This window comes from Pantoea sp. BL1 (genome assembly GCF_000963985.1).
GTDB lineage: Bacteria > Pseudomonadota > Gammaproteobacteria > Enterobacterales > Enterobacteriaceae > Pantoea > Pantoea rwandensis_B.
Genome location: NZ_JZRH01000002.1, coordinates 1 through 56,256, shown reverse-complemented (window position 1 = coordinate 56,256; position 56,256 = coordinate 1). Strand labels below are relative to the sequence as shown.

60 protein-coding genes, 5 tRNA genes and 2 pseudogenes (1 of these 67 only partly in view) are annotated in these 56,256 nt (G+C 53.8%); 41 read left to right on the top strand and 26 right to left on the bottom strand.

The window, feature by feature from the left end:
- Positions 1-508, bottom strand: the 5' portion of a protein-coding gene (gene ompA, locus VH86_RS01525) for a porin OmpA (RefSeq protein ID WP_045831667.1). 563 nt of this gene lie to the left of the window's left edge; 508 of the gene's 1,071 nt are visible here — the first part of the coding sequence; it begins with the start codon at positions 506-508; its stop codon lies off the left edge, out of view.
- 349 nt (positions 509-857) lie between these two features.
- Positions 858-1,349 (bottom strand): SOS-induced cell division inhibitor SulA, encoded by a 492-nt coding sequence (gene sulA, locus VH86_RS01520; protein ID WP_045831666.1) that lies wholly within the window; start codon positions 1,347-1,349, stop codon positions 858-860.
- Positions 1,350-1,570: 221 nt separating this feature from the next.
- On the opposite strand from sulA, the gene VH86_RS01515 reads away from it, so the two are divergent.
- Complete coding sequence (locus VH86_RS01515; protein WP_045816244.1) at positions 1,571-2,194, top strand: TfoX/Sxy family DNA transformation protein; 624 nt, start codon at positions 1,571-1,573, stop codon at positions 2,192-2,194.
- 1 nt (position 2,195) lies between these two features.
- On the opposite strand, the gene yccS is transcribed toward VH86_RS01515, so the two are convergent.
- Entirely contained in the window at positions 2,196-4,334 is a 2,139-nt protein-coding gene (gene yccS, locus VH86_RS01510) for a YccS family putative transporter (RefSeq protein ID WP_045831665.1), read from the bottom strand.
- 12 nt (positions 4,335-4,346) lie between these two features.
- Positions 4,347-4,790 (bottom strand): YccF domain-containing protein, encoded by a 444-nt coding sequence (locus tag VH86_RS01505; RefSeq protein WP_034820431.1) that lies wholly within the window; start codon positions 4,788-4,790, stop codon positions 4,347-4,349.
- 123 nt (positions 4,791-4,913) lie between these two features.
- Between VH86_RS01505 and helD the strand changes: the two genes are divergently transcribed.
- Entirely contained in the window at positions 4,914-6,968 is a 2,055-nt protein-coding gene (gene helD, locus VH86_RS01500; RefSeq protein ID WP_045831664.1) for a DNA helicase IV, read from the top strand.
- A 3-nt stretch (positions 6,969-6,971) separates the two neighbouring features.
- Here the strand turns inward: helD and VH86_RS01495 are convergent, their stop codons facing one another.
- Entirely contained in the window at positions 6,972-7,433 is a 462-nt protein-coding gene (locus VH86_RS01495; RefSeq protein WP_034820416.1) for a methylglyoxal synthase, read from the bottom strand.
- A gap of 67 nt (positions 7,434-7,500) precedes the next feature.
- The gene (locus tag VH86_RS01490) at positions 7,501-8,127 is read right to left on the bottom strand and encodes a DUF2057 family protein (protein WP_045831663.1); all 627 of its coding nucleotides are present in this window, start codon (positions 8,125-8,127) and stop codon (positions 7,501-7,503) included.
- Positions 8,128-8,302: 175 nt separating this feature from the next.
- On the opposite strand from VH86_RS01490, the gene VH86_RS01485 reads away from it, so the two are divergent.
- Positions 8,303-8,725 carry a CoA-binding protein gene (locus VH86_RS01485; protein ID WP_045816240.1) on the top strand — a complete coding sequence of 141 codons (423 nt, stop codon included), beginning with the start codon at positions 8,303-8,305 and terminating at the stop codon, positions 8,723-8,725.
- 32 nt (positions 8,726-8,757) lie between these two features.
- Here VH86_RS01485 and hspQ read toward each other — a convergent pair whose 3' ends face one another.
- A complete protein-coding gene (gene hspQ, locus VH86_RS01480; protein ID WP_034820407.1) occupies positions 8,758-9,075 on the bottom strand; it encodes a heat shock protein HspQ in 318 nt (105 codons plus the stop codon).
- A 58-nt stretch (positions 9,076-9,133) separates the two neighbouring features.
- Complete coding sequence (rlmI, locus tag VH86_RS01475) at positions 9,134-10,324, bottom strand: 23S rRNA (cytosine(1962)-C(5))-methyltransferase RlmI (RefSeq protein WP_045831662.1); 1,191 nt, start codon at positions 10,322-10,324, stop codon at positions 9,134-9,136.
- Positions 10,325-10,406: 82 nt separating this feature from the next.
- Between rlmI and yccX the strand changes: the two genes are divergently transcribed.
- Positions 10,407-10,685 carry an acylphosphatase gene (gene yccX / locus VH86_RS01470; RefSeq protein WP_038647740.1) on the top strand — a complete coding sequence of 93 codons (279 nt, stop codon included), beginning with the start codon at positions 10,407-10,409 and terminating at the stop codon, positions 10,683-10,685.
- On the opposite strand, the gene tusE is transcribed toward yccX, so the two are convergent.
- Positions 10,686-11,012, bottom strand: a complete 327-nt coding sequence (gene tusE / locus VH86_RS01465) for a sulfurtransferase TusE (RefSeq protein WP_038647738.1) — start codon at positions 11,010-11,012, stop codon at positions 10,686-10,688.
- Positions 11,013-11,112: 100 nt separating this feature from the next.
- Positions 11,113-11,769: an FtsH protease modulator YccA gene (gene yccA / locus VH86_RS01460; protein WP_045831661.1), complete on the bottom strand. Its 657-nt coding sequence runs from the start codon at positions 11,767-11,769 to the stop codon at positions 11,113-11,115.
- A gap of 224 nt (positions 11,770-11,993) precedes the next feature.
- Between yccA and VH86_RS01455 the strand changes: the two genes are divergently transcribed.
- The 3 genes from VH86_RS01455 (at position 11,994) to agp (ending at position 14,092) form a co-directional block, all read left to right on the top strand.
- A tRNA-Ser gene (locus VH86_RS01455) sits at positions 11,994-12,081 on the top strand.
- A gap of 35 nt (positions 12,082-12,116) precedes the next feature.
- Positions 12,117-12,204: transfer RNA gene (locus VH86_RS01450), tRNA-Ser, on the top strand.
- Positions 12,205-12,460: 256 nt separating this feature from the next.
- Complete coding sequence (agp, locus tag VH86_RS01445) at positions 12,461-14,092, top strand: bifunctional glucose-1-phosphatase/inositol phosphatase (RefSeq protein WP_156150542.1); 1,632 nt, start codon at positions 12,461-12,463, stop codon at positions 14,090-14,092.
- A gap of 48 nt (positions 14,093-14,140) precedes the next feature.
- On the opposite strand, the gene VH86_RS01440 is transcribed toward agp, so the two are convergent.
- Genes VH86_RS01440 through wrbA form a run of 3 tightly spaced genes read right to left on the bottom strand, consistent with a single transcriptional unit; the run spans position 14,141 to position 16,418 of the window.
- Positions 14,141-15,514: an NAD-dependent succinate-semialdehyde dehydrogenase gene (locus tag VH86_RS01440; RefSeq protein WP_045831659.1), complete on the bottom strand. Its 1,374-nt coding sequence runs from the start codon at positions 15,512-15,514 to the stop codon at positions 14,141-14,143.
- Positions 15,515-15,567: 53 nt separating this feature from the next.
- Positions 15,568-15,798, bottom strand: a complete 231-nt coding sequence (locus tag VH86_RS01435) for a YccJ family protein (RefSeq protein ID WP_038647733.1) — start codon at positions 15,796-15,798, stop codon at positions 15,568-15,570.
- 20 nt (positions 15,799-15,818) lie between these two features.
- Positions 15,819-16,418, bottom strand: a complete 600-nt coding sequence (gene wrbA / locus VH86_RS01430; protein ID WP_038647730.1) for an NAD(P)H:quinone oxidoreductase — start codon at positions 16,416-16,418, stop codon at positions 15,819-15,821.
- Positions 16,419-16,729: 311 nt separating this feature from the next.
- Here wrbA and VH86_RS01425 point away from each other — a divergent pair, with 311 nt between their 5' ends.
- Together VH86_RS01425 and VH86_RS01420 are read left to right on the top strand one after the other, a co-directional pair.
- A complete protein-coding gene (locus tag VH86_RS01425) occupies positions 16,730-16,894 on the top strand; it encodes a general stress protein (RefSeq protein ID WP_071845623.1) in 165 nt (54 codons plus the stop codon).
- A gap of 110 nt (positions 16,895-17,004) precedes the next feature.
- Entirely contained in the window at positions 17,005-17,919 is a 915-nt protein-coding gene (locus VH86_RS01420; RefSeq protein WP_045831658.1) for a DMT family transporter, read from the top strand.
- Here VH86_RS01420 and rutG read toward each other — a convergent pair.
- The 6 genes from rutG to rutA are packed head-to-tail and all read right to left on the bottom strand — an operon-like array spanning position 17,916 to position 22,869.
- Positions 17,916-19,241: a pyrimidine utilization transport protein G gene (gene rutG, locus VH86_RS01415; protein WP_045831657.1), complete on the bottom strand. Its 1,326-nt coding sequence runs from the start codon at positions 19,239-19,241 to the stop codon at positions 17,916-17,918. The genes VH86_RS01420 and rutG overlap by 4 nt on opposite strands.
- Before the next feature lie 45 nt (positions 19,242-19,286).
- Entirely contained in the window at positions 19,287-19,808 is a 522-nt protein-coding gene (gene rutF / locus VH86_RS01410) for an NADH-dependent FMN reductase RutF (protein WP_045831656.1), read from the bottom strand.
- Positions 19,809-19,824: 16 nt separating this feature from the next.
- Entirely contained in the window at positions 19,825-20,628 is an 804-nt protein-coding gene (rutD, locus tag VH86_RS01405; protein ID WP_045816233.1) for a pyrimidine utilization protein D, read from the bottom strand.
- Entirely contained in the window at positions 20,628-21,023 is a 396-nt protein-coding gene (gene rutC, locus VH86_RS01400) for a pyrimidine utilization protein C (RefSeq protein WP_038647719.1), read from the bottom strand. The genes rutD and rutC overlap by 1 nt, the downstream gene beginning before the upstream one ends.
- 44 nt (positions 21,024-21,067) lie before the next feature.
- Positions 21,068-21,778: a pyrimidine utilization protein B gene (gene rutB, locus VH86_RS01395; protein WP_045831655.1), complete on the bottom strand. Its 711-nt coding sequence runs from the start codon at positions 21,776-21,778 to the stop codon at positions 21,068-21,070.
- Entirely contained in the window at positions 21,778-22,869 is a 1,092-nt protein-coding gene (gene rutA, locus VH86_RS01390) for a pyrimidine utilization protein A (RefSeq protein ID WP_045831654.1), read from the bottom strand. The genes rutB and rutA overlap by 1 nt, the downstream gene beginning before the upstream one ends.
- Before the next feature lie 308 nt (positions 22,870-23,177).
- Between rutA and rutR the strand changes: the two genes are divergently transcribed.
- Together rutR and VH86_RS01380 are read left to right on the top strand one after the other, a co-directional pair.
- Positions 23,178-23,813 (top strand): HTH-type transcriptional regulator RutR, encoded by a 636-nt coding sequence (gene rutR / locus VH86_RS01385; protein WP_045816229.1) that lies wholly within the window; start codon positions 23,178-23,180, stop codon positions 23,811-23,813.
- Positions 23,814-23,836: 23 nt separating this feature from the next.
- Positions 23,837-24,811: a metal-dependent hydrolase gene (locus VH86_RS01380; protein WP_045831653.1), complete on the top strand. Its 975-nt coding sequence runs from the start codon at positions 23,837-23,839 to the stop codon at positions 24,809-24,811.
- 41 nt (positions 24,812-24,852) lie between these two features.
- On the opposite strand, the gene cycA is transcribed toward VH86_RS01380, so the two are convergent.
- A complete protein-coding gene (gene cycA, locus VH86_RS01375; protein ID WP_038647711.1) occupies positions 24,853-26,244 on the bottom strand; it encodes a D-serine/D-alanine/glycine transporter in 1,392 nt (463 codons plus the stop codon).
- Positions 26,245-26,527: 283 nt separating this feature from the next.
- Between cycA and VH86_RS01370 the strand changes: the two genes are divergently transcribed.
- Complete coding sequence (locus VH86_RS01370) at positions 26,528-27,226, top strand: extensin family protein (RefSeq protein WP_045831652.1); 699 nt, start codon at positions 26,528-26,530, stop codon at positions 27,224-27,226.
- Here the strand turns inward: VH86_RS01370 and VH86_RS01365 are convergent, their stop codons facing one another.
- Positions 27,227-27,901, bottom strand: a complete 675-nt coding sequence (locus VH86_RS01365; protein ID WP_045831651.1) for a DUF4396 domain-containing protein — start codon at positions 27,899-27,901, stop codon at positions 27,227-27,229. It lies immediately after the preceding gene.
- A gap of 551 nt (positions 27,902-28,452) precedes the next feature.
- Here VH86_RS01365 and sdiA point away from each other — a divergent pair.
- Together sdiA and VH86_RS01355 are read left to right on the top strand one after the other, a co-directional pair.
- Positions 28,453-29,175, top strand: coding sequence for a transcriptional regulator SdiA (sdiA, locus tag VH86_RS01360; protein ID WP_034820310.1), 723 nt, complete (start codon positions 28,453-28,455; stop codon positions 29,173-29,175).
- 122 nt (positions 29,176-29,297) lie between these two features.
- Positions 29,298-29,909: an acyl-homoserine-lactone synthase gene (locus VH86_RS01355; RefSeq protein WP_034820307.1), complete on the top strand. Its 612-nt coding sequence runs from the start codon at positions 29,298-29,300 to the stop codon at positions 29,907-29,909.
- Positions 29,910-29,940: 31 nt separating this feature from the next.
- Here VH86_RS01355 and VH86_RS01350 read toward each other — a convergent pair whose 3' ends face one another.
- Positions 29,941-30,168 carry a DUF2594 family protein gene (locus tag VH86_RS01350; protein WP_034820303.1) on the bottom strand — a complete coding sequence of 76 codons (228 nt, stop codon included), beginning with the start codon at positions 30,166-30,168 and terminating at the stop codon, positions 29,941-29,943.
- Between the two features lie 430 nt (positions 30,169-30,598).
- Between VH86_RS01350 and uvrY the strand changes: the two genes are divergently transcribed.
- From uvrY to VH86_RS01320, 6 genes are all read left to right on the top strand, one after another.
- Complete coding sequence (gene uvrY / locus VH86_RS01345) at positions 30,599-31,258, top strand: UvrY/SirA/GacA family response regulator transcription factor (protein ID WP_034820300.1); 660 nt, start codon at positions 30,599-30,601, stop codon at positions 31,256-31,258.
- Positions 31,251-33,083, top strand: coding sequence for an excinuclease ABC subunit UvrC (uvrC, locus tag VH86_RS01340; protein ID WP_045831650.1), 1,833 nt, complete (start codon positions 31,251-31,253; stop codon positions 33,081-33,083). The genes uvrY and uvrC overlap by 8 nt, the downstream gene beginning before the upstream one ends.
- Positions 33,084-33,151: 68 nt before the next feature.
- Positions 33,152-33,700: a CDP-diacylglycerol--glycerol-3-phosphate 3-phosphatidyltransferase gene (gene pgsA, locus VH86_RS01335; protein WP_045831649.1), complete on the top strand. Its 549-nt coding sequence runs from the start codon at positions 33,152-33,154 to the stop codon at positions 33,698-33,700.
- A gap of 267 nt (positions 33,701-33,967) precedes the next feature.
- A tRNA-Gly gene (locus tag VH86_RS01330) sits at positions 33,968-34,043 on the top strand.
- Between the two features lie 42 nt (positions 34,044-34,085).
- Positions 34,086-34,159: transfer RNA gene (locus VH86_RS01325), tRNA-Cys, on the top strand.
- Positions 34,160-34,170: 11 nt separating this feature from the next.
- Positions 34,171-34,256 (top strand) — tRNA-Leu (locus tag VH86_RS01320).
- A 114-nt stretch (positions 34,257-34,370) separates the two neighbouring features.
- Here VH86_RS01320 and VH86_RS01315 read toward each other — a convergent pair.
- Positions 34,371-35,018, bottom strand: a pseudogene (locus VH86_RS01315) (tyrosine-type recombinase/integrase); the annotation flags it as partial.
- On the opposite strand from VH86_RS01315, the pseudogene VH86_RS01310 reads away from it, so the two are divergent.
- From VH86_RS01310 to VH86_RS01300, 3 genes and pseudogenes are all read left to right on the top strand, one after another.
- Positions 35,008-35,499, top strand: a pseudogene (locus VH86_RS01310) (DUF4113 domain-containing protein); the annotation flags it as partial. The pseudogenes VH86_RS01315 and VH86_RS01310 overlap by 11 nt on opposite strands.
- A gap of 8 nt (positions 35,500-35,507) precedes the next feature.
- On the top strand, positions 35,508-35,798 hold the full coding sequence (locus VH86_RS01305) for a hypothetical protein (RefSeq protein ID WP_156150541.1): 291 nt from the start codon (positions 35,508-35,510) through the stop codon (positions 35,796-35,798).
- Between the two features lie 736 nt (positions 35,799-36,534).
- Positions 36,535-36,750 carry a hypothetical protein gene (locus VH86_RS01300; RefSeq protein WP_045831647.1) on the top strand — a complete coding sequence of 72 codons (216 nt, stop codon included), beginning with the start codon at positions 36,535-36,537 and terminating at the stop codon, positions 36,748-36,750.
- Between the two features lie 565 nt (positions 36,751-37,315).
- Here the strand turns inward: VH86_RS01300 and VH86_RS25855 are convergent.
- The 3 genes from VH86_RS25855 to VH86_RS01290 all read right to left on the bottom strand — a co-directional run bounded on the left by VH86_RS25855 (position 37,316) and on the right by VH86_RS01290 (position 39,551).
- Positions 37,316-37,486, bottom strand: coding sequence for a hypothetical protein (locus VH86_RS25855; RefSeq protein WP_197080180.1), 171 nt, complete (start codon positions 37,484-37,486; stop codon positions 37,316-37,318).
- A gap of 159 nt (positions 37,487-37,645) precedes the next feature.
- Positions 37,646-39,142, bottom strand: coding sequence for a SulP family inorganic anion transporter (locus VH86_RS01295; protein WP_045831646.1), 1,497 nt, complete (start codon positions 39,140-39,142; stop codon positions 37,646-37,648).
- A 151-nt stretch (positions 39,143-39,293) separates the two neighbouring features.
- Positions 39,294-39,551, bottom strand: a complete 258-nt coding sequence (locus tag VH86_RS01290) for a biofilm/acid-resistance regulator YmgB/AriR (protein ID WP_034820289.1) — start codon at positions 39,549-39,551, stop codon at positions 39,294-39,296.
- Positions 39,552-40,037: 486 nt separating this feature from the next.
- Between VH86_RS01290 and VH86_RS01285 the strand changes: the two genes are divergently transcribed.
- From VH86_RS01285 to VH86_RS01200, 18 genes are all read left to right on the top strand, one after another.
- Positions 40,038-40,469: a MarR family winged helix-turn-helix transcriptional regulator gene (locus tag VH86_RS01285; RefSeq protein WP_045831645.1), complete on the top strand. Its 432-nt coding sequence runs from the start codon at positions 40,038-40,040 to the stop codon at positions 40,467-40,469.
- A 2-nt stretch (positions 40,470-40,471) separates the two neighbouring features.
- Positions 40,472-42,151, top strand: coding sequence for an MFS transporter (locus VH86_RS01280; protein WP_045831644.1), 1,680 nt, complete (start codon positions 40,472-40,474; stop codon positions 42,149-42,151).
- The gene (locus VH86_RS01275) at positions 42,148-43,236 is read left to right on the top strand and encodes an HlyD family secretion protein (RefSeq protein WP_038647695.1); all 1,089 of its coding nucleotides are present in this window, start codon (positions 42,148-42,150) and stop codon (positions 43,234-43,236) included. The genes VH86_RS01280 and VH86_RS01275 overlap by 4 nt, the downstream gene beginning before the upstream one ends.
- A complete protein-coding gene (locus VH86_RS01270) occupies positions 43,233-44,603 on the top strand; it encodes an efflux transporter outer membrane subunit (RefSeq protein WP_045831643.1) in 1,371 nt (456 codons plus the stop codon). The genes VH86_RS01275 and VH86_RS01270 overlap by 4 nt, the downstream gene beginning before the upstream one ends.
- Before the next feature lie 231 nt (positions 44,604-44,834).
- Positions 44,835-45,227, top strand: coding sequence for a hypothetical protein (locus VH86_RS01265; protein WP_097119582.1), 393 nt, complete (start codon positions 44,835-44,837; stop codon positions 45,225-45,227).
- Between the two features lie 197 nt (positions 45,228-45,424).
- Positions 45,425-46,156 carry a beta-ketoacyl synthase chain length factor gene (locus tag VH86_RS01260; protein WP_045816219.1) on the top strand — a complete coding sequence of 244 codons (732 nt, stop codon included), beginning with the start codon at positions 45,425-45,427 and terminating at the stop codon, positions 46,154-46,156.
- Positions 46,146-46,946 (top strand): 1-acyl-sn-glycerol-3-phosphate acyltransferase, encoded by an 801-nt coding sequence (locus tag VH86_RS01255; RefSeq protein WP_045831642.1) that lies wholly within the window; start codon positions 46,146-46,148, stop codon positions 46,944-46,946. The genes VH86_RS01260 and VH86_RS01255 overlap by 11 nt, the downstream gene beginning before the upstream one ends.
- A 3-nt stretch (positions 46,947-46,949) precedes the next feature.
- Positions 46,950-47,207: a phosphopantetheine-binding protein gene (locus VH86_RS01250; RefSeq protein WP_045816217.1), complete on the top strand. Its 258-nt coding sequence runs from the start codon at positions 46,950-46,952 to the stop codon at positions 47,205-47,207.
- Positions 47,208-47,218: 11 nt separating this feature from the next.
- The gene (locus tag VH86_RS01245) at positions 47,219-47,473 is read left to right on the top strand and encodes an acyl carrier protein (RefSeq protein WP_034820249.1); all 255 of its coding nucleotides are present in this window, start codon (positions 47,219-47,221) and stop codon (positions 47,471-47,473) included.
- Positions 47,474-47,481: 8 nt separating this feature from the next.
- Positions 47,482-48,042 carry a hypothetical protein gene (locus VH86_RS01240; RefSeq protein ID WP_045831641.1) on the top strand — a complete coding sequence of 187 codons (561 nt, stop codon included), beginning with the start codon at positions 47,482-47,484 and terminating at the stop codon, positions 48,040-48,042.
- Complete coding sequence (locus tag VH86_RS01235) at positions 48,039-49,367, top strand: AMP-binding protein (RefSeq protein WP_045831640.1); 1,329 nt, start codon at positions 48,039-48,041, stop codon at positions 49,365-49,367. The genes VH86_RS01240 and VH86_RS01235 overlap by 4 nt, the downstream gene beginning before the upstream one ends.
- Entirely contained in the window at positions 49,354-49,701 is a 348-nt protein-coding gene (locus tag VH86_RS01230) for a hydroxymyristoyl-ACP dehydratase (protein ID WP_038647681.1), read from the top strand. The genes VH86_RS01235 and VH86_RS01230 overlap by 14 nt, the downstream gene beginning before the upstream one ends.
- Positions 49,695-51,389 (top strand): glycosyltransferase, encoded by a 1,695-nt coding sequence (locus VH86_RS01225; RefSeq protein ID WP_045831639.1) that lies wholly within the window; start codon positions 49,695-49,697, stop codon positions 51,387-51,389. Before VH86_RS01230 ends, VH86_RS01225 begins: the two co-directional genes overlap by 7 nt.
- Positions 51,382-51,798 (top strand): thioesterase family protein, encoded by a 417-nt coding sequence (locus VH86_RS01220; RefSeq protein WP_045831638.1) that lies wholly within the window; start codon positions 51,382-51,384, stop codon positions 51,796-51,798. The genes VH86_RS01225 and VH86_RS01220 overlap by 8 nt, the downstream gene beginning before the upstream one ends.
- Positions 51,799-51,815: 17 nt before the next feature.
- Positions 51,816-52,406, top strand: a complete 591-nt coding sequence (locus VH86_RS01215; protein ID WP_197080181.1) for an outer membrane lipoprotein carrier protein LolA — start codon at positions 51,816-51,818, stop codon at positions 52,404-52,406.
- The gene (locus VH86_RS01210; RefSeq protein WP_045831636.1) at positions 52,372-54,693 is read left to right on the top strand and encodes an MMPL family transporter; all 2,322 of its coding nucleotides are present in this window, start codon (positions 52,372-52,374) and stop codon (positions 54,691-54,693) included. The genes VH86_RS01215 and VH86_RS01210 overlap by 35 nt, the downstream gene beginning before the upstream one ends.
- Positions 54,690-55,265, top strand: a complete 576-nt coding sequence (locus tag VH86_RS01205) for a DUF3261 domain-containing protein (protein ID WP_038647671.1) — start codon at positions 54,690-54,692, stop codon at positions 55,263-55,265. Before VH86_RS01210 ends, VH86_RS01205 begins: the two co-directional genes overlap by 4 nt.
- A partial coding sequence (locus tag VH86_RS01200; protein ID WP_045831635.1) for a beta-ketoacyl-[acyl-carrier-protein] synthase family protein occupies positions 55,262-56,256 on the top strand: 995 nt, incomplete at its 3' end. The genes VH86_RS01205 and VH86_RS01200, both read left to right, overlap by 4 nt.

Genomic DNA, 56,256 nt, shown 5'->3' with positions numbered 1-56,256 from the left:
CCAGGCGAGTCGCCCAGTTTTTGGTCAGTGCGTATTCAACACCAACAGCAGCCAGCGGAGAAACGCCGGTGTCGTGGTTGCTGATGCGACCATTGTCTGGGTTGGTCTGAGTAGAGTCTGCACGCCATACCATGCCGCCCAGACGGGTGTACACGTCCAGATCGTCAGTGATTGGGTAGCTCAGTTTAGCAGCCAGCTGAACGCCTTGTGCTTTGAACGCGCCGTTGGTCACGCTGCCTTTGTTAGGCATGCGGCCCAGCCAGTCATAGCCCAGCTCGAAGCCCAGGTACGGGTTAGCCTGATAGCCCATGAAGGCACCAGCGCCCAGCTGAGATTCGTGAGTTGGACCGTTGTTGTTCTCGTAACCGTTACCGTAGTAACCAGTATCGTGATACTGAGACCAGCCCAGTTTAGCACCGGTGTACCAGGTGTTATCTTTAGGAGCGGCCTGCGCTACGGTAGCGAAGCCAGCCAGTGCCACTGCAATTGCGATAGCTGTCTTTTTCATTTTTGCGCCTCGTTATCATCCAAATAGGCAATGAGCAAAAAGGTTGCTCTTTGTGTTAATCCTTCGCCGGGTCTAAACGCTCGCTTTTGACTCTACCGAAAAAACGGAGGTTATTGAGCACCCTGGCGAGATAAAGTCTACAACGAGATTGGAAAGTTACAAGTATGATGTGAGGCCAGCCAGCAAAAAAACAGGGATTTATACACACATTTTAACAAATCACATGGCAAAATCTTCGCCAGCGAATTGAGAAAATGCGGCTAAACCATTGTCAAAGCTGGCGGGAAAAGAATCAGTGGCTTAGCAGCATCCTTAAGAAAAAAAAGCGTGAGAAAATTCCTGGTTTTACTTAATGAAACAAATCCGACGGAATTTTTGGCGTATTTGGTTGTCTGGACAAGACGCGATCGTGACCTTGCGTACGCATAATCAAACCCAGAGCTTCACCTTCTGCCGCTGCCATTTCGAGTTCAAACCGTTCTTCATCATTCAATTCGTACGGAATCCAGGCCAAAACCACACTATAATTTCCCGTGCGCAGAGCCTTCACCATACTTTCCACTGTCGTGAGTCGTTCAGATTCGGTGATATGCATACTTTTCTCAAGCGGTAATCCTGACTGCTGCATCCAGTTGCGATTCAGCTTATGCGCTGGTGTTAACCACAGCTGCCAGCGGGACTGTTCGCTGAGTTGCTTTAACACCGGCAACAGCAGTAACTGCATCATGCCAGGTTGTTCGCTGTAACGTAGTTCAGTAATTCCACCCAGAGAAGGCTGCGTCAGGCTTGAAGAAGCAAAACGTTGAGAACGATCAGCAAGGCCAGAGAATTGAGTACGCATGTTTTAATCACTCAGTAATGAACTGTATGGATGTACAGTAATGTCTTCCTGGATAAAGATCAACCTCAATTTCTGAAAACACCTCGCAAATTGTGCACAACGCACACAGCAAATGCTTTTATTCATTGAACAGCTAATGGGTTTTTTCTATCTTCTAACCAGATGAAAAACCAGGATTTTAAGGGATTTTCTCGAATGAGAATTCACGGAAAGGAGCTGTAATGAAAACCAACAATCCACTCGTTAAACAATCGAAAACACAGCTGGCGCCGCTGGGAAAGATCGAATCCCGAACGCAATTTGGTGGCTATGCACTGACAGTAGAAAAGGTCATTTTTGCATATATCAACGAAGACGCGCTTTACCTGCGTGCCAGTGAGGCATTGCAGACTTACCACACCCAACGTGCTCTTGAACCGCTGGTCTATCGCAAACGCGGCATACCGGTGCAACTGAATTACTTCAAGGTGGATGCAAAGCTTTGGCAGGATCCTGAGCAACTATTGCGGTTGTCGGCCAGTGCGCTGCACGCAGCACAGCATGAGTTAGCAAACCGGATAGTGACCTTACGGCTGAAGGATCTGCCTAACCTTAGCTTGCGCATGGAGATGATGCTGCATAAAGTTGGCATCAGTTCAGTTAAGGTGCTGCATGAAATGGGATCGCGACAAAGCTGGCTCAAACTGCGTGCCGTTAACAAACATATCGGGCTGAAAACGTTGATGGCATTGGAAGGGGCGATTTCCGGACATCACCAGGCAGCATTGCCTGCAGCGATCAGAGATGAGCTCTACGCGTGGTATGTCAAAACGCTCCACCCCAAAAACGCGGTGGAGCAACGTTAAGTTAATGACTGGATAATGTGCGGCGCAGGCGGGCAATTTCTGGCAACAGGGCAATCAGTAAACCCAACTGCTGCATCACCAGCGGCGCCTGCACGTCCGAACTGTTTTTGATATCACTTAATTGCTGCATCACCTGCTGCTGCATGGCTAATGCCTGCTTGTCGTCAACGCGTTCAATCTGCAGCACATCTTCAACAAAACACACTGCATCATCTAAAACTTTGAGCAATGCGGAATCAGAAAGCCGTTCGCGATGCGCGCCCAGCGCTGAGATGTAGCTCAGGAAAGAGTGATTCAGGCACAGTAACCGGAACGCGTTTTCACGCAGCGGTTGCTGCAGCTTAAGCTCGCTACTCATGTTCGAGACCACCGATGCTAATTCCGCATCGGCATTATGAGCATCACGGCGCGCCACACGATAAGCCAGACGATTATCTTTGCCCTGATGATATTGTTCCAGGATAGCATCGAGATAACGACAATTGGCATTCAGTGTGCTATCCGCCACGGCGCTAATTTTGCGAAAACGCCAATCGGGCCAGACAAATGCCACTGCCAGCCAGGCCAGTCCGCAACCTAACAGTGTGTCAACAATGCGCGGCAACGCCACCTCAAAGCCTTCGCCCAGCAGGTTAAAGCAGAGCAGTACCAGCAAGGTGATGAACAGTGTGGCTTGCGCATACTGAATCTGACGAAAGGCAAAAAACAGTACGCCACTTAGCACGATGAGAATCAGTTGCCCTTCAATAGAGGGCACTAACCACAGTACCGGTAAGCCAATAGCGATACCCGCTAGTGTTCCACCAATACGTAAGGCGAGCCGACGGCGCGTGGCATTGTAGTTAGGCTGGCAGACAAACAGACTGGTGAGCAAAATCCAGTAGCCGCGATGAAGACCGGTAATCTGAATAAAAGCGTAGCCCACGCAAAGCACGACGGACATGCGTACAGCATGGCGGAATAATGCCGAACCTGGACTCAGATGACGGCTTAGCCGTAACCGGATATCCGCCCATCCGCTCAGCCCTTCACGCGAAAGATGGTTATCTGCTGAGGCAGGTGGTTCGGCCAGCGCTTGTTCAGACTCAATCGAGGCCAGTTGCGCATCAATCGCACGCAAATTACGCAGCAGCCAAAATAACGCGCGGATGTGAGAATCCTGCGGATCATTCTGTTGCAATCGTTCCAAAGCTGTTTCAAGCCGGGAGAAGGTGCGCTCAAAACTGCTGTCATGATGCCATGGCTGGCGTAGCAGGATGCTCTCAGCCAGCTTGCGACAGGCTTGAGCTTGCATATTCAACAGGCGCTGAAAGCGGAACAGCACCTCGTTATAGCGCCAGTCATCACGCAGCAGGTGATATTGCAGATGGGATGAGCTGGCGCGTTCGTGAATATCCTGCGCGACGAAATAGTAGTGCAAACTGCGACGTGTGCTGCGCGATCCACGGTCGCCACGCAAGCGACTCTGAATAGTGGTTTTCGTCTGATTGAGTTGCGCCACCAACTGGCTGTTCACCATCGCCGTGGCAATGGTATTGGCATCATCCTGTTCACCAGCATCGGGATCGAACAAATTAGCCTTGGCCTCCAGATAACCCGCCAGCTGAGAAAAGCTGGCCGCCAGTTGCTCCTGCACCGGCCGTACCGGGAAAATCAAATGACCGATAAATGTCAGCAGGTTGTACCACAGCGCACCAATCAATAGCAGGGCGGGCTGCATCCACCACTGAGGGAATAAGCCAATACCCAACATGGTATAAACCGCAATGAGCAGCGCACCAAATGCGATAGTGGCATAGCGCTGCCCCAGAGCGCCAAGCAAAATGAAGCCCCAGCTCGATAGCGCCAAACCGATGGCAAAGGCCCACGGATAGGGAAACAACAACTCAACCGATACCGAAGCGATGCAGAAACAGACCAGCGTAATCATCAGATTGCGCAGGCGGCCAGTCCATCGATCATCCAGATCGGCCAGCGCAGCCGCCACCACGCCGAGCGTCAAAGGAATGGTCCACTCTATTTGCTGCAGCCACCAGGGAACGGCGGCGCACCCTGCCAGCGCGAAGAAGATGCGCAATAAATAACGCAGGCTGCTATTGAACAGATAACGTCGCCATCCCGGCATCGCGTTCAGAAGCATCAATCGTCCACCTTAGTATCGACGACGCGCATTCGCTTCACGCGCGGCCTGAGCCTCTTCCACCGAGACCACACGGCGGCCTACGGGCCAGAGTGCGATAGCGGCAATTTTGAAGTTAGCGATACCGACGGGGATACCGATGATGGTCAGGCATTGGATGATGCCGGCTGAAATATGCATCAGACACAGCCACCAGCCGAAAAACACCAGCCAGAAAATGTTGAGGAAGGTTCCGCCCGCATTCAGCACGTGGCTTTTACTGTCAGGGCGCAGCACATCGACATGCACCGCTTCATTACCAAAGGGCAGAAGTGAAAGTTTAGTGATTTCCCAACAAGATCGCGTTAAAGGCAGGGTAAAGATAAGCACAATGCTGACAAGCGTGGCAAACAGCCAGCTTAGCGTGGTGAACACGCCACCCAAAACGAAGTTAAGAATATTCAATACGGTGCGCATAACACGATTTTCCTTTTGCAATCCGCAATATGTGTCGCCCAGTTTAACGTGTTTTAAGGCTGGAGCGCCAAGGGTCTGACAGGTAAACTGCGCGATAATTGAATTGCACAAGACGGTGCGGACATGGAACTGAAAGCAACATCAATGGGCAAACGTCTGGCTCAGCATCCTTATAATCGGGTGCGTCTGCTGGCCGCTGGCGTGGAAGTCAGTGGCGATCGTCACGAATATCTTATCCCGTTCAATCAGTTAATCAGCATTGCCTGTAAACGCGGCATGGTTTGGGGAGAGCTGGAATTTCACTTGCCAGAAGATAAGGTTGTACGCCTGCACGGCACGGAATGGCAGGAGACGCAGCGTTTCTTCCACTACTTGCAGCATGCCTGGCAGCAGTGGAGCCAGGAGATGAGCGAAGTCAGTGCACAAGTCTTGATGGCTCTGGAACAGGAGATCATCGCCTTCACGCAACAGGATCGCTGGTTAAAGCGCAGCGAACTGGCTACGGTAAAAGAGAGCATTCAACGCCAATTTTCCGCCTTACCGTTGCCACTCTCACGCATGAATGAGTTCGATAATTGCCGTGCGCGCTGGCAGTTTTGCCAGCAGTGGTTAGAGCAAGGTGAAACCGCCATTCGCCAGCGCAACCGTGAATGGACGACGAAGGTCATCAAGGACTACCACGAATTTTTCTCCACTGTCGAAACCACGCCGCTCAACGCTTCCCAGTGCGAAGCGGTGGTCAACGGTGAAGACGCCTTGCTGGTGCTGGCTGGCGCGGGAAGTGGTAAAACCTCGGTGCTGGTGGCACGCGCTGGCTGGTTGTTGAAACGCAAGCTGGCACAGCCGGAGCAGATTCTGTTGATGGCGTTTGGTCGCCAGGCGGCCGAAGAGATGAACGAGCGTATTCAGCAGCGCTTAGGTGAGAGTGCGATTCAGGCGCGAACGTTTCACGCGCTGGCATTGCACATCATCCGCGAAGGCAGCAATAAGCAGCCGGTGATCAGCAAGCTTGAAAGTGACAGCAAGGCGCGGCGGCAACTGCTGATCGACACCTGGCGCGAACAGTGTAATAGCAAAAAAGCGCAGGCGAGCGGTTGGCGCCAATGGTTACAGGAGGAACTGGCGTGGGAGGTCGCTGAAGGCCCATTCTGGCAGGATGACAAGTTGGCGCAACGGCTGGCCTCACGCATGGAGCGCTGGCTGGGGCTGATGCGTATGCACGGCGGTGCGCAGGCCGCCATGATTGCCGATGTGCCAGAAGAGTATCGCGATAATTTCAGTAAACGCGTGAAACTGATGGCCCCGCTATTAAAAGCCTGGAAGGGTGCGTTGAAAGAAGAGGGGGCAGTCGATTTCTCCGGGCTGATCCATCAGGCGATTGCCATTCTCGAAAAAGGGCGCTTTATCAGTCCGTGGAAGCATATTCTCGTGGATGAGTTTCAGGATATCTCGCCACAGCGCGCCGCTTTATTGACTGCGTTACGTCAGCAGAATAAGCGCACCAGTTTGTTCGCGGTAGGCGATGACTGGCAAGCAATATATCGTTTCAGCGGTGCCGAGATGAGTCTGACCACGGCTTTCCACCACTACTTTGGAGATGGCGATCGCTGTGTGCTGGACACCACCTATCGTTTTAACGATCGCATCGGTGAGATTGCCAACCGCTTTGTGCAGCAGAATCCCCATCAGCTGCGCAAGCCGCTCAACAGTCTGAGCAAGGGAAATAAGAAGTCAGTCACGCTGCTGCCGCAGGAGCAACTGGAACCGTTGCTGGATAAATTAAGTGGCTATGCGAAACCGGAAGAGCGCGTGCTGATGCTGGCGCGCTATCACCATTTGCGTCCGGGCATCCTCGATAAAGCGAAAACACGCTGGCCAAAATTGCAGATCGATTTCATGACCATCCATGCCAGCAAAGGGCAGCAGGCAGATTTTGTTATTATGCTGGGGCTGCATGAGGGGCGCGATGGCTTCCCCGCCGAGGCACGTGAATCGATTATGGAAGCGGGATTATTACCCCAGCCGGAAGATTTCCCGGATGCTGAAGAGCGGCGGTTGGCCTATGTGGCCATTACCCGTGCACGTCAGCAGGTGTGGATGTTGTTTGATAAAGATCGGCCTTCCGTTTTTGTCGAACACTTCCGCGAATTGGGCGTGCCGCAAAGTCGGAAGACCTGAACATTACGCTTTCAGGCGGTCGGCAAGATAGCGCTGATAATCGGGGATTTGGATCTCAAACTGCTGGGCAAACATCGGTGCCTGAATAATGAAATCTGCGGTGGCGCGATTGGTCGCCACCGGGATATTCCACACGGTGGCCAGACGTAACAGGGCTTTGACATCGGGATCGTGCGGCACCGCATTTAACGGATCCCAAAAGAAGAACAACACATCGATTTTCCCTTCGGAAATTAAAGCACCCACTTGCTGATCGCCGCCCATCGGGCCGCTTAGCATGGCGTTGACGTCTAAACCGGTGTGGCGATTAATCAGATTACCGGTGGTGCCGGTGGCATAGAGCACATGCGGTTGCAGCGCGCTCTGGTTGGCTTTGACCCACTCCAGTAGTGTTGCTTTGCAGTGATCGTGGGCAACGAGGGCAATGTGTTTCTGAACGTTAAGGGTACGAACGGTCTGCTCCATAGGGCTTCCTGTTTCTTCTCATGCATTAATTTTAAGGCATGAGTTTACCCCTGACATTTCAACACTATCAACTTGCGCGTAAGGTTTTCATCCAACTGATAAATCTCAGGCGTGTAGCAGCATCAAAACGCTGAAACCACTGTTGCAGATAAGGTAACTCACCCGCATCCTGCCAGGCAAAATCGAGACTCATCTGAGCATCCGAAGCACTCACCGATTGCAGCGCAAAGCGAGGAACCGATGCCGTCTGGGCAGTACGGTTATAATTCAACATGGCCTTTTCCAGATCGCTATCACTACCCTGTGGTAAGCGATCGCGCACGCTAGTGATTTCATTGCCTCGTTCATCAATTAGCTGGAAATTGAGCGCCTTATCGAACGTGCTGCGTTCCCGGCGGTTGGCCAGAGCGGGTAAACGAATCGCGACTGAGGTGGCACTTGCATTGAACGTGACGATCATCGGCACCGACTGAAAATGCGTGGCATCCGCACAAGGTTTTTCAACGCGAAACAGGAATTGATGCTGCCCACGCTCCAGCTCCAGGCTGTCCGCGCCTTTCAGCAACGAGCCTGAGATTTTGCGACCATCGAGCACCAGCAAATCGATTTCAGGATCGAGTTTCAGGGTGATGGCATGGCAGGATGCCGATACGAGTAACACGAGTAAACTCGTAACAGCCAAAGACAGCTTCATTTCAACTCCCGGAGGATGGGGATTAAGGGTGATGTGTAGCAAATTATTACATTATGGCAGTGAATTTACATTTTCACATATTTATTCGTGCTGAGGCGCAAAGTTTTTATCCGAGGGGCTTGCACTGTGTCACGCAATGGCAACTACACTCAGGCGAACGAACAAGGAGAAAAAAATGAATGATCAAACGATTCGTGATGTGTTGAGCCGAACCAAACGCATTGCATTGGTTGGGGCGAGCGATCGCGCCGATCGCCCAAGCTATGGTGTGATGAAGTTTTTGCTTGATCAAGGTTATGAGGTTATTCCGGTGAGTCCAAAACTGGCGGGACAGCAATTGCTGGGGCAGACCGCTTACGCCACGCTGGCAGAAATTCCGGGTAAAGTGGATATGGTAGATGTGTTTCGCAATGCTGAGGCCGCGTGGGGTGTGGCACAGGAAGCGATTGCCATTGGTGCCGATACGCTGTGGCTGCAATTGGGCGTGATCAATGAACAAGCGGCAGTGTTAGCAAGAGATGCCGGCATGACGGTGGTGATGGATCGTTGCCCTAAAATTGAAATTCCGCGCCTGGGCATAGCGCCTCTGGCGCAGTAAAACAGCAACGGCGACCAAGGTCGCCGTTAGCATTAATGGCGCAGGCTGGGTGCCTGCAACTGCTGCCGGATAGAAGCGGCGAGTTCATCCATCGAAGGTTGCTCAGGATGCTCATACGACGTTTCACCTGCTAACTGAATTTCGGCGACATAGGTGTGTACCTGTTCACCTTCTTCATCTTCCATCACCACGTGATACCAGGGTGCGGCACGCAGGGTTTCACTGGCGGCCACATCATCCTGTTCGGGTTCATCGAGTGAAAACTCCGGGTCGACATCCACGATAACGCCGAGCACCCCGGAGAGACGGTGACGGACCTGCTGTCCAATTCCAAATTTACTGGTAATCATTGTGCCTCCCAAAACTGTGCCCTGTCTCTAATATGGAGGCAGGGTGCAGATTTTCAAGTCACAGCACGCGGCAGGCAAATCCTTTCAGATAAAGCCCTTCAGGATAGCTCGCGATCACGGGATGATCGGCTGCCTGACGGAACTGCTCAACAAATTGTACATCACGACCCGCATCCACTGCGGCATCGGCGATAATTTTCTGGAACAGATCGGTGGCCATCAGTCCAGAGCAAGAGAATGTCAGCAGAATGCCGTTAGGATTGAGCAACTGCATCGCCAGCATATTGATATCTTTATATCCGCGGCAGGCGCCCATCAGTTGGTTCTTGTTCTCAACAAACTTCGGCGGGTCCATCACAATGACGTCAAACTTTTCGCCGCTGTCACGATAGCGACGCAGCAGTTTGAACACATCATCACGAACGAACTGTGCACGCGATAGATCAAGGCCATTCAACTCCACGTTCTGTTTTGCCACATCCAGCGCATCCTGTGACGTATCCACGCTGATCACTTCACGGCAGCCGCCCAGCAAAGCTGACACGGCAAATCCACCGGTGTAGGAGAAACAGTTCAGCACCCGAGCGTTCTCAGCGTAGCGGCGCGTGGCAAAACGGCTGTCACGTTGATCAAGGTAGTAACCGGTTTTGTGGCCACCCTGAATGTCGACCAGCAATTTCATACCGTGTTCGGTAATCGGCAATAGCGGCGGAGGCAGCTCGCCGGTCACCGGACCTTGCGTCAGTTCCAGTCCCTCTTTTTTGCGCACGGCAACATCAGAACGATCGTAAATAGCGCAAGTTGGGAAGCATTGCTGCAAAGCAGAGAGAATCGCCGGACGTTGATATTCAGCTCCGGCAGAAAGCAGTTGCAGCACCATAAAGTTGCCAAAACGGTCAATGGTCACGCCAGGCATGCCGTCCGATTCACCGGCAATCAGGCGATAGCTATCAAGGCCATCGCGCTGCGCCAGCCATTCGCGCCACTGCTGCGCTTTTTCGAAAGCACGCACAAAAAAGGCGATGTCGATTGACTCATCCTGCTGCCAGCTCCAGACGCGCGCGCGAATTTGTGACTGCGGGGAATAAGCGGCACGAGCCAGCCATTTACCATTGCTGTCGCAGACATCAATGGTTTCACCAGACTGGGCTTTGCCTTCCATACGGGCAACGGCACCTGAGAACACCCACGGATGGCGGCGGAGCAGGGATTTTTCACGTCCCTTAGCGAGAATCAATCGAACAGTCATGTTTGCTATGCTTACCTGAAAAAATGAGGCGCCATTTTCCGGTGGATGGCGGCAAATTGCAACGCACAATGGGGAGATCGCCATGGCGAACACTTGCTATAAAATTTGGGTGCACGGTATTGTGCAAGGCGTGGGCTTTCGTTATTACACGCAGTCACAGGCCAATAAATTAGGCGTTACTGGCTATGCGCATAATCTGCGTGACGGCAGTGTTGAAGTGCTGGCCGCTGGCGATGAACAAAAGGTGGATGCGTTAATCGCCTGGTTAAAAGCAGGTGGGCCGACCAGCGCTCGGGTTGATAAAGTGCTGGTGGAACCTCATCAACCCACGCCGATGCCCACGCGATTTACGACTGGCTAATTACAAACACTTGGCAGGTTTTGGCAAACCGGCAATTTTAGTGGCTTGTTTTGCCGGACCTTCCGGGAACAGTCGGAACAGGTAACGGCTATTGCCTTTTTCCTCGCCATATTTCTGCGCCATGGCTTTCACCAGCATGCGCACCGCAGGGGAAGTATTGAACTCCTGATAGAAGGCGCGCACAAAGTGCACCACTTCCCAGTGAGCCTCACTCATCACAATGGCTTCATTCTCCGCAATCACCGCAGCGAGTGCTTCGCTCCAGTCCGCACTATTTTTTAAGTAGCCTTCCGCATCGGTGGCGATCTCTTTACCGGCAAAAATCACAGTTATTCCTCACAGCATTAAGGCGCGTATTGTAAGTTCGCCTGCGGTAAAAAAGCAAAAACCCCGCCGAAGCGGGGTTAGTCGTGTTAACTGCAATGACTTAATCTTTGCTGGCGAAACCTAACAGGCTCAGCAGACTGACAAAGATATTGTACAGCGAGACATACAAGCTAACGGTGGCGCGGATGTAGTTGGTTTCGCCACCATGAATGATGTTACTGGTTTCCCACAGAATCGCACCCGCAGAGAACAGGGTAAACAGCGCACTGATCGCCAGATGCAGCGCTGGCAGTTGCAGGAAGATATTCGCCACAACCGCAACCAGCAGCACCACGAAGCCAGCCATCATCATGCCGCCGAGGAAGGACATGTCACGACGTGTGGTCAGGACGTAGGCCGAGCAGCAGAAGAACACCAGCGCCGTGCCGCCCAGCGCCATGGCAATCACATCGCCCATGCCCGCAGCGAGGAAAGAGCTCAGAATGGGACCGAGGCAGTAACCGAGGAAGCCGGTAAAGGCGAAGGCCGCCAGAATACCTGCCGGGCTATTTGCCAGACGGTAGGTCAGGAACATCAGGCCGTAAAAACCGACCAACATCAAAATTAAGCCCGGAGAGGGCAGAGCAAACACGGTGCTGAGCGTGGCGGTGACCGCGGAAAACGCCAGCGTCAGGCCCAGTAAGAAGTAGGTATTGCGCAGCACTTTGTGGGTGCTGATCAGCGATTGCTGCTGTGACGAGCTAATTATTCTATCCATCATGCGCTCCATTATAGAGAGAGAACACCAAATATGGCCTGAGGATACGCAACGGCTCCCAGACAGCAAAGTCGTTTTACCCATCTTTACGCGATAAATTGCTGTTTCACTGAGCAGAATGGTGATTTTGACAGCGAAAAAATGGATTTTGGCTGTTTTTCAGGCGAACGATTCAATCCACGCTTTACATCGTTCGGGGGGATGTTTATAGTGCGCCTCATTGCGGAGGGGTGGCCGAGTGGCTTAAGGCAACGGTCTTGAAAACCGTCGATGGGAAACCATCCGAGAGTTCGAATCTCTCCTCCTCCGCCATCACTCTTGCAGAGTGAAGTGACAAAAAGATTTCCGGAGGGATGGCCGAGTGGCTTAAGGCAACGGTCTTGAAAACCGTCGATGGGAAACCATCCCAGAGTTCGAATCTCTGTTCCTCCGCCATATTAAAGAAGCCCGCAGAAATGCGGGCTTTTTGCTTTTCTGCGTTCCTGAATTCCGAAAAACATCCCGTTGCTTTTCAATCTGCTGCCGTAACCCGACGGCACGCGCGTTTACTGCTATATTCCATTCACGGTTTTTGTAAACATCTGGCGATTTTCCGAGGCAAGCTGGGTTACACTGTGCGGTAATTCGCTCAATGGCGAGCTAATCGTCTGAATGCCAGAGTGTTTCACTGATGAATTATGGAATAGGCACAATGATCAAGAAACTGAGTCTTTGCGCGTTGTCAGTTATCGCTGCGCTCCCGATCGGTATGTCTGCTTACGCGGCAGATGGAGATATGCAGTTACAGCAAGTGCTGATGCTGAGCCGTCACAATCTACGCGCACCGTTAGCCAACAACGGCAGCGTGCTGGAACAATCCACTAAGAAGAATTGGCCGCAGTGGGATGTGCCCGGCGGCGAGTTAACCACCAAAGGCGGCGTGCTGGAAGTCTACATGGGTAACTATACCCGCCAGTGGCTGGCACAGCAGGGCCTGGTGGAAAGCGGCACCTGCCCGGACAGCAGCAACATCTTCGTCTATGCCAATAGCCTGCAACGTACGGTAGCGACCGCGCAGTACTTCATTACCGGCGCTTTCCCGGGTTGTGATATTTCCGTGACGCATCAGGATGCGATGGGCACCATGGATCCTATCTTTAATCCGGTGATCACGGACGGCAGCGACGCATTCAATAAGAAAGCGCTGGCGGCGATGACGGCTGTGAATGAGAAGCTGGCGCTGAAACCGGCTTTCCAGCAGTTAGAAAAGATTGTTGATTATAAATCTGCACCGGCCTGTAACGGCAAAAAACAGTGTGATCTGAGCAGCGGCGATAACACCTTCAGCGCGGAAAATGGCAAAGAGCCTAACGTGAACGGGCCGCTGAAAATCGGTAATTCCCTGGTCGATGCCTTCACGCTGCAATATTACGAAGGTTTCCCTGCCGATCAGGTGGCCTGGGGACAGATCAAAACCCCTGAGCAGTGGAAATCTCTCGCAGCGATCAAAAATGGTTATCAGGATGCGCTGTTTACTTCTCCCGATGTTGCACGTGAAGTGGCCGCACCGCTGGTGGATTACATCCGCAGCCAGTTAGTGGATCAAGACAAAGCGAACGCACCGAAAGTCACGGTGATGGTGGGGCACGATTCGAATATTGCTTCACTGCTCAGCGCATTGCAGGTTAAGCCATACGAGCTGCCGGGCAACGATGAGAAAACGCCTATCGGTGGCCAGGTGGTGTTTGAGCGTTGGCACGATGCTAAAAACAACAAAGACCTGCTGAAAGTGGAATACGTTTATCAGACCGCAGAACAACTGCGTAATGCCGATGTGCTGAGCCTGAAAAACCCGCCGAAGCGTGTCACGCTGCAACTGGCAGGCTGCGATGCCGATGCCAATGGTTACTGCAGCTGGGATCAGTTTGCTACCGCGTTGAATACTGCTTTGCAGGGCACACCGCTGCAGCCAGCTGCTCCGGCTCCGGCTCCGGCTCCGGCAGCGCAGCCAGCGGCACAACCTGCGCCTGCTGCCAATGACGACGCTAAGGCCAAAGCAGATCAAGCCGCGGCTGATAAAGCGGCCGCCGACAAAGCCGCAGCAGATAAAGCAGCAGCGCAGAAAGCGGCTGATGCTAAAACCGCTGAAGAGAAAGTGAAGGCGGATAAAGCGGCTGCGCAAAAAACAGCAGAGGATAAAGCGAAAGCCGAGAAAGCCACCGCGCAGAAAGCGGCGGAGGACAAAGCGAAGGCCGATGCCGCTGCAGCGCAAAAAGCACAGTCAGATGCGACGCCAGCCAAGCCGGAAGGCGAGGCGGCAAAACCGGCACCTGCCAGCAACTAACGTTGCTACCATGAAAAAACCCCGTCGCGACGGGGTTTTTTATTTGCGTTAACCAGCCACGACCACCAGTTTTTGATTCGCAAACTCCTTCAGGCCTAGATCGGACAACTCGCGTCCATAGCCTGAGCGTTTCACGCCACCAAACGGCAATTCTGCGGCGGTATCGCTTTGGGAATTAATAAACACCATACCTGTCTCGATCTGCGATGCCATGTTGCGCCCACGCAGAATATCGCGCGTCCAGACTGAACCGCCTAAGCCATAGTGCGAATCATTGGCCAGCGCGACGGCGGTGCGATCGTCAGCCACCACATAAACCTGTGCGACGGGTCCAAAGAACTCCTGATAATAGGCAGGGTTTTGCGGCGTAAGGCCGGTGAGTATGGTCGGCTGATAATAACAACCCACGCCTTCAATCACTTTGCCGCCCAGTTCAACATGCGCACCCTGCTTAATCGCATCTTCAACCTGCTTCACTAAACGGTCGCGAGCCTCTTTCGATGAAAGCGGACCCAGCGTGGTGCTCTCATCCAGTGGATCCCCCGGTTTGGCCGATTGCAGGGCCGCACTAAACTTCGCCATAAACTCCGTCGCGATTTTTTCGTGCAGGATAAAGCGTTTAGCTGCTGTACACACCTGACCACAGTTGCTCAATCGCGCCTGCGCACCCTGGCGCACAGCTTCGTCGATATCGGCATCGTCCAGCACAACGAATACATCATTGCCGCCTAACTCCAGCGTGGATTTTTTCAGATGCTTACCAGCTTGTTCCGCCACGGCGCTGCCGGCACGTTCAGAGCCCGTTAGCGCGACACCTTGCACGCGCGGATCGGCAATCAGATCGGCGACCTGTTGATTCGAGATAAAAAGATTAGTCCACGCACCCTTTGGCGCCCCCGCTTCTTCAACCAGTTTTTCGAAGACATCCGCACAGTGCGGCACAATGTTGGCATGTTTTGCCATCACCGGATTTCCCAGTGCCAGATTCGGTGCCAGCACACGCATCAGCTGGTAATAAGGGAAGTTCCAGGGCTCGACGGCCACCACCACCCCTATCGGGTGATACTCAAGCCAGGCATCGCCCACCGAACTGGGATAGGGTTGTGCCTGTAACAAGTGAGCCGCATGTTCCGCATAATATCTGGCGATTTGTGCGCAAATTTTTACTTCACCTCGGCTCTGCCCGATTAACTTGCCCATTTCACGACTCGCAATCTCCGCTAATTCATCAACGCGTTGATCAATCAAATCGGCCAGTCGGTGCAGCACCTGCAGACGTGGCTGCATATCGCCTTTGCACCACGTAGAGTGGTAGAGTTCGTCAGCCGCGCTGAGTGCCTGCTGCATAAAGGTGTCATCGTGATTAGGCCAGGATTTCAGCAACTGATTATTGGCCGGGTTGATGCTTTGGTAGGCTGACATAAAGGGTTCCTTGGCAGAAAAAATGACAAAGGCGGGACATGCCCGCCTGCGTTTTAAACGTTTTTACGCTCGACGGTTTTGTCGTCCCACGTCAGAACGTCCTGATCGGTCTTATCAAAAGCGCGGAGCAGCACATCGTCGCTTCCTTGCTGACGCCAGATTTCTTCCGCGAGTCGTTCGTCATAATTCGCCACCTCAAAAATGGCTTCAGCAATTTCAGGTGAGGTGTGGCGCAGCGTGGCCCATTCGCCCACGTGGTGAGCTTTCGACTGTTCTGTGGCCATAAAGGTCTCCTGTTGTGGATTTATCCTTGCAGTTTTACCGCCAGTCCGGCGACGTATTGGCCCTGATAGCGGGCAATTCCCAGTTCCTCCGCAGACGGTTGGCGTGAGCCATCACCGCCAGCAATCGTGGTGGCGCCATAAGGCGTACCGCCCCGAACCTGAGAAATATCGAAAAGTTCTTTGGTGCCATAACCAATGGGCACGATGACCATGCCGTGATGGGCGAGAGTGGTCCATACCGAGGTAATCGTTTGTTCCTGACCGCCACCGGTGCCAGTCGAGGCGAACACACTGGCGAGTTTGCCGTACAGCGCGCCAGAGGCCCACAGTCCGCCAGTACGATCCCAGAAATTACGCATCTGGCCGGCCATGTTGCCAAAGCGGGTTGGCGTACCCACGATGATGGCGTCGTATTGGGTTAAATCTTCAGGTTTTGCTTCAGCCGCTGACTGATTCACCTTGCCGCCCACCTGCGCAAATCTCTCCGCATCCATGCTTTCTGGTACACGAAGAATGGTGACTTCCGCACCGCTCACACTCTTTGCGCCTTCAGCCACGGCTTGCGCCATGGTTTCGATATGTCCATACATTGAGTAATAAAGCACCAAAACTTTTGCCATGGTTTTCTATCCTGCTGAGGGTGATGAGTATTCAGAAGTATAGAAGAGACTGCGTAAGGTGCCGGAAGGGAGGATAATTGGGGCAGTTCAGCGCTGCGCTTTTTAACGGGCTAACCGCTTGTAAGCTGGAGATTAATCTGGTTTATGATGGATAAATAAGTGAATTATGTGTTTCAAAGTGTGAATATTAGCTGAATGTCTAGTTGAGTTGACTATTCTTTCATCAGGCGGCGCGAATACTCCGTCGTCTCGCTTTTCACCCTATTGGATGAAAAGGTCTAACCACAGATGCTCAATCCCTGGAGGAAATGATGGCACAACATCGTGGAGGATCTGGTAATTTCGCGGAGGATCGCGAGAGAGCCGCGGAAGCCGGACGTAAAGGCGGCAAAAATAGCGGCGGTAATTTTAGGAACGACCCGCAACGCGCTTCCGAAGCAGGTGAAAAAGGGGGACGCAGTCGCAGCAAGAAGTAATGTGATTGTGTTTGATTCCCCCTCCGCCGGGTTCGCCCGGCGGTAACAAAGATTGCATTTCCCCTCATGGCCAGGCAAAAATGACCGCCAATCGATTATTTTGGTGCGTTATGTCCGCTTTAAGCTCACGTCTCAGCCTGCGTATTACGCGTCAGGAACTTGTCCTTATCTTCATCACCATGGTTTGGGGTGGCACCTTTTTGGTGGTTCACCGGGCGATGGCGCACTCTGGTCCGTTTTTCTTTGTGGGGCTGCGCTTTGCGACGGCATCGCTGTTGCTGGCCTTCTTCTTTCGTCGCTACCTGAAACACATGACATGGCTCGAAGTTAAGGCCGGTGCGTTGATAGGACTGGCGATTGCAGGTGGCTACGGCTTACAAACCTGGGGAATGCAAACCATTTCCAGCAGTCAGTCGGCGTTTTTAACGGCGCTGTATGTGCCGGTGGTGCCATTGCTGCAATGGATATTTCTGCGCCGCCCACCTGGATTAATGGCATGGATTGGCATCATGCTGGCGTTCACCGGTTTAGTGCTGGTGGCCGGGCCACAAGATGGCAGCCTGACATTAAACGCCGGTGAAATAGCCACATTGCTCAGTACGCTGGCCATCGCGGCTGAAATCATTCTGATTAGCCGCTTTGCCGGGCAGGTAGATGTGCGTCGTGTGACGCTGATTCAGCTGATGGTCGCATCGGCCTGTGCCTTTGTCTTAATGATCCCTAACGGCGAGTCGGTCCCAACAATCTCAACGCCATTGCTGTTGAGTGCACTGGGGCTAGGTGCGGCCAGTGCGTTGATTCAGGTGACAATGAACTGGGCGCAGCGCAGCGTGTCGCCGACACGTGCCACAGTGATTTACGCCGGTGAACCGGTCTGGGCAGGGGTGGTAGGGCGTATTGCGGGTGAACGTTTACCGGCCGCCGCCCTGTTGGGTGGTGCGCTGATCGTCTGTGGGGTCATCGTCAGCGAGCTACGACTTCGCCGCAAGAAAGCGGTGCCTGAGCAGGCACCGCTGGAGCCTTAAGGTTGCTGTCGTGCCGCCTGGTTTGCCAGTGCGGCACCACGACGTTTGAGGATCGCGTTAAGAATGATGGCACCGAAAGTTGCTGTGCCAATTCCCCCAATGGTGAAACTGCCGATCTTCAAAGCGAAATCGCCAGCGCCCAGCACTAAGGTGGTGGCCACCATGATTAAATTGCCGTTCTGACTGAAATCAACGTTGTTTTGCACCCAGATTCGCGCACCTGCCACGGCAATCAAGCCAAATACCACAATAGAGGCACCGCCAATCACCGGGCCGGGAATGGTATGGATCAAGGCACCAAACTTCGGTGAAAAGCCGAGTATCAGCGCAATCACTGCTGCCCCGACAAACGCCAGTGTCGAATAGACTTTGGTGACCGCCATGACGCCGATATTCTCTGCGTAAGTTGTCACGCCGCTACCTCCCATCGAACCTGACAGCATGGTGGCGAGGCCATCCCCGACAAACGCACGCCCCATCCAGGGATCAAGATTGCGCCCCGTCATACCGGCAACGGCTTTAATATGCCCAAGGTTTTCAGCCACCAGAATGATGGCGACAGGGGCAATCATCACTATCGCCTGCATATCAAACACCGGTGCGGTGGTGTGCGGTAAACCAAACCAGGGCGCATTGGCGACACCGCTAAAATCGACCGGCTTGCCGAGGCCAAACACATTGGTGAGCAAGGCGTAGATCGCCCAGGCGACAATCAGGCCAACCAGAATCAGTAAGCGCTGAACCAGACCGCGAGTGAAGACCGCGACCACGCCGATGCATAACACCGTCATCACCGCCATCCAGCTGTCAAACATCGATGCAGAGACACCGTGCACGGCGATCGGAGCCAGATTAAGGCCAATCGCCATCACCACTGCACCGGTGACGACAGGCGGCATCAGGCGTTCAATCCAACCCGTACCGACTTTCATCACAATCAGGCCAATCAGGGTATAGAGTGCGCCACACGCAATGACCCCGCCCAGCGCCAGGGCCAGATTAGGGTTCAATCCCTGGCCGTTAAATCCGGTCACCGCGATAATGACCCCAACAAAGGCGGCGCTGGATCCGAGATAACTGGGGACGCGGCCGCCGGTCACAACAAAAAACAGCAGCGTGCCGATGCCAGAAACCAGAATCGCCAGATTGGGGTCCAGTCCCATCAGCAACGGCATCAATACCGTTGCGCCAAACATTGCTACAGCATGCTGCAAGCCCAGCACAAATGTCTGCCCAAACGGCAGGGTTTCATCCGGTGCAATCAGCCCATCTTCGGTCATGGCTGACTTTTTCTGCCAGCGGGGGAACCAGGAATTCGCCATCGTTTTCTCCAGGGTAGCGGTGGAACCGGGCCGCGCAGAGCGGCGTTAGCGGGCGTCCTGCCGTAAAAGGTGATGATATCCACGGTCAAACCACGCCAGGCCATGGGAATCATCGTTACGTACCAGCGCCAGCGCTTCACACATCAAAACGTCGTGTGTGCCAACAGTGACCACCTGGGTGATTTTGCAATCAAACGACACGGTGGCGCCCTCCAGCAGCGGTGAACCGCTGGCCAGCGTGTGCCAGTTAGCTGCAGCAAAACGCTGATCCATCGGCGTTTTACCACCAAACAGCGTAGAAAGATCCTCATGACCGGCTGCCAGGGTGTTGACGCACAGATAGCCATTATCCCGAAAGGTCGGCCAGACCGATGCCGAACGATTCAGACACACCAGCAAAGTAGGCGGCGTATCCGTCACGCTGCAGACAGCAGATGCGGTGAATCCGGCGCGACCCGCCGGACCGTCGGTGGTGATGATATTCACCGCAGCACCCAATCGTGCCATGGCATGGCGAAAAGCATCGCGGTCAACATTGGGCGGCAGCGGCAATTCATGCACACTCATGATTCAACTCCTCTGTTCAACTTGCGGCACGCTGTGCCGGTGCAGCGGTTTCGGCCAACCATTGCAGCAGCAGTGCGTTGAAGTTATCGGCATCGGTCACGCTCATTGCATGTCCACCCCACGGCATCTCAATCAGACTGCTGTCAGGCAACGCCTGGGCCAGCAGTGGCGAGCAGCTCCACGGCACCAGTAGATCGTCCTGGCTACAGATGGCTAACACCGGTTGCTGAATCCGCGCCGCATGGGCACGAAAATCACAGTTCATTAATGCATGTAATCGACGTAGCAGATTCTCCATACCCTGAAAATGAGCCACGTGATGAGCATCTTCAGCCGTGATACGCGCCTGATGGCGCGCCAGCCATTCAGCCGGATAGAGGAACAGCGGCTGCGCCCGTACAAAGGCTTCAACGCCCACGTTGAGCAGGAGATCCTGCCGCACCTGGAAGCAGCGTTGCGTATGAGGATCCAGCGACAGCCAGCCATTAATCACCACGATGCGGCCGACACGGTTGGGATAATCCAGGGCCAGCTGCAGGCCAATCAGGCCACCCAGCGCGTGGCCAATAATGTCGTAATAGTGAATGTCATGTTGCGCCAGTCGTTCAGCCAGTTCGGCGGCCATCATCGCCATGCTGTAGCCTTCAGGCAGCGTATCGGCACTGCGACCGGTACCGCGCTGATCGTAAGTCACCACCCGATAATGGGGAGTGAGCGCCGCCAGCTGGGGTTGCCAAAAGCCCGCCACGCCACCCAGGCCGGACGACAGCACCAGCGTTGGCGCGTCGGCAGCGGTTAAACCATGAATCTCAAGGTGCATTACGCCTCCTGGGGACCGATGTGCGCGACGCTGGCAATTTCAATCAGCGCATCTGGTTTAACCAATCCGCACTGAATGCAAAAGCGTGCTGGCTTGTCGCCGGGGAAATACTCGGCATAAACCTGGTTAATCGCGGCGTAGTTGCTCCAGTCGGTGAGGAATATAGAGTTGAAAGTGACATCACTCATCTTGCCACCGGCGGTCTCGATCACCTTTTTAATGGTTTCCAGCACGTGGCGGGTTTGTGCCGCTGCATCGCCGACGTGGACCACATTGTTACTGGCATCGAACGGTAGCGTGCCTGACACGTAAACCACGCCATCGGCCAGCGTTCCCGGCACAAAGGGCGCAATCGGGGTGCCGCTACCGGCAGGGATAATCACACTTTTAGGCATCGTCGCAGTTCCTTATCGTTATGGTTTTGCAGGTGAGATTGGCCTTAAGCCTTCAGGGCTTCACAAAAGGTGTCTGTGTCACTGACCCAGCCAAAGAAGGTTTCGATGTTGAAAATCGCCGCCTGCTGAGCAAACGGCGGTCCGGCCTGATAAGTGGCGTCTTCCAGCACCACGCCAAAATATTCGAGGAAGAAGCCATCACGCAGCGTGGATTCGACACACACGTTGGTGGCAATGCCGGTGAACACCAGATGGCGGATACCGCGGCTGCGCAGCATGCTGTCGAGTGGGGTATTGAAGAAGCCACTGTAGCGCGGTTTAGGCAGCACGATGTCTCCTGCCTGCGGCACCAGTTCATCCACCAGCGCATAATCCCAGCCGCCTTTCGACAGCAGCGTGCCCTGTAACTCCGGGCGCTTACGCATGGTTTTCAGTGCATTCGACTTATGGAAGTTAGGCGAGCCAGCATCACCCGCTTCGATGTACTGGTCGTCCCAGCCGTTCTGGAACCAGATAATCTGCATGCCAGCGGCGCGTGCCGCGGTGACCGCCTGATGGATTTTGGTGATCACGGGTTTGGTGGCGGAGACATCAAAACCGGCAAGATCCAGATAACCCCCTTCGGTGGCATAGGCGTTTTGCATATCCACGACGATCAAGGCACTTTGCGCCGGCGGCAGTGCGATAGCTTCTGGCCGGGCGGGCAGGGTGATATTGGGCAAACTCGACGTATGGGCACAGGTTACGGTACTCATCAGGCAACCTCCTTCTGCGAAGTGATAACGTTTTGACGACACTGCATTAATGGCTGGATACGCTCACCGAAATCTTCAATGCCTTGCAGGAAGTCATCAAAGGTGAGTAAGACGCCCTGCGTGCCGTCGACCTCAGCCACTTCATCCAACATTCGTGCCACATTGGCGTATGAACCCACCAGGGTGCCCATATTGATGTTGACGGCTGAGGTGGGATCGGCCATCTGACGCACGTTGGTATCGCTACCCGATTTGGTGTCCTGCTGGCTTTGCGTGGTGAGCCAGGCAAGCGCTTCTTCATCGGCACCTGCTTTGTAATGCTCCCATTTGGCACGCGCGGCCTCATCGCTTTCGGCGGCGATGATCATAAACAGCACGTAAGAGCCGACATCGCGCCCGGCGTGATCCGCTGCGGCTTTCATGCGGCTGGCGGTCGGGGCGAAAGCGGTGGGCGTGTTGACCCCTTTGCCGAAGCAGAAGTTGTAATCGGCATGCTGCGCGGAGAATGCCATACCGGCATCGCTCTGTCCGGCGCAGATCACCTTCATCGGTTTCTGCGGTTGCGGGCTGACGCGGCAGTCGTTCATGGTGAAAAATTCACCCTTGAAGTCACTCTGACCGCTGCCCCATAAATCGCGCAGCACGGTGACGTACTCGGTGAGGTATTGGTAACGGCTGGAGAAGTACTCATCACCCGGCCACAATCCCATCTGTTCGTATTCGGGTTTCTGCCAGCCGGTGACCAGATTGACGCCGAAACGGCCATTGGAAATCGAATCGATGGTGGCGGCCATACGCGCCACAATTGCTGGGGGCAGCGTCAGCGTGGCTGCCGTGGCATAGATCTCAATCCGTGAGGTCACCGCCGCGAGCCCCGCCATCAGGGTGAAGGATTCGAGGTTGTGATCCCAGAATTCGGTTTTACCTCCGAAGCCGCGCAGTTTGATCATCGAGAGCGCAAAGTCGAAGTGATAGTGCTCGGCCTTCAGCACAATCTCTTTATTCAGTTCAAAAGTCGGTTTGTACTGCGGCGCATGGGTGGAGATGAGCCAGCCATTGTTGCCAATCGGGATAAATACGCCAATTTTCATGTGAAACCTCTCTGCATTGAACGGGCATTGCTTTACGCGCTGCACTGCTTCCTGCACGCATCCTGCGAGCGGCGCTCAGTCATAAAATTGCAAAGCCTGTGCCACATTTTTAAATGCCTTATACAACAATGTGTTAAAAACTATTGAAGAATGAAAGTAGAGCGGTTGGTCTAAATCAGACCGTTTGGTCAAAACTTTTTGCACGTTTTTCATGCGCACAGTGGTCAAAAAAGGTGCAGGGCGAGCGATTAGGCAGGAAAGAGGGGCTTTGTTATGATGCGGACAGGCAGGATTGAAGAGGTAACAGTGTGAAAAGCGATGAAAAACAACCGGGCCGACGTTCACGTGCCGTTGCCGCAAAACGGGCTGCGATACTGGAAGCGGCGTTAAGCTTCTTCTCGCAGTTCGGTATTCACGGTACCAGCCTCGATAAAGTGGCAGAGCGTGCCGATGTCTCCAAGACCAATTTGCTTTACTACTATCCCTCAAAAGAGGTGCTGTATATCGCGGTTCTGAAAGAGATCCTTGATGTATGGCTGGCACCACTGCGCGCACTGCGCCACGATCAGGACCCACTGACCGCTATTCGGAAATATATCCGTCTTAAGCTGGAGGTGTCGCGCGATCACCCACAGGCCTCGCGCTTGTTCTGTCTCGAGATGCTACAAGGTGCCCCTTTACTCAAAGGTGAACTGGCCGGGGATCTAAAAGCGCTGGTGGATGAGAAGGCGGCGATCATCGAGCAGTGGATTGCGGAAGGGCGGTTAGCCGGTGTGCAACCCCAGCATCTGTTTTTCCTGCTGTGGGCCACCACGCAACACTACGCGGATTTTGCTTCACAGGTTGAAGCGATCACCGGCCAGACGCTGAACGATCCTGCGTTTTTTGAACAAACGCTGGAGAATGTACAGCGCATGATAATTGAAGGGATCCGCGTGCGTTGATCCCGCTTTAGCCAGGAGAGTGCATGGATTCGCTATCACAATTGACGTTGGGCGCGGCGGTCACCGTTGCGGTGATGGGCAAACGCGTGCCGTTATGGCAATCGGCGCTGGTGGGGGCGATTGCCGGCACCTTGCCCGATCTTGATGTGTTTATCGATCATGGCGATGCGATTCGCAATATGACGCTGCATCGTACTGAGAGCCATGCGCTGATATGGCTCACGTTAGTTGCGCCCCTGCTGGCCTGGCTGATCGCAGGTGCAACACGCAGTCGCTCCCACTGGCGCGGTTGGTGTCTGGCAATTTGGCTGGCCCTGATTACGCATCCATTGCTCGATCTGACAACGGTGTACGGCACGCAACTGGGGTTGCCGTTTACCGATTTCCCCTACGCGATTGGCAGCATGTACATCATCGATCCGTTGTATACCCTGCCATTGCTGATTGCGCTCGGGGTGGCGTTATGGCGGCGTGATGGCGTAGGGCTGCGCTGGAATCAGGCGGGCTTGCTGATCAGTACGCTGTATCTCGGCTGGAGCATGGTGGTGCAGGGCGTGGCGACGCAGCATATCAATCGTGATTTGACTGATCAATCCATCAAGCCGCAGCAGGTGCTGGTGACGCCAACGGCGTTTAATACCCTGGTGTGGCGAACCGTGATTATGACCCCCGATCGTTACGGTGAAGCCTATTGGTCACTGCTGTCACCCGATCGTGCACTGGAAATTCATTGGCATCCGCGCAACCCGCAATTGTTCGATGCGTTTAAAGGCGACTGGTATGCCGAGCGAGTGGCGTGGTTCAGCCATGGTTTTTACGCCATGCGCCAGCAGGATGAAGATACCTTGATTTCGGATTTAAGGATGGGGGAAGCGCCCAATTACACCTTCAGCTTCAATCTGGGATCGGCACATGTTCCCGAACCGGCACCGGAAAGGGAGCCTTCGGTACGGCCTTCACTGGCGCAGGCATGGCATAAATTACGCGAAAGGTTATAAAAAAAGCCCCGAGCATTCGGGGCTTTTTTTCGGCAGGGCTATCAGGCTTTACGACGACGTAACAACCAGCCCATAGTGAGAATGACGAACCACAGCGGCGTGACCATCAACGCCTGGCGAGTATCATCTTGCAAGGTCAGCAGGACAATGACAAAGGCGAAGAACGCCATGCACACCCAGCACATCAGCTTGCCCAGCGGCATCTTGAACTTCGACTCAGCATGACGTTGTGGATGCTGTTTGCGGTAAGCCAGATAGCTGCACAGGATGATGGTCCAGACGAACATAAACAGAATCGCCGATACCGTTGTAACCATGGTGAATACCGTCATCACATCGGGAATCAGGTAAATCAGCGCCACGCCGCACAGCAGGCAGAAGCAGGAGAAAAACAGCCCGGTGGTGGGAACCGCGCGTGCCGACAGGCGGCCAAACGCTTTGTGTGCCACGCCTTGTTCTGACAGACCGTACAGCATACGGCTGGTGGAGAAAATGCCGCTGTTGGCGGATGATGCAGCAGAAGTCAGCACCACGAAGTTCACGATGCTGGCGGCGGCGGGTAATCCGATCAGCACAAACATCTCAACGAAGGGGCTGCGGTCTGGCATCACCTGATTCCACGGCGTCACCGCCATGATCACCAGCAACGCCAGAACGTAAAACATAATGATGCGCAACGGAATGGCGTTAATCGCGCGTGGCAACACCTTGTGCGGATCTTTGGTTTCTGCTGCGGCTGTTCCCACTAACTCAATGCCGACGAAGGCAAATACCGCAATCTGGAAGCCAGCAAAGAAGCCGCTCAATCCTTTCGGGAACATACCGCCATGATCCCAGATATTGCTCAGGGCCGCGGCGCTGCCGTTAGGCGAAGGATAATGCATGCTGACCAGCACGATGCCGGTCACGATCAGAGCAACAATCGCCACGATTTTAATAATCGCGAACCAGAATTCCATTTCGCCAAACAATTTCACCGTTGCGATATTGAGCGCCAGGAACACAAATATACACAGCAGCGCACTCATCCAGATGGAAAAGTCGGGGAACCAGAGTTGGAAATAGGCACTAATGGCCACGACATCAGCAATGCCCGTTACCACCCAACAGAACCAGTAAGTCCAGCCGGTAAAATATCCCGCCCATGGCCCGAGTAAGTCGGCAGCAAAATCGCTGAATGATTTATATTCAAGATTTGAGAGCAGCAGTTCGCCCATAGCGCGCATGACGAAAAACAGCATAAAACCGATGATCATATAAACGAAAATGATCGAGGGGCCGGCCAGGCTGATGGTTTTACCTGAGCCCATAAACAACCCGGTGCCGATCGCGCCACCGATAGCAATCAGTTGGATATGGCGGTTATGCAGATTACGCTGGAGCTTATCGGGCTGTTCGGCCTCGATAAGCGCCTCTTTGGATTGATCAACCATAAATATATCTTTCCTGTTTTGATGTTGTGTCAGCTCTACTGGCTGTTAGATAACGTGCCGTTTGATAGGCAAGTGGCATAAGATAGTGGAAAGGTTGCAACTCTCGGTAATTGTTTTTTTACAATTGTGACCTTTTACGGGGTTTCCTCTGTCAGTAAATATTTACATGGCATAATCCACGGTACATTTGCGTAAATCTTCAGCAATTAAGCCTTTTCTGCGTTATCTCCCCATTTTGCCACCTACACTTACGTCTTCTTTTTATGAGTAAACGTGAGGTGTGATGCGCGCATTATTAGCGATTGTTCTGTTGGCATTATGTGGCTGGTGGAGTTTGCCGTGGCTGAAAACGCATTTGCCGCCGCAGTGGAATCCGTTTACGCCGCTGTCGGTCACTGACCCACAAGGATGGATGATGCGCTACAAATTGCAGCGCCTGAGTCACGATCCTGCGGCCTGTATGGCGGTGATGCAGCGAGCCAGTCAGCAGGGATGGGTAGAATTTCGCGCGGTGCCAGCACTGAAAGGTGATTGCCCTATTGAACAACCTTTGCGCGTGAGTGGTTTTGGTGAAGTGACATTGAGCAGCAGCTTTCTTGCCAGTTGCCCCATGGCAGTGAGCAGCACAATCTATGTCGTCAACAGCACTCACGCCTTGCAGCAGGCAGGTATCAACAGCCCGATTCGGCACATCAGCCACGTCGGCAGTTACGCCTGTCGAAATATCTATCATCGCCAGCAGGGGCGTTTAAGCGAGCATGCAACAGCAGATGCATGGGATGTGACAGGGTTTCAGCTTGCGGATGGACGCTGGCTGCAGGTGGCAAAAAACTGGCATCAACCTGAGGATGCGGCTGCAGGGCTCCGCGCTTTATGGCAAAACGGCTGTGCGACCTTTGGCAATGCGTTAGGACCGGATTACAACGCCGCGCATGCCGGACATTTTCACCTGGGCATGCGCGGCGGCGGATACTGTCGTTAGTTAGACGGCGGGGTTAAGCCCTCGTTTTATCAGGAAATGATTAGCGGGCCAGGAGAATAGAAAACCGATGATCATGGCCAGTTGTAACATAAACCAGAAAGCGACCAGCAACGGATTGATTTGCTGGTTGAGAACAAATTTTAGTGCCAGTGCCATAAAGATAAAAATACCTAATTGATAAATCAGCAGGGGAAACGTTTCGGTTTTTAATGCTAATAATAACGCCCGGCCAAATGAACGTTTTTCACGTTGGCGAATCGCCAGGAACTGGAAAAATAAACCCACCACCAGAGAAACTATCAAGCAAATAATTGCCTGCATCCAAAGCGTTGGCATAATGGCGAACTGATTTAGCAAGGTGATTATTGGTAGGGTCATTATGTCGCCAAATATACAGGCCGCAGCAGATAATGAGGTGGAAATAAATATTGTTTGCCAGCTGGCATTACTCTGAATTTTCTGTGGAACCAGCAGCGCAAGTTTTACCTGACGTGAAGGTTTACGGCCCAGATACCACCAGGCTAACCATCCGATGAACGGCATATAGAGGCCGGTCAGCGGCCAGATGATATTCATGATGGCCACCGGATGCGGGTGACGGAAAAGATCTTTTAAGATCATCAGCGCTGTACAACCGCCCAGTACAAGGAAAGGTAATGCCAGTTGGTTCATCATAGTCAGCCCCGTTATGATGCTCGAATACGCATGACAATGCGCCAGTATGCATGAGGGCGCAACGTCTTCCCCTGAAAAGTCCACAGCGTCATCACCCGTACATCCTCTAAGCGTAGCTGGAAAAGAGGGTGACGGAAATCACGTTATACCGCTCACCACAGAAATCACTGGGATTAAGAATGAGCCGAATAGGCGTCGTCCCACAAATACCGCTATTACCCTCAGTAGCCGCTTTCAAAGTGAGTGATTTTAGTTAATGACGATGCTAAAAATTTATCAATCTAATGATGATTTTCGATGAATAGGGTGATTGAAACTCCTTCGGAAAAATCCTATTCTAATCAGGAAAGAGGATTAAAGTTGTGAAGCTGTTGGCAAAATGTATCTGCTTTCAGTTCCCCATAATGGTAACGCATTGACAACAGGATGGTTATGATTGTTACCCCGCGGGCTGCTCTCATTTCAATCAATATTTTTTCTCAAGTTAATTTATTTTTTGTGTTAATCAGAACGAATAACAAGTTAAAGCGTGAAACAACGCTGAGGCAATAATGACGACCGATAATTATTTCGTCTGGCGTGGCGAAACTGAAAATGAATTTCAGGCGCTGACGGAAGTGATTCAAGTAAAAACGCTATTACAAAAACACATTGAAGCGATGGGTTTCGATTCATTCGCTTTCCTCGTTCAACATCCCGTGCCTTTTACCCGGCCGCGCGTGTTTTTGTTCAGTACTTACCCGGAAAGCTGGGTTAAGCGCTATGAAAGCGAAAATTATTATGCTGTCGATCCGGTGCTGTTACTTTGTCAGCGGCCGGGACGAGGCGTGGAATGGACACGGGATTTGTTTACCGGTGCCGGTAATTTATGGGCTGAAGCGAATGCGGCAGGGCTTAACAGCGGCTTTTCTTGTTCGGCAATGGCGCCAAATCGTGCCATTGGTATATTATCTATAGCATCATCGCTTCACAGTCAGACTCAACACTTACGCGTTCAGCTAGAGGTGAAACTGCACCTTCTGGCGGAACTGAGTTTGCGCGTGCTGGAGCGGCTAAATGATAGTTCAATGGCGGTTTTATCTAATGATTTTAGCCAACGCGAACTGGAAATTTTGAAATGGACGGCAGAAGGAAAAACTTCTGCGGAAATTTCACTGATTTTAGCGATTTCAGAACATACGGTGAATTTTCACCAAAAGAATATGCAAAAGCGTTTTAATGTTTCCAATAAAACGCAGATTGCGTGTTATGCGGCGGCAATTGGCCTGATATAGCAAAAAGGCAACTACTAATTTTAGTAGTTCCCACTCTTTAGTCAGTTGTCTACCCTGCGCCGGAACTTTGCCAGGCTGGCGCAAAGAAATCATTGCAAACATGGGGATGTCAGGGGCGCATGATGAAAGTAATTCAAACACAGCTTAAGGATATGCCGTCCTCTCTGTTGGCAGAATTAGGAACATATCGCTATAGCGTTTTTGCGCGGGGTGAAGGTTGGTCTATCCCGCCGCGCTTAAGTACGCCTGGGCAGGAGTATGATCGCTTTGATCGCTCCGATGTCACCTGGATGATCGCCTGGAATGCGCGCCAGGGGATCTGCGGCTGTGCACGTTTGTTGCCCTGGCATGAACCAGAAGTGCCTGAAGGCATGGTGCTGCCGTTCGATCAGGAAAAAGTCTGGGAAATGTCACGCTTTTCGGCACGCCTTGAGGTGGATGCAGAACTGCCACTGACGATTTTGTGGCATGCGGTGCAGTTGGCGGAACTCAGCGGTATGGAGTACCTGATCAGCTCAGCAACGCCGATGCTGGAAAAAATGTTTGAGCAGCACCATGTCGTGTACGAACCTTTATCACCTGGTTTGATTCAATCTGAGGATAATCTGTTTGCCATTCGTATTCCGGTTCATCAGCCGGCACTGGCGGACAAGTATCGCGGCACACGTCGGTTTAGTCCCGAAGAGGTGCTGCCGTCACTGGGTGTTTCAGTGAACTGGCAGTCGCACAGTTGACCACCCCGCGCATCGCGCGGGGCTTCACCGCTTACTGACGGTAGGCGGTTTTAATCTGACGAATGGTGTTGCTGAACACCTCCGCCTGCGGCTTATCCGCTAACGCGCTTTGCACATAGCGCTCCATGTTAATAATAACCTTACCGGCATCCGCCTGGCCCATCCCTTTCAGAATCAGCGTCACCATCATTTTCAGGCAAGCCACTTCGTCGGCCAGTGCCTGGGTATCCCGCGATGTTGAAAAGTCTTCATCACTCATCTTTGACTCCTTGGTGGTGTTACTGAATGTAGACACAATATCTGTGTGTAAAAAACAGAGTATATCATATGGTTGAATGAGGAATTTATCCCAGGCGAAGCGGTGGAGATTAAACCAACATTAAATGGACGTTTGCGTTATTAACAGGCAGGGAAAATCAGGCGTTGAAGTTATTTTTATTTACTAAAGCCCAGCGGTCAATGAAAAGAGCATAAATTATAACATAATGATATTAGTCACAATTTCACATTTTAATTCTTGCATGCTAGTGCGTTTCACTCAAAAGATATCTGGGAATGAGCTCAATTTGATATGTATCATTTCATTTGGGATTTATCTGCGTAACCAGATGTTTTTTCCCCGGCAAACCCGGTAAGATGGCCCTCCTGAAATATATTTTTCCCCTCACTAACCTGCGGAGTACGTCCCGTTGATCAGTCTGCTTCTTGTTGATGACCATGAACTGGTACGCGCCGGTATTCGCCGCATACTGGAAGATATGAAGGGATTGGTAATTGCCGGGGAAGTGGCTTGTGGTGAAGACGCGGTGAAATGGTGCCGCAGCAATCCGGTTGACGTGGTGCTGATGGACATGAATATGCCGGGCATCGGCGGTCTGGAAGCCACGCGAAAAATTGTGCGCTTCAATCCTGACATCCGCATTATTATGCTGACCATCCATACAGAAAATCCGCTGCCGGCAAAAGTGATGCAAGCCGGTGCGGCGGGTTATCTGAGCAAAGGTGCGGCCCCGCAGGAAGTGGTGAGTGCGATTCGTTCAGTGCATTCAGGTCAGCGCTATATCGCATCAGATATTGCGCAGCAAATGGCGCTTAGCCAAATCGAGCCGCAAAAAGCCGAATCGCCCTTTAGCTGTTTGTCGGAAAGGGAATTGCAGATTATGCTGATGATCACCCGAGGGCAAAAGGTGACGGAAATTTCCGAGCAGCTTAATCTCAGCCCGAAAACCGTTAACAGTTACCGTTATCGCATGTTCAGTAAGTTGAACATCAGTGGCGACGTAGAGTTAACGCATCTGGCCATTCGACATGGTCTCTATAATGCGGAGCCGTTAATCAGTAGTGAGTGACGTTTTCAATTCCAAAGCCTTTCTCAGCACCGTGACCAGTCAGCCCGGCGTCTACCGCATGTATGACGCGACAGGCACGGTGATCTATGTCGGTAAAGCGAAAGACCTCAAAAAGCGCCTGACCAGTTATTTCCGCACTCAGGTGGGCAGTCGAAAAACCGAAGTTCTGGTCAGTAACATCCAAAACATCGACGTGACGGTGACGCATACCGAAACCGAAGCTTTGCTGCTTGAACACAATTACATCAAGCTCTATCAGCCTCGCTATAACGTGCTGCTGCGTGATGATAAATCCTATCCCTATATATTCCTGAGTGCAGACGCGCATCCGCGACTGGCGATGCATCGTGGTGCCAAACACGCGAAAGGGGAATATTTTGGGCCTTTCCCTAATGGCTATGCGGTGCGTGAAACCCTGGCGCTGTTGCAGAAAGTGTTCCCGATTCGACAGTGTGAAAACAGTGTTTATCGCAACCGCTCTCGCCCCTGTTTGCAATATCAGATTGGCCGTTGCCTTGGGCCGTGCGTAGCGGGTTTGGTCAGCGAAGATGAGTATGCGCAGCAAACGGACTACGTGCGGCTGTTTCTTGCCGGTAAAGATGATCAAGTGATCAACCAACTGGTCAAACGCATGGAAGAGGCCAGCTATGGATTGCGCTTCGAAGAAGCGGCGCGTCTGCGCGATCAGATTCAGGCGGTACGACGCGTCACCGAGAAGCAGTTTGTCTCCAATCAGGGCGATGACCTTGATGTGATGGGGGTGGCATTCGACGCCGGTATGGCTTGCCTGCACGTGCTGTTTATTCGGCAGGGCAAAGTGCTGGGCAGCCGCAGTTACTTCCCGAAAGTGCCAGCCGATACCGATCTCACCGAAGTGGTGCAAACCTTTGTCGGTCAGTTTTATCTGCAGGGCAGCGAAGCACGCACTTTGCCTGCTGATATTCTGCTGGACTTTAGCCTGCCTGAACGCGAGTTGCTGGCCGATTCTTTGAGTGAATTGGCCGGCCGCAAGGTCAATATTCAAAGTAAACCACGCGGCGATCGGGCACGCTACCTTAAACTGGCGCGCACCAACGCTGCCACCGCGTTGACCACTAAACTGTCTCAGCACTCCACTATTCAGCAGCGACTGGCGGCGCTGGCAGTCTTTCTCGAACTCGACAGCATCAAGCGCATGGAGTGTTTCGATATCAGTCACACCATGGGTGAGCAGACGATAGCTTCGTGTGTGGTCTTTAACCGCGATGGACCGCTGCGTTCAGATTACCGCCGCTATAACATTGAAGGCATCACGCCTGGCGATGATTACGCCGCGATGAACCAGGTATTACGTCGTCGTTATGGTAAAGCGCTGGAAGAGGACAAAATCCCTGATGTCATCATCATCGATGGCGGTAAAGGCCAGTTGGCGCAGGCGAAACAGGTGTTCGCAGAGCTGGATGTGCCCTGGGATAAAGATCGTCCCATTTTGCTGGGCGTGGCAAAAGGCACTGACCGTAAAGCGGGTCTGGAAACGCTGTTCTTTGAAGCGGAAGGCGAGGGCGTTTCGTTGCCGCCAGACTCGCCTGCACTGCATGTGATTCAACATATTCGTGATGACTCTCACAATCATGCAATTTCGGGGCACCGGAAAAAACGTGCGAAAGTGAAGAACACCAGTGCACTTGAAAGCATTGAAGGGGTCGGGCCAAAACGGCGTCAACAGCTGCTTAAGTATATGGGGGGCCTGCAACCCCTGATGAATGCCAGCGTGGATGAGATTGCTAAAGTGCCGGGGATTTCCTTCGCGCTGGCGGAAAAAATCTACCACTCGCTGAAACACTAGCATTGAAACAGGGGGGGCAATGTAGGAACATACGTTAAATTCTACTCACACCAGACAGTTACTGGCATATGCAATTTAACATTCCGACGTGTCTTACCCTGTTTCGAGTTGTACTGATTCCATTCTTTGTGCTGGCATTTTATCTGCCTTTTCAATGGGCACCTTTTGCCACAGCATTGATCTTTGTGGTTGCCGCCGTGACTGACTGGTTTGATGGTTTTCTTGCCCGCCGCTGGAAGCAAACCACGCGTTTTGGCGCTTTCCTCGATCCTGTAGCTGACAAAGTGATGGTGGCCATTGCGTTGGTACTGGTTGCCGAGTATTTCCACGCCTGGTGGATTACCTTACCGGCAGCGACCATGATTGCGCGCGAAATTATCATCTCAGCCTTACGTGAGTGGATGGCGGAGATTGGTAAGCGCAGCAGCGTAGCGGTTTCCTGGATTGGCAAAGTGAAAACTACGGCGCAGATGTTCTCTCTGTTCGCCTTGCTGTGGCGCCCAGACGCTGCGGTGGTGGGGGTGGGTGTCGTAGCGCTGTATATCGCCGCGGTGCTGACCTTCTGGTCAATGTTCCAGTATTTGAGCGCCGCACGCGGTGATTTGCTCGATAGCTGATCGATGCGATTTAAAAAGCAGCAAACGGACGCACTGTGTGGATAATTCTATTGACTCATTGCGTCAGATAAGTAGAATGCATCGCATCGAACGGCAGCGAGTCTGCAAGAAGCTGAGTAAAATCAGCGAGTTCGGTGAATTAAAGAATCAAGTATTTCAGTTTTCAGCAAGGCGGCGACTGAACGAACCACAGAGAGCTTACTTCAGTAAGTGACCTGTGTGAATGAAGGAAGCTAACGCAGCAGTAAAGTGAAAGACGAAGATTATGCGGGAATAGCTCAGTTGGTAGAGCACGACCTTGCCAAGGTCGGGGTCGCGAGTTCGAGTCTCGTTTCCCGCTCCAAATTTAGTCGTTTGTTGCTGACAGATGACACATCAGAATAAAGGCGCGTTGGCAGAGTGGCCATGCAACGGATTGCAAATCCGTCTACCTCGGTTCGACTCCGGGACGCGCCTCCAATTTACACCCTGCCCGGGTGGTGAAATCGGTAGACACAAGGGATTTAAAATCCCTCGGCTTATGGCTGTGCGGGTTCAAGTCCCGCCCCGGGTACCATATTTAGTAGTCGCTAAAACCAAATAAAATCAAAGCAATATGCAGTAATGTCGTAACCGCCCAAGGGCGGTTTTTTTGTGTCTTCAGTTCTCTTCATAATATGACTTCATAATATCAAACGCTCTTTTTCTGCCCACCGACAATCGGAACGACAACGATCTTGCGGTCGTATGCTGCGGTTTGTTCGACGTTCTTATGCCCGGTGATGGCTCTCTTCTCATAAAGATCACCCTCAAGGTCTGATACCCCTTTTGCTTTCAGATCGTGGAAGGTGAAATCAAAAAGCAGTTCTGGAAATTTAATGCGAGCCTCTTCACGGGCTGCGCTCCAACGACTGTTAAAACCATCGCGCGTATAGCCTGAACCGTTCGGCTGGTGGATGATGAATATACTGCTCATGCCTGGCTTTAGGTTTAGCTCTGCTGCCATGCTGATTACAGTAGTCAGGCGAGGGGACCAGCCCTTAATTTGCGCTACGCTTGTTTTGCTCTGTTTAATCAAAATCCCTTCTTCCATGATTTGGCTCTTTTTCATGGAAAGAACATCTGCTTGTCTGGCACAGCATAAATACGCCAACTCCATTGCCACCTTCACAATATCTGGCGCACACGAATATAGCGCCTGATATTCCGCATCTGTGACGTAGCGGTCGCGAGAATCCTCTTTGAACTTCTTAACGCCCTTTGAAGGATTACCCTTCACCATGCCGCGCTCATATACCCAGCGATACATACGGGAAATAAACGCTTTCTCACGTTTAGCCGATTACATGGAAATATGTCAGGCCATCTGCGCTTACGCGGAGCGGGCTGCAGAGAAGTTACGCGAAGAACGCCAGTTCTGCTGTCAGGTAGCGGTTTTTGTTCGCACCAGTCTGCACGCTGTTAATGGAATTTATTATGGCAACCAGGCTATGGGCAATTTACAAACGCCATCAAACGACAACCGAGACATTATCCGGGTGGCTATGGAGATGCTGGGTCGTATCTGGCTCGATAACCGACGTTATATGAAAGCAGGGGTTATGCTTGGCGATTTCTTCAGCCAGGGGGTATTACAACTCAATCTTTTTGACGAACACAAACCACAGGCCAATAGCGAGGCGCTGATGCGCGTTGTAGACGGCCTCAATCAAAGCGGGAAGGGAAAACTATGGTTCGCAGGACAGGGCACTCAGAAAGCGTGGGCAATGAAGCGGGAAAGGTTGTCGCCGGCATATACCACTCGAATTTCGGACCTGTGAGTGGCGAGATGACACTGCCGGTGCAGAAGGTGCTTGCGACCAGCACGACCTGTTACCTTGTGGAATGGAAGGGGCGCAGCTGCATCGTTGATGAGAAACGGCGGCCAAAGAATGGTGATGCTGTCTTGCCGGATTTGTCAGGCATGTACGAATGGGGGCACACCTATATGCATCCGCGTCGAATCATCACCGATGAAGGCCAGACTCTGGAAGATGATTTGCTTGAGGATGTGGCCGTTGTGGGAGTGGTGACGCATGAAGTGACTGCGATACATGAGCAGGACGGGTCGCCAATTTAAAGTTTTCAAAAAAGCCCGGAGCAATGGGTTCCGGGCGGCAAAAGTTTTGCCTGTAATTGATGGCGTCCCATTGGGAAACGGGAACCGATTGAGAATAGTATTACCCTTAGAAATAGCCAGCGCACGCTTAAAAAAAAGCACAGGATGCCCTTGAGTTCAGCCTGTGCGGAGAGTTCAGCGTAATCTTTTATAGTTTTTCTTGGCCTGCCGTGATGGGTCGAATCATCACAGCATGGGACTCCAGTGTGCTTGCATCAGAAACACAACTACTACTAGCAAAACCGTAGTGATACCTGGCAGCAAAAGATAACGCATTCTCGCCTCCACGTTTTCGACAGTACCACTTCAAATCTAGTCTATTCACGCAAAAAAGCCCGCGCTGCGAGTGAGATGAAGCGCGGGCAATCTTTGGGGGAAACTTTCGTACCTTCTGGTTTCATACATAATGCGCTTTGCCACAGATAAAGATGTGATCAGTACCGCTTAGGCACAAAAAAACCCGCACAAAGGCGGGTAAAAATTCGTTCAATGGGAAATTCTCTTTCGTAAAACATCACGTTAGCTGTGTGTATCACGTCGCTATAATAGCAACAATTGAGGTGTTGATCACAAAATGATCGATGATAAGAATTTACTGAGGGGAGTAGCGAATTTCGTTCCGTTTCGATAGTGATGATTTCACAACATAAAAAAGCCCGGTAGTGTTGGCGTCCGGGCTGCACAATGGGTGCGAATCATGATCAATCAGAGTTTGTCGATAGTACAGGGAAGTAGAAGCGACATTCTGATCATAGGATGGCATCAAGTAAAAGCTAGCGAAGCGGCGGATATAATTTTCAGAATAAAATCGTTGGGAAGTCGTAAGAATGAAGGATTAATTAAGGGGGGAATGCTGGAGATGGAAAAGGATGTAAGGCTGGCGGCTGAAAGGAAAAATAAAAAGCCCGGATGAGTCCAATCAGCCGGGCCAGGCACAATACTGTGCCTAACATTTCCAATGAGTTAGTGGTCAACATCACAGGGAATCGAAGTGACAATTTGATGATAGGCGGACTTTAAATAAACGCTAGCGAAGCGGCAGTTAGGGCCGGAAAAGCTTCATAATATCAGGACAACAATGCTCGCAAGCCGTTGATAGATGGAGTGTGCTTACTGAGCTTATTTATGAAAATATTGTTCAAGACGATGTTATCAATAACAAAAGTGACCGATTTAAAATCCCTCGGCTTATGGCTGTGCGGGTTCAAGTCCCGCCTCGGGTACCATATTTAGTAGTCGCTAAAACCAAATAAAACTAAAGCAATATGCAGTAATGTCGTGACCGCCCAAGGGCGGTTTTTTGTGCCTGCGATTGACTTGATAATATCAATTCTTAATATCTATCCTTGATATCAACTGCCCGTTACAATTGCTCATCTGCTCATCTGCTCATCTGCTCATCTGCTCATCTGCTCATCTGCTCATCTGCTCATCTGCTCATCTGCTCATCTGCTCATCTGCTTTGGGCGCGATAAGCCTCAGGCTTGCGGTTGCCCTACGGGACCTTTACTCATCGGGCCGCCCGGAACAGGCTGCTCTGTGGGCACGTTCGGACGACCATCAGGCCCAATTGGCCTGTCGGATTGCTGGCAACCCATCAGCGAGATCAGACAAGTGAGAATCAGCATTCCACCGAATAAACTCTTCATTAATCACGTCCTTTATTTGGGCAACCGAGCGTTGCTTCCTAAGCGTAGTCGATATATCGCTGACGAAAGCCCATAAAAAAGCTGCCATCTCGTTGGAGATGGCAGCTGAGAGAAAAATCAATCTGGACGAAGTGACTCAAACTCACTTCACTGAAATCATCACCCCAGATTACCGCTCAGGCGATCGCGGAAATCGCTACTGCGGTTATCCAGCCCGATGACGGTGACTGTCGCACCGTGACGTTGATAGCGGTATTCAATGGCATCCAGTGCCGCGACGCTGGATGCATCCCAGATTTGTGCATGCGTCAGGTCAATGGTGACAACTTTTGGATCGTGTCCGTAATCGAAATGTTCGAACAAATCATTGCTGCTGCCAAAGAACAGCGGGCCGCGTACCGTGTAATAGACCTGTTCACCGTCATCGCTTAACTTGCGTTCAGCATGGATAACATGGGCAATACGACGTGCAAACAGCATCATGGCGAGGATCACGCCAATCAACACGCCGAGCGCCAGGTTGCCTGTCCAAACGGTGACCACGACTGTCAGGGCCATCACCGAGGTTTCTGACCACGGCATACGTTTTAGCGTGGCGGGTTGCAGGCTGTGCCAGTTAACGGTTTTCACCGCGACCACCATCATGATTGCCGCGAGGACCACCATAGGAATCTGCGCCATGATCTGACTCAGTCCGGTGACCAGCAGCAGCAGCACAATACCTGCCGCAACGGTTGAGATGCGCGTGCGTGCTTTGCCCAGCTCAACGTTAACAATGGTTTGACCGATCATGGCACAGCCAGCTATGCCGCCATAAAAACCGGCCAAAATATTACCGACGCCCAGTGCCCAGGACTCGCGGCGCTTACCCGAAGGTGTGTCGGTGATATCGTCCACCAGCTTGGCGGTGAGCAGAGATTCCATCAAACCCACGAAGGCGATACTCAAAGCGGTAGGCCAGACAATCAGCAACGTCTGTAAATTAAACGGCACCAGCAGCGTGGTGAATCCTGGCAAGCCTGAACTCATTGGCCCTTCATCGCCGACGTTAGGCACGCGATAACCCAGCAACAACGCCACCCCGGTGACGACGACAATGGCGACCAGCGGTGACGGGACGCTTTTCAGGATTTTGGGTAACAGCAGCACAATCGCCAGAGTCACGGCAAACAGCACCCACACTAATCCCGATTGCCCCCAGACGTGGGGAACCTGCGCGAAGAAAATCAGAATGCCCAACGCATTCACAAAGCCCAGCATCACTGAACGCGGAATGTAGCGCATCATGCGGGACAGCCCGGCAAGACCAAAAATAATCTGAATAATACCGCCGAGGATTACCGCAGGAAGAATGTATTCAACCCCATGCGCGTGCACCATCGGTCCAATCACCAGTGCCACCGATCCCGCTGCAGCCGTGACCATGGCCGGGCGTCCACCTAAAATCGACAAGGTCAGACACAGCACCACCGAGGCGACCAGACTCACTTTGGGATCGACACCCGCTATAACAGAGAAGGAGATCACTTCTGGGATCAGTGCCAGAGCGGTAATCACCCCAGCCAGACACTCACGGGTAAGCAGCGCAGGCGAGCGTAAAACGCTGCCCACGGTAATATCGTTCGCCGCAGGGGCGTGTTCTGTAGATGGGCTCATAAATGTGCAGGCTCTTTTACTATTTTGCGCATACCGTCACGGCATGGCAGCAACCAGTTGGACACTAAACGCGGATGATGTTAGCGGGCATTGAGGGATGAAGCTAGCGGGAGAACGAAGAAGAGAGTGATTCCGTCCCTGGAATCCGGTATTACACCGAGAGATCGTCAGGCGTTTTGTTAACCACCAGTTCGAGAAGATGACGATAAATATCCAGTTGGATCACATCACTTTCCATCTCAAGGCGATTAATCAGCGAAGCGATGATGGCTTTATTGGTGACCGGCATGCCGGCTTGCAGGATTTCAGCGATGATCTGCCCGAAAACTTCCATCTCGGTGCTGTCGCTGTTACCGGCGAGTTTAAAATAGTCAGCGATAGCGTCACTGCTGGTGGCGGCGTTTTGCATGTATGAAGCCCTTCAGATCGGTCTGATGGCAACCTGGCCTTCAGTTCCATGATGAAAAAACTTACGCGCGGACAGGCGCGTAAGACCCAAACTCATCAACCAACGCAAAAAAGACACCTCTGAAGGTGGAAATCCAAAAACACCTTCAGAGGCGACGCAAAGTGCATCATTCGTTACGGAGCCAGTCGCTGGCTCACGGGAAGTAAACTTATACAATGAAGCCTAACTTGTACAATGATATTTTTAAGGAATTTGTGCTTATTGTTGTTTATCAATTAGTTGATAAATTTGACTAACGGGAAACTTATACAAAATAGCTGTACAGGAATAGGCTTTAACGCAGGCTGTATCAGTTTGAGAACAAAGTGGAAGGGCTGAGGCGCGCGAACTACAGTGCTAATGTAAGCAAACTTTTCATCAGGCTGACACTTTGTTTATAATAACGCACTTGTCTAGTTAGGTATCTAATCATTAGGCTACTACGTTTTGAGTGACTATCCGCAACCTTTTTCGCGTTTATTACATCTTACGGCACATGCATGGCGGCTGGCGGTCGATCGTCGCCTGAAAGAGAGTGACTTAAGTATGAGCAGCTGGATGGCCATCGCGACAGTGGCCACGGCCACGGAGCCGCCGACCCAGAAAGCGCTGGCGCAACTGTTGGGATTAGAAGAAGCAAGCGTGGTGCCACTGGTCGATCGACTGGTAAAACAGCAGCTACTGGCGCGCGTTCAGCCGAAAGAGGATCGCCGTAAACGCCTGCTGGTGTTGACTGAGCAGGGCAGCGTGGCGTTTGCCGAAGTGAAAACCCAGGCAGACAGCTTGCGTGCACAGTTGCTGGCAGACATCGATCCTGACGCACTGGCGGTGACCGAGAAGGTGCTGCAACAGCTGCTGGCTCGATTGGGAAGTATTTAATCGTGGCAAAACGCAATCCTTATGCACAACGTGAATGGCTGCCTCATGAAAAACCGATGCTGCCGGGTTCACCTTCCACCCCAATCCACTCGCCCTCAAAGCGCGTGGCGTTCGGCATTATCGGACTGCTGATCTCCATCACCGGCGCGCTCAGTAATGCGCTGGTGACAGCCAACCTCACCAATCTTCAGGGCACCTTTGGCGCTTACAGCAATGAGATTGCCTGGCTGCCGGCTGTCTACGTGATGGGCAACATTTCCATCAACCTGCTGCTGGTTAAATTTCGTCAGCAGTTTGGCCTGCGGCTGTTCACCGAAGCTTTTCTCGTGCTTTACGTCATCGTGGCGTTCTTCCATATTCTGGCCAACGATCTTAGTTCCGCCATTATTGTGCGCACTGCTCACGGAATGGTGGGCGCGGCGCTTAGCTCGCTTGGCATCTATTACCAAATTCAGGCCTGGCCGGCGAAACACCGACTCAAAGCCCTGGTGATCGGCATTACCGCATCCCAGCTGGCGATCCCGCTCGCCCGTTTGTTCTCTACCGAATTGCTCCAGTTGGAGGAGTGGCGCGGTCTTTATCTGTTTGAGTTAGGGCTGGCGATGATAGCGCTCGGTTGTGTTCTGGTGGTGAAGTTGCCGCCGGGCGACCGTATCAAGGCCTTTGAGAAGATGGATTTTGTCACTTTTATCCTGCTGGCACCCGGCATGGCACTGCTGTGCGGCGTGCTATCGCTGGGCCGCATCGAGTGGTGGTTTACCACGCCGTGGTTGGGTATTTCATTAGCCATTTCGTTGGTGCTGATTGTTGCGGCAATGGTGGTGGAACATAACCGCGCGAATCCACTGATTAACACCCGATGGCTCAGCAACGGCATGATTGTGCGACTGGGCATTGTCATGATCATGATGCGTATTGTGCTGGCCGAGCAAAACACCGGCGCGGTGGGCTTCCTGCAACAGCTTGGGCTGCTGAATGACCAGATGCGTGGCTTGGCTTTAGCGATTATCGCTGGGGTGATTTTTGGCATGATCGCCAGTGCATTGACCATCAAACCGACGCATCTCAGCTGGCCGATCGTCACCTCGCTGGTGGTGATGATCATCGCCTCGTACATGGATGCACAATCCAGCCCAGTGACACGCGGCAACAACTTGTATGTCAGTCAGTTTTTACTCGGCTTTAGCAGCGCGTTCTTCCTCGCACCCGCGATGCTGTTAGGGATTGGCGGTGTGGTGACGCAGCCGAAAAATCTGGTGAGTTTTGTGGTGCTGTTTGGCATGAGCCAAAATCTGGGCGGGCTAATTGGCTCGGCGATTCTCGGCACCTTCCAGACGTGGCGGGAGAAGTACCACTCCAGCCTGCTGGGCGATCAGCTGTCACAGCTTGATCCCAATGTCACCGAGCGCCTCAGCCAATACAGTTCACTGTTTAGCAGCCAGTTGCCCGACAACGTCCTGCTCAGTGCGCAAAGCAGCAGCCAGCTTCAAGCCGTGGCCACCCTACAGGCTAACGTGCTGGCCTACAACGACACCTATTTATTGACTGCCGCGATGGCGCTGATCACCCTGATGTGGGTGCTGTGGCGATTGACGCGGCTGCGTTATATCAACTGGCGTCAGGCACGCCATAATTTGACAGAACAGCGTCAGCAAGCTTCAAACCCGACGGAGAATTCATGAGCCAACAGGACGATATTCAGGCTGCGGAGCGCGAACGCGCCAACCGCCGACGCATTCTTTCCATCGCTTTCGGCAGCGGCATTGTAATTGTTGGCGTATTGGTGATTTTATACGCCTGGCAGCTGTGGCCGTTTACCAGCACGATTCAGTCAACGGAGAATGCCTATGTGCGCGGGCAGGTCACCTTTATCAGCCCGCAGGTCAGCGGCTATCTGACCGACGTCAATGTGGTGGATTTACAACCGGTCACTAAAGGGCAGTTACTGATGACCATTGACGATCGGATCTATCGCCAGCGCGTGCATCAGGCGCAAGCGCAGCTGGATATGAAAATCGCTGCGCAAAACAATAACCAACAGCAGCGCCGCAGTGCGGAAGCCAATATTCTCAGCAATAAAGCTGCGCTGGAGAATGCGAAAGCCCAGGCGCTGAAAAGCAGCCTTGACCTGAAGCGTGTCGAAAATCTGGCGGCCGATGGGTCGCTCTCCGTGCGTGAACGTGACGCGGCGCGTGCCGCTAACGCGCAGGCACAAGCGCAACTTCGCCAGGCAGATGCGCAGGTTGCGGTATCGCAGCAGAGTTTACAAACGGTCATCGTGAATCGCGGTTCCCTGGAAGGTGATGTAGCCAGTGCCAAAGCCGCACTGGAACTGGCCAATATCGATCTGGCCAATACGCGGATTATTGCGCCCGACAGCGGACAGCTGGGGCAATTGTCGGTGCGTAAAGGGACCTATGTCACGGCGGGTACGCGCCTGACGTCAGTGGTGCCGGATAACAAATGGGTCATCGCCAATCTGAAAGAGACACAGCTGGCACGGGTGCGCCCAGGATTACCCGTGACGATTCGGGTTGATGCGCTGGACGGCAAGCGTTTTGACGGCCGGGTTGAATTTATTTCCCCCGCCGCCGGTTCGGAATTCAGTGCCATTTCACCGGACAATGCCACTGGTAACTTCGTGAAGATCGCACAGCGTATTCCGGTACGTATTCAAATCCTCGGCGATACCGAAGGATTGCGTCCCGGCATGTCGGTTGAAGTCAATATTGATACCGCAGCAGAGCCGCACAAGGATGCGCCATGAAGCGGTTAATTCTTGCCTCGCTGATGGCGTTGATGGTCAGCGGCTGCGCGACCGAAGTGGAAAAGGCCCCGACATCTTTACCGATCCCGGACAGCTGGCGCCAACAGGTTGGCCCATCGGCAGCTCCCGAAGCACAGTGGTGGCAACGCTTTGGCGACGATAACCTTAACCGCTTAGTGAACCAGGCGTTGCAGCATAACAGCGATATCCTGATTGCCCGTTCACGGGTCGATCAGTACCGCGCGCAATTGCGTGCTGCGCAGGGGGATAATTTCCCCACGCTATCCGCCGGGGTTGCCGCCACGCATCAGCGTGCATTGTCGGCGGTGACCGGGCAGCCGTATGAGAATGCCGTCTTCCAGGGACTGCTGCAGGCTAACTATGACGTGGATCTCTGGGGCAGTCGCAGCAACAACATTCTTGCCTCGCAAGCGTCACTGGATGCCCAGCGTGCTGCAGCCTCAGCGGCTGAATTAACGGTTGCCAGTTCGGTGGCCTCCGGTTACCTCAGTTTGTGCGCGCTGGACGAACAATTGCGCGTCACAGAAGCCACGCTGGCCACGCGTGAAAACTCGCTAAATCTTGCACAGCGCCAGTTTGAAACCGGCTATACCTCGCGACTGGAGTGGATGCAGGCGGCATCGGAATATCAGACCGCCAAAGCGCAGGTGCCGCAGTTACAGCATCAAATCGAACAACAAGAGAATGCACTCAGCGTGCTGGTGGGCATGAATCCGCGCGAGATTGCCCGTACCCGCAACTTCGACCACATCAAACCGCAGACGCTGCCGACGTTGTTGCCGTCTCAGTTGCTCAACCGCCGCCCGGATATTGTGCAGGCGCAGCGCCAGTTGATTGCAGCGGATGCCTCGCTGGCCTCGGCGCAGGCCGATTTATTGCCGTCGCTTAATCTGACGGCGACCGGCACGCTGCAAAGTTATCAATTGCATCAGTTACTCGACAATCCCTTCCGCCTGTGGAGCATCGGCGGCAGCATTCTCGCACCGTTATTAAACCGCGAAGCACTGACGGCGCAGGTGGATGTGGCGATGGCCACACGTAACCAGGCGCTTTATGGCTATGAGAAAGTGGTGCGCGGTGCCTTTTCGGATGTGGATAACGCGTTGGATGCCATTCGTCGCAGTCAGGAACAGCTGACGGAATTGCAGAAGCAAGAAGGCTATGTGACAGAAGCATTCCGCATCGCACGTAATCGTTATCAGAACGGTTATGCTTCTTATCTGGATGAACTGGACGCGCAGCGCACCTTGTTTAGCACTCAGCTCAATATTGTCTCAGTGAAAAACACTCTGTTGCTCGCTCAAATCGATCTTTACCGATCGCTCGGCGGCGGCTGGCAGGGCTAAACATCATGCCACAAGCCGGTTTTGCGGCAGATTTTACGCTGTAAACCCGGCAATATCCGCTTTTTCCATGGAATGAGGCGCTGCTTAAGTCATTCGTGCTTTTTTTTACTTGTCTTTACATATAGTGGTATTATTCGCGCGCTTTACAAAGTCTGAACGGATCAGTGCAAGTTCAATTACGCACACGGTCGCCATTTGTGGTGATTGGCTACGACAGGGGAAACAAAGGAAATGATGAATAAAAAAGCGGCGCTTGCCTTAATCGTGACAGCAGCATTAATGACGGGTTGCGCTCCGCGCACCGCACCCATTCAGAACGTGAGCCAGACCGTTGGGCAGAGCTACACGGATAGTCAAATGCAGCGCGCCATCGTTGAAGCCGGTGCGGCCAACCACTGGGTGATTTCCCCAGCAGGCCCGGGCGTGATGAACGGTAAGCTGTCCGAGCGTGGTCATACGGCCGACATTCGCATCACTTATGCTGCAAACAGCTACCGCATTGATTACGTGAGCAGTACCAATCTGAAAGCGGGCAGCGGCCAGATCCATCGTAACTACAACCGCTGGATTCAGAATCTGAACCAGGGTATTCAGACGCGTCTTGCGGTTCAGGCCGTAAAATAAGCGCCATGCGTGATCGCTGACATAATGTTTTAAAGAAAGCGCTAACGCTGCCGAAAGAGAAAACAGGCGGGCCATGTGCCCGCCTTGTTAATCGGCGACATTCGCATGAGACGGATGACGGACTCGAACGCAAGCAGGGAAGGGATGCCGCACAGCGAAAATCTGACCATCCCTGAGGCTGATGAAAGAATACAGGTATGAAACTCGCTTACACCCTGGTTGACTGGCACGCGATTGCACCAGGTCACAGCACTGCCGATGAGTGGCAGCACTGGGCCGGGCAGCAAACCGCGTTGGACGCCACCCTACCGATCGCCAAACCCCAATTTTTGCCGATGATGACTGCACGTCGCCTGAGCGCGGGCAGCCGTGCGGCTGTGGAGAGCGGGCTGGCGCTACTGGCACGTCAAACGGTGGATGCCATTGTGTTTACCAGCCGCCACGGTGAGCTGGAACGTAATCTGCGCATACTCACGGCGTTAAAAGATCAGCAGGCGCTGTCTCCGACCGATTTTGCCATGTCCGTACACAACTCTGCGGTGGGTAGCTTAACCATTGCGGCGCGACAGCCGCTGGTATCTTCGTCGATTTCAGCGGGCATGGACAGTTTTCAACAGGGTTTGCTTGAGGTCGCGGCTTTGCATCAGGCGGGCTACGCGCAGGTGCTGCTGGTGGATTTCGATGGCGTTATACCTGCCTATTATCAGCCGTGGCTAACCGAAATTGATCGCTTCAACGCCCCTTACGCGGTGGCTCTGTTGTTGCAATCCGGCAATGAGTGGCGCTGCACAGCAGAGCCTGCGCGCCCCGACGCCGAGACTTTGCCGCAAAGTCTGCAATTCCTGCAGGCGATGTTGCAGGGTGACGAACGAATGACGATTGCCGGTGAACGTCACCTGTGGCACTGGGAGCGGCATCATGGCGGATAATTCGTTAGCCCTGCGCTGGCGTGCTGGCTGCAACTTTTACTGGCGATTGGTGATGACCGCCGTGAGTTTTACGCTGTTCAGCGTTGGCGGTCTGCTGCTGTCTGTGACCTGGTTTAACCTGCTGCTGTTGATTCAGCGCGATGGTCTGCGTCGGCGTCAGATTGCACGCAGCAGCATTGCCTGGAGCTTCCGCTGTTTCCTGCGCTTCTGTCGCTTTGTCGGCGTCTACGATTATCAGATCATCGGTGCGGAACGACTGCGCCAGGATCGCGGCTGCCTGATTGTAGCCAACCACCCCTCGCTGATCGATTATGTGATGATTGCTTCGGTTCTGCCGGAAATGGATTGTCTGGTTAAGGCCGAATTGCAGCACAACATTTTTTTTAATGGCGTAATCAAATCTGCCGATTACCTGATTAACAGCGAAGCCGATAGCTTGTTGCCAGATAGCCAGCAGCGTTTAGCGCGCGGCGATACCATCCTGATTTTTCCTGAAGGTACGCGTACCCGTTATGGTGAACCGTTGAAGCTGCAACGCGGTGCCGCCAATATCGCGGTGCGTGCCGGATGCGATCTGCGCGTGGTACATATTAGCTGCACCCAGCGTATGCTCGATAAGCAAAGTCACTGGTATCAGATTCCGCTGGTTAAACCCGTTTTTACTGTACGCGTACAATCGCGTATTGATAGCCAGGCCTTCAGTGAAGCCGAAGAAGATGCGCAGCCGCTCGCCGCGCGTCGCCTGACGCGTCACCTGCAACAGGCACTGGTCCCTGAAGAGACAAAGTAAGTTATGCAAGCACTGATTGACGACATCAAACTGATGATTATCGACACGCTGAATCTGGAAGATATCAGCCCGGGCGATATAGAAACCGACGCACCCTTGTTTGGCGAAGGGTTGGGACTCGATTCAATCGATGCCCTTGAGCTGGGACTGGCGGTGAAAAATCGCTTCGGCGTACAGCTTTCCGCAGAAAGCGAAACCTTACGCGCGCACTTTTTTTCCGTGGCCACGCTGGCCGCGTTTGTTGAACAACAGCAAGCCTGAGAACAGTCAAAATGATGAATAAAGACGAAATTTACCAGGAAGTGGCCTCGCTACTCACCTCGCTGTTTGAAATTGATGCCGATGATATCCGCCCGGATGCCCGTCTCTATGAAGACCTCGAACTCGACAGCATTGATGCGGTGGATATGGTGGTGCACCTGCAAAAGCGTACCGGCCGTAAAATCAAACCTGAAGCCTTCCGTGCGGTTCGCACTGTGCAGGATGTGGTGGATGCCGTCGATCAACTGATGCGCGACGAAGCCTGATTTCCGGCATGCCAGCCTTTCTGCGCCTGTTAAATGGTCTGGCCCTGCTGGCCTGGCCATTTCTGGTGTGGCTCGCTGTCACCCATCCGCAATGGCGTGGTGTGATTGCTCTGTTAGCCTTGCTGTTTGGCTGGCGCATCTGGCAGTTACGTCACGCGCAGGGCGCGATGGGGCGAGTGATGCTGTTGCTGGCGCTGGTGGGCACCTTACTGTGCCTTGCCAGCATGCTGTTGCGCAGCCAGCATTTGTTGCTGTGGTATCCGGTGGTGGTGAATACGCTGATGCTGCTGCTGTTTGGCACATCTTTATGGAGCCCCATGCCACTGGTCGAACGTTTAGCGCGGCTGCGTGAAGCGGATTTGCCCGCGCGGGCAGTGCGCTATACGCGGCGCGTGACACAGGTATGGTGTGGGTTTTTCATTTTTAACGGCAGCGTGGCGTTGGTCACTTGCCTGCTCAATGATCTCTCGCTGTGGACACTCTGGAATGGGTGCATCAGCTATCTGCTGATGGGCACGCTGATGGGCGGCGAATGGCTGCTGCGTCAGCGTATGAGGAACAAGGCATGAAGGTGGTGAGTATCCGCGACTGGCTCGAAGCGCCGGATCGTGTCGTGGCCTGGCAAGGGCAGCAACAGCATTGGTTATCGGAAATGCGCCAGCAGGTGATGGCGTTAGTGGAAACATTGCAACGGCTGCCGGGCCAGCACTGGGCGTTATGCTTCGATAACAGTTATCACTTCACGGCTGCGCTGCTGGCGTTATGGCACGCCGGTAAAACCCCGGTGATCCCCGGACATTGTCGGGCCGCGCAGCTGGAAGAGATGGCAGAACAATTGGATGGCGTGATCAGCGATATGCCGCTGGCGGTGTCCCTGCCACAATTGCGCTGGGACGGTGCACTGGCGCTGGGTGAGCTGCCTGCCATCGCCGGGGATGCCGCGCTGGTGTTGTTCACCTCCGGGTCCACGGGCACCCCACGTCGCGTAGTGAAATCACTGCGTGCACTCGATCTCGAAGCGCAGTGGCTGGCGGCGTTATGGGCCGAACGTCTGCAGCAATGCCACGTCATTGCCTCAGTGAGCCATCAGCATCTGTATGGCCTGACGTTTCGCATTGTGTTACCGATGGCGTTAAGTTTGCCACTCGCCGCCCAGCAAATTTTTTACGGTGAGCAGTTGGCCGATCAGCGTCGCGATCGACGCTACGCCTTTATTAGCAGTCCGGCCTTTTTGCGACGCCTTGATCCTGCCCTGGAAGCGCCGTCGTGTGCGTTGATTGTTTCGGCAGGCGGGGCTTTGCCCTGGGCTGATGCGCAACGTGCTCAGGATGCCTTCGCTTGTGCGGTGGATGAGATTTACGGCAGCACCGAAACCGGCGTGATGGGCTGGCGCTATGCGCAGGAAGAAAACGCCCCGTGGCACTGTTTTCCACAGGTCAGGCTGGAGCAGCAGGCATCTGCTGAATGGCGGGTGTTTTCGGCGTTGCTGGAAACCACTGAGGGTTGGCCGCTCGACGATCGTATTGTGCAACAGCCCTCCGGCGTATTTCAGCTGGCGGGGCGTCAGGATCGGGTGGTGAAGATCGAAGATAAGCGCGTTTCTCTCAGTGAGATCGAGCGACGACTGCTGGCCTTACCCGGCGTGGAAGATGCTGCCGCTCTGGCGATTCAGCGTCACGGACGTCAGGCGATTGGCGTGGTGCTGGCTTTGCCGGACGCGCTGGATGCCGCAACGCTGACCCAACGCAAGAAACAATGGAAAATCGCGCTGCAACCCTGGCTTGAACCCGTCGCCATGCCGCGTTACTGGCGTGTCGTCAACGCGATTCCGGTGACGGCGCAGAGTAAACGCGCCTGGCCCCAAATTGAGGAACTGTTTGATGTTGCCGGTTGAACTCAACGCCCTGCAGCAGGGCGCAACACTGACGTTGCGCCTGCATGCTGCCGCGGATCTGTTTTGGTTCCGCGGCCACTTCCCGACCTTACCGATTTTACCCGGCGTGGCGCAACTCGACTGGGCTTTACATTACGGCCTGTCACGCCTGGCCATCGGTAAACACTTCCGTTCTATTGAGAACATCAAGTTTCAGCAGCCGGTACCGCCTGATGCGGAGCTGGAGCTGCAGCTGAGCTGGCAGGAAGACAAATCATTGCTGAGCTTTAGCTACAGCCTGATTCGCGTGGACAGCATTGAGATTGCCAGCAGCGGGAAGATTCGCCTGTGCTGAATGCGCCTTTCAAACCCTGTGTTCTGATTCCCTGTTATAACCACGGTGCCATGCTGGCCTCGGTGCTGGCGCGGCTGGCTCCTTTTAATCTGCCGGTGATTATCGTCGATGACGGCAGTGATACGCAGACGCAGCAGCAGATCGCCGCCCTTGAGGCCCCACAGCTGGATATCCTCACCTTGCCGGTGAATCAGGGCAAAGGTGCGGCGGTGATCGCCGGGATGCGCAGAGCCGCCGCAGCAGGGTACAGCCACGCGCTACAACTCGACGCGGATGGTCAGCATCAGGTGGAAGACACGCCGCGCATGCTGGCGGAAGCGGAAAGCCATCCCGATTGCCTGATCTCCGGCCAGCCTGTTTACGATGATTCCATTCCGAAATCCCGCTTGTATGGCCGTTACATCACCCATTTTTGGGTGTGGATTGAAACGCTCTCCTTCTCACTAAAAGACAGCATGTGCGGTTTCCGTGTTTACCCGCTGCAACCTTCATTAGCACTCTGCGATCGCCACCCGATTGGGCAGCGTATGGATTTCGACACCGAAATCATGGTGCGACTCTACTGGCAGGGTACGCCGAGCCGCTTTATCAGCACGCGCGTCACCTATCCGGAAAGTGGCCTGTCACATTTTGATGCCTTGCACGACAACCTGCGTATCTCATGGATGCACACGCGCCTGTTCTTTGGCATGGTGCCGCGTATCCCACAGTTACTGAGCCGGGGTAAAACGGCGCAGCACTGGGCCGCCACGCCAGAACGCCGGGGTCAGAGCGGGTTGCGTTTTATGCTGTGGTTGTACCGTCGCGCTGGGCGGCTGCCGTTTGTGCTGTTGCTTTGGCCGGTGGTGGCGGTTTACTGGTTGAGCGGACGTGAGGCGCGTAACGCTTCTCAGCAATGGCTGACGCGGGTGCAGGCAGAAGCCAGTAAACAGCAGATTGCCCTGCCAGCGCCGATCAATAGCTATCGCCACTTTCTGCGCTTTGGTTACAGCATGCTGGATAAAGTCGCCAGCTGGCGCGGAGAGGTGCAGTGGGGGCGCGATATTGATTTTGCGCCGGGTGCCGAAGCGGTCATCCGTGCTGCGGATGGCAAAGGACATTTGATCCTCGCTTCGCATCTGGGTGATATCGAAGCTTGCCGCGCGATGGCAAAGCAGGTCAGCGGGCTGGTGATCAACGCGCTGGTGTTTACCGATAACGCCCAGCGCTTTCGCGAGGTGCTGGAGAGCATCGCGCCGCAGGCCGGGGTAAATCTGATGCCGGTCACCGATATCGGCCCGGATACGGCCATTCTGCTGCAGCAAAAACTGGATGCCGGTGAATGGGTGGCGATTGTCGGCGATCGTACCGCCGTGCATCGTCAGCGCGGGGGCGAACGCCGCGTGGTGTGGAGTGCATTTATGGGCCGTCCGGCACCGTTTCCGCAGGGGCCTTTTGTGCTGGCCGCCGCCTTACGCTGTCCGGTGCTGTTGATGTTTGCCTTGCGGGAACAGGGCAGACTGCGTGTGCATTGTGAGCCTTTTGCCGATCCGATCCTGCTGCCGCGAGCCCAACGACAGGCGGCGCTGCAGGCCACGGTGGATCGCTATGCTGAACGACTGCAACAGCATGCGCTGATGGCGCCGCTGGACTGGTTTAACTTTTACGATTTCTGGACGTTACCAGAGGAGAAGAGCCGCGATGAGTGAACATATCTGGCGCGTTGAGGTTGAATTAACCGTGTCGTTCCACGACTGCGACCCGATGGGCGTGGTGTGGCACGGCAACTATTTCCGTTTTTTTGAAGTGGCGCGTGAAGCGCTGTTGCGCAGCATCAACTATAGCTACGGTGAGATGACCGCCAGCGGTTTTGTCTGGCCAGTGGTGGACACGCGTGTCAAATACCGCCAGCCGTTACGCTGTGAAGAGGTGATCCGCGTGGAAGCCCGCATTACGGAATACGAGAACCGCTTGCGTATCGATTATGTCATCCGCAATGCGGCCGGCCAGGTCACCACCAAAGCACACACGCTGCAAGTGGCGGTGGATGCGGCAAGTCAGGAGATGAATTTCGTTTCACCCGATATTTTATTTGAACGCCTGGGAGTCAAACCGTGATCAGAACTCTTTGTCTGATGCTGACGTTGCTGTGTGCCAGTGCACAGGCCATCACGTTGGATCAGCTGCAGCAGCGTTTTGCCAGCCAGCCGGTAATCCGCGCCAACTTCGAGCAGGTGCGCACCATTTCTGGTATGTCGCAGCCGCTGGTGTCGCGTGGCCAGTTATTAATCGCCCAGCAACAAGGTTTATGGTGGCATCAGGCCACGCCGTTTGTGATGACTTTGATTCTTGATGATAAGCGGATGGTTCAGAGCATGAGCGGTCAGCCGCCGCAGGTGATCACCGCCGACAGCAATCCACAGATGTTTCAGTTCAATCATCTGCTGCGCGCCTTGTTTCAGGCCGACGAAAAAGTGCTGCACGAGAATTTCGAACTCGATTTCCGCGATCAAGGCAATGATAAATGGCAGCTGAGCCTGACGCCGAAGGCGGCACCGCTGAATAAAATCTTCAACCGCATCGATCTGCAGGGCGCAGCCTTCCTTAACAGCATTACGCTGGATGATAAGCAGGGTGATAAAACCGCCATCACTTTAAGTGACACCCGCACCGAGCCGAAACAACTGACTGATGAAGAGCGAGCACGTTTTGCCCCAGCGCAGTGAGAAAACCGCTGCGCTGCTGTGGCTGGCGGTATGTCTGGCATTGGCGGTGGCACTGGCCATCCTGTTGCCGCGCAGCCAGCTGAACAGCAGCGTGCTGGCTTTATTGCCGCAACAAAATCTGGGTCAAGCACCCGCTGAGATCCAGCAAGGCTTTATGCAGCGGCTGGATCGCCAACTGGTATGGCTGGTGAGCGCCGATGATGCGCATGGCGATGAAGTGGCAGAGTGGTGGCAAGCGCAGCTTCAGGCGCTGCCGATGCTGAAACAGGTTAGCGGTGCGCTGGATGATGACCAGATGCAGCGTTGGGGCACTTACGCCTTCCAGCATCGTAACGGCCTGATCGATCCGTTGACGCGCGCACGCCTGCAAAACGGCGGTACGGCACAAGCCGACTGGATTCTGGCGCAACTGTTCTCAGCGTTTGCCGGTGTGAGCAGTAAAGAAATTCAAAACGACCCGCTGATGCTGGTGCGTGGCGCGCAACTGGCACTGCAGCAGAATGCCAGCAAAATGGTGCTGCATAACGGCTGGTTAACCGTGAATGACGCCCAGCAGCGCCGCTGGTATTTCCTGCACGGTGAACTGGCGAGCAACGCCTTTAGCATTCAGCAAAGTCATCAGTTGGTGACCGCCCTCAATCAGCTTGAACAGCAGTTAAAAACACGCTGGCCAGATGCCCAGCTGTTAACGCGTGGCACCGTGCTGTTTAGCGATGATGCCAGCCAGCGCGCGCAGCATGATGTCGAAACGCTCGGCAGCGTCACACTGGCCGGCTTGCTGCTGCTGGTGTGGCTGGTGTTTCGCTCGCTGCGGCCCCTGGCGCTGTGTGCGCTCTCGGTGGCGATAGGCGCGATGGCGGGTACGGTGCTGACCTTGATCTATTTTGGTGAGCTGCATCTCACGACGTTAGTGATGAGCCTCAGCATTGTCGGCATCTCTGCCGATTATACCTTGTACTATCTGACGGAACGCATGGTACACGGCGAACAATCCACGCCATGGCAAAGCCTGCACAAGGTGCGGGCCACTTTACTGCTGGCACTGGGCACCACGGCGATTGCCTGGCTGCTGATGTTGCTGGCACCGTTCCCCGGTTTGCGCCAGCTGGCGGTGTTTGCCGCCAGCGGGTTAAGTGCCTCTTGCCTGACGGTGATCTGTTTTTATCCATGGCTGGTGCGCGGCCTGCCGGTGCGCCCCATCCCCGGCATGGTGTGGCTGGCGCGCTGGTTAGCGGCATGGCGCCGCAACACGCTGTTAAAAGTTGGATTGCCACTTCTGGTGGCGCTCTATGCATTGAGCGGTATCCTGCAACTGCATGTCGATGACGATATTGCCCATCTGCAGAGCGCTCCCGCGAAACTGCTGGCGCAGGATCGCCAACTGGCACAGCTCACGGGGCAGCAGGCCGATCAAACCTGGTTTGTGGTATGGGGCGATAACGAACAGCAGGCATTGCAGCGTCTCAGCGAATTAACACCAAAGCTGCAACTGGCGCAGCAGCAGGGTTGGATGGCGGGTTATCGCGTATTGCCGCTTAATTCGCTGGATCAGCAACAGCAGGATCTGCAGCTGTTGCAGCAGGCCGCGCCAACTATCCTGGCGCGGTTAACACAGGCAGGCATCACGTTAACCCATGCCGACTTAACGGCGATGCCAGTCAAAGCCGATAACTGGCTGGCGAGTCCGCTGAGTGAGGGCTGGCGTTTGCTATGGCTCTCGTTGCCGGATGGACGCAGCAGTGTGCTGGTACCGGTCAATGGCGTGAAAAACAGTGCGGCGTTATTGGACTTAGCCACGCAGCAGGCGGGCGTGAGCTGGGTCGATCGCAAAGCCAGCTACGATGAGCTGTTCCGCTTCTGGCGTACGCTGCTGAGTGGCCTGTTGGCACTCGCGCTGCTGCTGATTACCGTCAGTTATATCGTAAGGCTGGGTTTGCCCGCGGGCATACGGAGCGCGTTGCCTTCCTGGCTGTCGCTGGCGGCAGCGCTGGCAACATTAGGCTGGATTGGCGCCAGCCTGAACTTATTTGCCTTGCTGGCGCTGATTCTGGTGCTGGGCATCGGCATCAATTACACGTTGTTCTTCAGTAATCCGCGCGGTACGCCACTGACCTCAATGCTGGCCGTCACGCTGGCGATGATGACCACACTGCTGACGTTGGGCATGCTGGTGTTCAGCAGCACGGCGGCGATCAGTGGTTTTGGCACGGTGCTGTGCAGCGGGATCTTTTGTGCATTCTTGCTGGCCCCACTGGCGCTGGCACCAGGGAAAAGGAAGCAACGATGAAAACAGGTGCTTTGTTGTTGATGCTGAGTCTGCTGTTGAGCAGTTGCGCACAGCATGACAGCGCATCCAATCGGCCCACCGCGTGGCTGAAACCGGGCGTGCGCGTCACGTTGCCTGCGCCGGGCATTTCACCTGCGTTTCAGCAGCAGCAACTGCTGACCGGCCACGCCAAAGGTAAAACCCAGTCACTGCTGGTGCTGTTGAGCGCCGATTCACAGCAAATCAGCCTGGCGGGATTGTCCTCACTGGGCATTCGCTTGTTCCGCGTGACCTATGATAAAAACGGGATTCATACGCAGCAGATGATGGCGCTGCCCGAAATGCCGCCCGCCAGCCAGGTGCTAGCGGATGTCATGCTGAGCCACTGGCCGCTGAGTGCATGGCAGCCACAGTTGCCGCCAGGCTGGCAGTTGATCGACGATGGCGATCGTCGTGAGTTGCGCGATCCTGCCGGTAACGTAGTGACGTTGATTCGCTATCTGCAACGGGGAACCGTGCGTGAACCGATCAGCATCGACCAGCGCGCATTCGGTTATCAAATTCAAATCCAGCATCTGGACGCATCCTCATGATCTACATTTCGGCGTTTGGCATGGTGAATGCGCTCGGCAACTCACTGGAGCAGATTGCCGCGCAGTTGGCGTCAGGCCATGCTCCCGGCATGCAGCCGCGCGAGGGCTGGTTGCAGCAAGGTAAAACCTGTTGGCTGGGCGAGGTGCCGGGCGAATTGCCGTCAGTGCCCGTCGCACTTGCCGCGCATAACACGCGCAATAATCAGCTGCTGCTGGCGGCACTGGCGCAGATCCGTCCGGCCGTGGATGCGGCGATTGCCCGGTTTGGTTGTGAGCGCGTGGCGGTGGTGCTGGGCACCAGCACGTCAGGGGTGGACGAGGGCGATCGTCAAGTCGACGGAGGCTTGCCGGGTTACGATTACCGCATGCAAGAGTTGGGTGATCCGTCGCGCTTCCTGGCGGACTATCTTGAACTGGATGGCCCGGCGTACACGATTTCTACTGCCTGTTCCTCCAGCGCCCGCGCGTTAATCAGCGGACAGCGCTTGATTGAGGCCGGTCTGGTGGATGTGGCGCTGGTGGGCGGTGCGGATTCATTGAGCCGCATGCCAATTAACGGCTTTGCCAGCCTGGATTCGTTATCCGAGCGTCAGTGTGCGCCGTTCAGTGCAGAACGTGACGGTATTTCTATCGGTGAAGCGGGGGCGCTGCTGCTGCTCACGCGTGAGCCTCAGCCGCTGGCGCTACTTGGTGCGGGTGAATCATCAGACGCCTGGCATATGTCGGCTCCGCATCCTGAAGGCATTGGCGCCGAGCAAGCGATGAAGATGGCGCTGAAGCAGGCCGAATTGCAGCCGCAGGATATCGGCTACATTAATTTGCACGGCACCGCGACGCCACTCAACGATCAGGTCGAGTCGGGCGTGGTTCATCGCTTGTTTGGCGATAGCGTGCCCTGTAGTTCCACTAAGCACCTAACGGGCCATACGCTCGGTGCGGCGGGTGCGACCGAGGCGGCGCTGGCGGCACTTATCGTGCAGCAGAATCTGGC

Coding starts and splice junctions, on each gene's coding strand:
- sulA (WP_045831666.1), bottom strand. CDS start 1,349: ATGCGTACTCAATTCTCTGGCCTTGCTGATCGTTCTCAACGTTTTGCT.
- VH86_RS01515 (WP_045816244.1), top strand. CDS start 1,571: ATGAAAACCAACAATCCACTCGTTAAACAATCGAAAACACAGCTGGCG.
- yccS (WP_045831665.1), bottom strand. CDS start 4,334: ATGCTTCTGAACGCGATGCCGGGATGGCGACGTTATCTGTTCAATAGC.
- VH86_RS01505 (WP_034820431.1), bottom strand. CDS start 4,790: ATGCGCACCGTATTGAATATTCTTAACTTCGTTTTGGGTGGCGTGTTC.
- helD (WP_045831664.1), top strand. CDS start 4,914: ATGGAACTGAAAGCAACATCAATGGGCAAACGTCTGGCTCAGCATCCT.
- VH86_RS01495 (WP_034820416.1), bottom strand. CDS start 7,433: ATGGAGCAGACCGTTCGTACCCTTAACGTTCAGAAACACATTGCCCTC.
- VH86_RS01490 (WP_045831663.1), bottom strand. CDS start 8,127: ATGAAGCTGTCTTTGGCTGTTACGAGTTTACTCGTGTTACTCGTATCG.
- VH86_RS01485 (WP_045816240.1), top strand. CDS start 8,303: ATGAATGATCAAACGATTCGTGATGTGTTGAGCCGAACCAAACGCATT.
- hspQ (WP_034820407.1), bottom strand. CDS start 9,075: ATGATTACCAGTAAATTTGGAATTGGACAGCAGGTCCGTCACCGTCTC.
- rlmI (WP_045831662.1), bottom strand. CDS start 10,324: ATGACTGTTCGATTGATTCTCGCTAAGGGACGTGAAAAATCCCTGCTC.
- yccX (WP_038647740.1), top strand. CDS start 10,407: ATGGCGAACACTTGCTATAAAATTTGGGTGCACGGTATTGTGCAAGGC.
- yccA (WP_045831661.1), bottom strand. CDS start 11,769: ATGGATAGAATAATTAGCTCGTCACAGCAGCAATCGCTGATCAGCACC.
- agp (WP_156150542.1), top strand. CDS start 12,461: ATGATCAAGAAACTGAGTCTTTGCGCGTTGTCAGTTATCGCTGCGCTC.
- VH86_RS01440 (WP_045831659.1), bottom strand. CDS start 15,514: ATGTCAGCCTACCAAAGCATCAACCCGGCCAATAATCAGTTGCTGAAA.
- VH86_RS01435 (WP_038647733.1), bottom strand. CDS start 15,798: ATGGCCACAGAACAGTCGAAAGCTCACCACGTGGGCGAATGGGCCACG.
- wrbA (WP_038647730.1), bottom strand. CDS start 16,418: ATGGCAAAAGTTTTGGTGCTTTATTACTCAATGTATGGACATATCGAA.
- VH86_RS01425 (WP_071845623.1), top strand. CDS start 16,730: ATGGCACAACATCGTGGAGGATCTGGTAATTTCGCGGAGGATCGCGAG.
- VH86_RS01420 (WP_045831658.1), top strand. CDS start 17,005: ATGTCCGCTTTAAGCTCACGTCTCAGCCTGCGTATTACGCGTCAGGAA.
- rutG (WP_045831657.1), bottom strand. CDS start 19,241: ATGGCGAATTCCTGGTTCCCCCGCTGGCAGAAAAAGTCAGCCATGACC.
- rutF (WP_045831656.1), bottom strand. CDS start 19,808: ATGAGTGTGCATGAATTGCCGCTGCCGCCCAATGTTGACCGCGATGCT.
- rutD (WP_045816233.1), bottom strand. CDS start 20,628: ATGCACCTTGAGATTCATGGTTTAACCGCTGCCGACGCGCCAACGCTG.
- rutC (WP_038647719.1), bottom strand. CDS start 21,023: ATGCCTAAAAGTGTGATTATCCCTGCCGGTAGCGGCACCCCGATTGCG.
- rutB (WP_045831655.1), bottom strand. CDS start 21,778: ATGAGTACCGTAACCTGTGCCCATACGTCGAGTTTGCCCAATATCACC.
- rutA (WP_045831654.1), bottom strand. CDS start 22,869: ATGAAAATTGGCGTATTTATCCCGATTGGCAACAATGGCTGGCTCATC.
- VH86_RS01380 (WP_045831653.1), top strand. CDS start 23,837: ATGGATTCGCTATCACAATTGACGTTGGGCGCGGCGGTCACCGTTGCG.
- cycA (WP_038647711.1), bottom strand. CDS start 26,244: ATGGTTGATCAATCCAAAGAGGCGCTTATCGAGGCCGAACAGCCCGAT.
- VH86_RS01370 (WP_045831652.1), top strand. CDS start 26,528: ATGCGCGCATTATTAGCGATTGTTCTGTTGGCATTATGTGGCTGGTGG.
- VH86_RS01365 (WP_045831651.1), bottom strand. CDS start 27,901: ATGATGAACCAACTGGCATTACCTTTCCTTGTACTGGGCGGTTGTACA.
- sdiA (WP_034820310.1), top strand. CDS start 28,453: ATGACGACCGATAATTATTTCGTCTGGCGTGGCGAAACTGAAAATGAA.
- VH86_RS01355 (WP_034820307.1), top strand. CDS start 29,298: ATGAAAGTAATTCAAACACAGCTTAAGGATATGCCGTCCTCTCTGTTG.
- VH86_RS01350 (WP_034820303.1), bottom strand. CDS start 30,168: ATGAGTGATGAAGACTTTTCAACATCGCGGGATACCCAGGCACTGGCC.
- pgsA (WP_045831649.1), top strand. CDS start 33,152: ATGCAATTTAACATTCCGACGTGTCTTACCCTGTTTCGAGTTGTACTG.
- VH86_RS01305 (WP_156150541.1), top strand. CDS start 35,508: ATGACACTGCCGGTGCAGAAGGTGCTTGCGACCAGCACGACCTGTTAC.
- VH86_RS01300 (WP_045831647.1), top strand. CDS start 36,535: ATGATCAATCAGAGTTTGTCGATAGTACAGGGAAGTAGAAGCGACATT.
- VH86_RS25855 (WP_197080180.1), bottom strand. CDS start 37,486: ATGAAGAGTTTATTCGGTGGAATGCTGATTCTCACTTGTCTGATCTCG.
- VH86_RS01295 (WP_045831646.1), bottom strand. CDS start 39,142: ATGAGCCCATCTACAGAACACGCCCCTGCGGCGAACGATATTACCGTG.
- VH86_RS01290 (WP_034820289.1), bottom strand. CDS start 39,551: ATGCAAAACGCCGCCACCAGCAGTGACGCTATCGCTGACTATTTTAAA.
- VH86_RS01275 (WP_038647695.1), top strand. CDS start 42,148: ATGAGCCAACAGGACGATATTCAGGCTGCGGAGCGCGAACGCGCCAAC.
- VH86_RS01270 (WP_045831643.1), top strand. CDS start 43,233: ATGAAGCGGTTAATTCTTGCCTCGCTGATGGCGTTGATGGTCAGCGGC.
- VH86_RS01265 (WP_097119582.1), top strand. CDS start 44,835: ATGATGAATAAAAAAGCGGCGCTTGCCTTAATCGTGACAGCAGCATTA.
- VH86_RS01260 (WP_045816219.1), top strand. CDS start 45,425: ATGAAACTCGCTTACACCCTGGTTGACTGGCACGCGATTGCACCAGGT.
- VH86_RS01255 (WP_045831642.1), top strand. CDS start 46,146: ATGGCGGATAATTCGTTAGCCCTGCGCTGGCGTGCTGGCTGCAACTTT.
- VH86_RS01250 (WP_045816217.1), top strand. CDS start 46,950: ATGCAAGCACTGATTGACGACATCAAACTGATGATTATCGACACGCTG.
- VH86_RS01245 (WP_034820249.1), top strand. CDS start 47,219: ATGATGAATAAAGACGAAATTTACCAGGAAGTGGCCTCGCTACTCACC.
- VH86_RS01240 (WP_045831641.1), top strand. CDS start 47,482: ATGCCAGCCTTTCTGCGCCTGTTAAATGGTCTGGCCCTGCTGGCCTGG.
- VH86_RS01235 (WP_045831640.1), top strand. CDS start 48,039: ATGAAGGTGGTGAGTATCCGCGACTGGCTCGAAGCGCCGGATCGTGTC.
- VH86_RS01230 (WP_038647681.1), top strand. CDS start 49,354: ATGTTGCCGGTTGAACTCAACGCCCTGCAGCAGGGCGCAACACTGACG.
- VH86_RS01220 (WP_045831638.1), top strand. CDS start 51,382: ATGAGTGAACATATCTGGCGCGTTGAGGTTGAATTAACCGTGTCGTTC.
- VH86_RS01215 (WP_197080181.1), top strand. CDS start 51,816: ATGCTGACGTTGCTGTGTGCCAGTGCACAGGCCATCACGTTGGATCAG.
- VH86_RS01210 (WP_045831636.1), top strand. CDS start 52,372: ATGAAGAGCGAGCACGTTTTGCCCCAGCGCAGTGAGAAAACCGCTGCG.
- VH86_RS01205 (WP_038647671.1), top strand. CDS start 54,690: ATGAAAACAGGTGCTTTGTTGTTGATGCTGAGTCTGCTGTTGAGCAGT.